General features: G+C 69.7%; 59 protein-coding genes (1 of these 59 only partly in view). 22 read left to right on the top strand and 37 right to left on the bottom strand.

Annotation, left to right across the window (positions count from 1 at the left end):
• Nucleotides 1–241 precede the first annotated feature (241 nt).
• The 4 genes from ABEA07_RS19730 to ABEA07_RS19745 are packed head-to-tail and all read right to left on the bottom strand — an operon-like array spanning nucleotide 242 to nucleotide 4,498.
• Entirely contained in the window at nucleotides 242–2,548 is a 2,307-nt protein-coding gene (locus ABEA07_RS19730) for a xanthine dehydrogenase family protein molybdopterin-binding subunit (protein ID WP_345539943.1), read from the bottom strand.
• Complete coding sequence (locus ABEA07_RS19735; RefSeq protein ID WP_345539944.1) at nucleotides 2,545–3,024, bottom strand: (2Fe-2S)-binding protein; 480 nt, start codon at nucleotides 3,022–3,024, stop codon at nucleotides 2,545–2,547. The genes ABEA07_RS19730 and ABEA07_RS19735 overlap by 4 nt, the downstream gene beginning before the upstream one ends.
• Nucleotides 3,021–3,890: an FAD binding domain-containing protein gene (locus tag ABEA07_RS19740; protein WP_345539945.1), complete on the bottom strand. Its 870-nt coding sequence runs from the start codon at nucleotides 3,888–3,890 to the stop codon at nucleotides 3,021–3,023. The genes ABEA07_RS19735 and ABEA07_RS19740 overlap by 4 nt, the downstream gene beginning before the upstream one ends.
• A complete protein-coding gene (locus tag ABEA07_RS19745) occupies nucleotides 3,887–4,498 on the bottom strand; it encodes a UbiX family flavin prenyltransferase (protein WP_345539946.1) in 612 nt (203 codons plus the stop codon). The genes ABEA07_RS19740 and ABEA07_RS19745 overlap by 4 nt, the downstream gene beginning before the upstream one ends.
• A gap of 47 nt (nucleotides 4,499–4,545) precedes the next feature.
• Here ABEA07_RS19745 and ABEA07_RS19750 point away from each other — a divergent pair, with 47 nt between their 5' ends.
• Together ABEA07_RS19750 and ABEA07_RS19755 are read left to right on the top strand one after the other, a co-directional pair.
• Nucleotides 4,546–4,917 carry a TIGR02444 family protein gene (locus ABEA07_RS19750; protein WP_345539948.1) on the top strand — a complete coding sequence of 124 codons (372 nt, stop codon included), beginning with the start codon at nucleotides 4,546–4,548 and terminating at the stop codon, nucleotides 4,915–4,917.
• Nucleotides 4,918–5,054: 137 nt separating this feature from the next.
• On the top strand, nucleotides 5,055–5,981 hold the full coding sequence (locus ABEA07_RS19755) for a LysR family transcriptional regulator (protein WP_345539949.1): 927 nt from the start codon (nucleotides 5,055–5,057) through the stop codon (nucleotides 5,979–5,981).
• 27 nt (nucleotides 5,982–6,008) lie between these two features.
• Here ABEA07_RS19755 and ABEA07_RS19760 read toward each other — a convergent pair whose 3' ends face one another.
• Together ABEA07_RS19760 and ABEA07_RS19765 are read right to left on the bottom strand one after the other, a co-directional pair.
• Nucleotides 6,009–7,100 (bottom strand): TRAP transporter substrate-binding protein, encoded by a 1,092-nt coding sequence (locus ABEA07_RS19760; protein ID WP_345539951.1) that lies wholly within the window; start codon nucleotides 7,098–7,100, stop codon nucleotides 6,009–6,011.
• A gap of 12 nt (nucleotides 7,101–7,112) precedes the next feature.
• Nucleotides 7,113–7,904 carry an aldolase gene (locus tag ABEA07_RS19765; protein WP_345539952.1) on the bottom strand — a complete coding sequence of 264 codons (792 nt, stop codon included), beginning with the start codon at nucleotides 7,902–7,904 and terminating at the stop codon, nucleotides 7,113–7,115.
• 94 nt (nucleotides 7,905–7,998) lie between these two features.
• Between ABEA07_RS19765 and ABEA07_RS19770 the strand changes: the two genes are divergently transcribed.
• A complete protein-coding gene (locus ABEA07_RS19770; protein ID WP_345539954.1) occupies nucleotides 7,999–8,652 on the top strand; it encodes a helix-turn-helix domain-containing protein in 654 nt (217 codons plus the stop codon).
• A 103-nt stretch (nucleotides 8,653–8,755) separates the two neighbouring features.
• Here ABEA07_RS19770 and ABEA07_RS19775 read toward each other — a convergent pair whose 3' ends face one another.
• Complete coding sequence (locus ABEA07_RS19775) at nucleotides 8,756–9,571, bottom strand: isocitrate lyase/PEP mutase family protein (protein WP_345539955.1); 816 nt, start codon at nucleotides 9,569–9,571, stop codon at nucleotides 8,756–8,758.
• A 97-nt stretch (nucleotides 9,572–9,668) separates the two neighbouring features.
• Here ABEA07_RS19775 and ABEA07_RS19780 point away from each other — a divergent pair, with 97 nt between their 5' ends.
• Entirely contained in the window at nucleotides 9,669–9,872 is a 204-nt protein-coding gene (locus ABEA07_RS19780; RefSeq protein WP_345539956.1) for a hypothetical protein, read from the top strand.
• A 31-nt stretch (nucleotides 9,873–9,903) separates the two neighbouring features.
• Here the strand turns inward: ABEA07_RS19780 and ABEA07_RS19785 are convergent, their stop codons facing one another.
• The gene (locus ABEA07_RS19785) at nucleotides 9,904–11,706 is read right to left on the bottom strand and encodes an ATP-binding response regulator (protein WP_345539958.1); all 1,803 of its coding nucleotides are present in this window, start codon (nucleotides 11,704–11,706) and stop codon (nucleotides 9,904–9,906) included.
• Nucleotides 11,706–12,317 (bottom strand): response regulator, encoded by a 612-nt coding sequence (locus ABEA07_RS19790; RefSeq protein WP_345539960.1) that lies wholly within the window; start codon nucleotides 12,315–12,317, stop codon nucleotides 11,706–11,708. The genes ABEA07_RS19785 and ABEA07_RS19790 overlap by 1 nt, the downstream gene beginning before the upstream one ends.
• Before the next feature lie 155 nt (nucleotides 12,318–12,472).
• Between ABEA07_RS19790 and ABEA07_RS19795 the strand changes: the two genes are divergently transcribed.
• Nucleotides 12,473–12,748: a hypothetical protein gene (locus ABEA07_RS19795; RefSeq protein ID WP_345539961.1), complete on the top strand. Its 276-nt coding sequence runs from the start codon at nucleotides 12,473–12,475 to the stop codon at nucleotides 12,746–12,748.
• A gap of 82 nt (nucleotides 12,749–12,830) precedes the next feature.
• Here the strand turns inward: ABEA07_RS19795 and phaP are convergent, their stop codons facing one another.
• The 3 genes from phaP to ABEA07_RS19810 form a co-directional block, all read right to left on the bottom strand.
• Nucleotides 12,831–13,277 carry a TIGR01841 family phasin gene (phaP, locus tag ABEA07_RS19800; RefSeq protein ID WP_345539962.1) on the bottom strand — a complete coding sequence of 149 codons (447 nt, stop codon included), beginning with the start codon at nucleotides 13,275–13,277 and terminating at the stop codon, nucleotides 12,831–12,833.
• Nucleotides 13,278–13,355: 78 nt separating this feature from the next.
• The gene (locus ABEA07_RS19805) at nucleotides 13,356–14,327 is read right to left on the bottom strand and encodes an AraC family transcriptional regulator (protein WP_345539963.1); all 972 of its coding nucleotides are present in this window, start codon (nucleotides 14,325–14,327) and stop codon (nucleotides 13,356–13,358) included.
• A gap of 2 nt (nucleotides 14,328–14,329) precedes the next feature.
• Nucleotides 14,330–14,857 (bottom strand): OsmC family protein, encoded by a 528-nt coding sequence (locus ABEA07_RS19810; RefSeq protein ID WP_345539964.1) that lies wholly within the window; start codon nucleotides 14,855–14,857, stop codon nucleotides 14,330–14,332.
• Between the two features lie 214 nt (nucleotides 14,858–15,071).
• Here ABEA07_RS19810 and ABEA07_RS19815 point away from each other — a divergent pair, with 214 nt between their 5' ends.
• From ABEA07_RS19815 to ABEA07_RS19860, 10 genes are all read left to right on the top strand, one after another.
• A complete protein-coding gene (locus ABEA07_RS19815; protein ID WP_345539965.1) occupies nucleotides 15,072–15,887 on the top strand; it encodes a class I SAM-dependent methyltransferase in 816 nt (271 codons plus the stop codon).
• A 10-nt stretch (nucleotides 15,888–15,897) separates the two neighbouring features.
• Nucleotides 15,898–16,725, top strand: a complete 828-nt coding sequence (locus ABEA07_RS19820; protein ID WP_345539966.1) for a class I SAM-dependent methyltransferase — start codon at nucleotides 15,898–15,900, stop codon at nucleotides 16,723–16,725.
• Between the two features lie 256 nt (nucleotides 16,726–16,981).
• Nucleotides 16,982–18,124 (top strand): zinc-binding dehydrogenase, encoded by a 1,143-nt coding sequence (locus tag ABEA07_RS19825; RefSeq protein WP_345539968.1) that lies wholly within the window; start codon nucleotides 16,982–16,984, stop codon nucleotides 18,122–18,124.
• 40 nt (nucleotides 18,125–18,164) lie between these two features.
• Entirely contained in the window at nucleotides 18,165–18,731 is a 567-nt protein-coding gene (locus tag ABEA07_RS19830) for a phosphatidylglycerophosphatase A family protein (RefSeq protein ID WP_345539970.1), read from the top strand.
• A 5-nt stretch (nucleotides 18,732–18,736) separates the two neighbouring features.
• A complete protein-coding gene (locus ABEA07_RS19835; RefSeq protein ID WP_345539971.1) occupies nucleotides 18,737–19,240 on the top strand; it encodes a CinA family protein in 504 nt (167 codons plus the stop codon).
• Between the two features lie 250 nt (nucleotides 19,241–19,490).
• A complete protein-coding gene (locus tag ABEA07_RS19840) occupies nucleotides 19,491–19,652 on the top strand; it encodes a hypothetical protein (protein WP_345539972.1) in 162 nt (53 codons plus the stop codon).
• Nucleotides 19,645–19,824 (top strand): hypothetical protein, encoded by a 180-nt coding sequence (locus ABEA07_RS19845; RefSeq protein ID WP_345539973.1) that lies wholly within the window; start codon nucleotides 19,645–19,647, stop codon nucleotides 19,822–19,824. Before ABEA07_RS19840 ends, ABEA07_RS19845 begins: the two co-directional genes overlap by 8 nt.
• Nucleotides 19,825–19,943: 119 nt before the next feature.
• Nucleotides 19,944–20,906: a type II toxin-antitoxin system HipA family toxin gene (locus tag ABEA07_RS19850; RefSeq protein WP_345539975.1), complete on the top strand. Its 963-nt coding sequence runs from the start codon at nucleotides 19,944–19,946 to the stop codon at nucleotides 20,904–20,906.
• A gap of 54 nt (nucleotides 20,907–20,960) precedes the next feature.
• Nucleotides 20,961–21,446 (top strand): nuclear transport factor 2 family protein, encoded by a 486-nt coding sequence (locus tag ABEA07_RS19855; protein ID WP_345539976.1) that lies wholly within the window; start codon nucleotides 20,961–20,963, stop codon nucleotides 21,444–21,446.
• Nucleotides 21,443–21,751, top strand: coding sequence for a GNAT family N-acetyltransferase (locus ABEA07_RS19860; RefSeq protein ID WP_345539977.1), 309 nt, complete (start codon nucleotides 21,443–21,445; stop codon nucleotides 21,749–21,751). The genes ABEA07_RS19855 and ABEA07_RS19860 overlap by 4 nt, the downstream gene beginning before the upstream one ends.
• A gap of 15 nt (nucleotides 21,752–21,766) precedes the next feature.
• Here ABEA07_RS19860 and ABEA07_RS19865 read toward each other — a convergent pair whose 3' ends face one another.
• Both ABEA07_RS19865 and ABEA07_RS19870 read right to left on the bottom strand, forming a co-directional pair.
• The gene (locus tag ABEA07_RS19865) at nucleotides 21,767–22,963 is read right to left on the bottom strand and encodes an MFS transporter (RefSeq protein ID WP_345540038.1); all 1,197 of its coding nucleotides are present in this window, start codon (nucleotides 22,961–22,963) and stop codon (nucleotides 21,767–21,769) included.
• Nucleotides 22,964–23,027: 64 nt separating this feature from the next.
• Nucleotides 23,028–23,804, bottom strand: coding sequence for a UPF0149 family protein (locus tag ABEA07_RS19870; protein WP_345539978.1), 777 nt, complete (start codon nucleotides 23,802–23,804; stop codon nucleotides 23,028–23,030).
• A 136-nt stretch (nucleotides 23,805–23,940) separates the two neighbouring features.
• Here ABEA07_RS19870 and ABEA07_RS19875 point away from each other — a divergent pair, with 136 nt between their 5' ends.
• Both ABEA07_RS19875 and ABEA07_RS19880 read left to right on the top strand, forming a co-directional pair.
• Complete coding sequence (locus tag ABEA07_RS19875) at nucleotides 23,941–25,611, top strand: FMN-binding glutamate synthase family protein (RefSeq protein WP_345539980.1); 1,671 nt, start codon at nucleotides 23,941–23,943, stop codon at nucleotides 25,609–25,611.
• Nucleotides 25,608–26,528 carry a BUD32 family EKC/KEOPS complex subunit gene (locus tag ABEA07_RS19880; RefSeq protein WP_345539982.1) on the top strand — a complete coding sequence of 307 codons (921 nt, stop codon included), beginning with the start codon at nucleotides 25,608–25,610 and terminating at the stop codon, nucleotides 26,526–26,528. Before ABEA07_RS19875 ends, ABEA07_RS19880 begins: the two co-directional genes overlap by 4 nt.
• Here ABEA07_RS19880 and ABEA07_RS19885 read toward each other — a convergent pair.
• From ABEA07_RS19885 to ABEA07_RS19905, 5 genes are all read right to left on the bottom strand, one after another.
• A complete protein-coding gene (locus ABEA07_RS19885) occupies nucleotides 26,525–26,980 on the bottom strand; it encodes a helix-turn-helix domain-containing protein (protein WP_345539983.1) in 456 nt (151 codons plus the stop codon). The genes ABEA07_RS19880 and ABEA07_RS19885 overlap by 4 nt on opposite strands.
• Nucleotides 26,981–26,987: 7 nt before the next feature.
• The gene (locus ABEA07_RS19890) at nucleotides 26,988–27,809 is read right to left on the bottom strand and encodes a M20/M25/M40 family metallo-hydrolase (protein ID WP_345539985.1); all 822 of its coding nucleotides are present in this window, start codon (nucleotides 27,807–27,809) and stop codon (nucleotides 26,988–26,990) included.
• Nucleotides 27,810–28,148: 339 nt separating this feature from the next.
• A complete protein-coding gene (locus ABEA07_RS19895) occupies nucleotides 28,149–28,565 on the bottom strand; it encodes a PIN domain-containing protein (RefSeq protein ID WP_345539987.1) in 417 nt (138 codons plus the stop codon).
• Between the two features lie 103 nt (nucleotides 28,566–28,668).
• Nucleotides 28,669–28,869 (bottom strand): hypothetical protein, encoded by a 201-nt coding sequence (locus ABEA07_RS19900; protein WP_345539988.1) that lies wholly within the window; start codon nucleotides 28,867–28,869, stop codon nucleotides 28,669–28,671.
• A 366-nt stretch (nucleotides 28,870–29,235) separates the two neighbouring features.
• Nucleotides 29,236–30,462, bottom strand: a complete 1,227-nt coding sequence (locus ABEA07_RS19905; protein WP_345539990.1) for a THUMP domain-containing class I SAM-dependent RNA methyltransferase — start codon at nucleotides 30,460–30,462, stop codon at nucleotides 29,236–29,238.
• 149 nt (nucleotides 30,463–30,611) lie between these two features.
• Between ABEA07_RS19905 and ABEA07_RS19910 the strand changes: the two genes are divergently transcribed.
• Genes ABEA07_RS19910 through ABEA07_RS19920 form a run of 3 tightly spaced genes read left to right on the top strand, consistent with a single transcriptional unit; the run spans nucleotide 30,612 to nucleotide 32,481 of the window.
• Entirely contained in the window at nucleotides 30,612–31,223 is a 612-nt protein-coding gene (locus ABEA07_RS19910; protein WP_345539991.1) for a cytochrome b, read from the top strand.
• Nucleotides 31,220–31,810: a YceI family protein gene (locus tag ABEA07_RS19915; RefSeq protein ID WP_345539992.1), complete on the top strand. Its 591-nt coding sequence runs from the start codon at nucleotides 31,220–31,222 to the stop codon at nucleotides 31,808–31,810. Before ABEA07_RS19910 ends, ABEA07_RS19915 begins: the two co-directional genes overlap by 4 nt.
• 44 nt (nucleotides 31,811–31,854) lie before the next feature.
• The gene (locus ABEA07_RS19920; RefSeq protein WP_345540039.1) at nucleotides 31,855–32,481 is read left to right on the top strand and encodes a YceI family protein; all 627 of its coding nucleotides are present in this window, start codon (nucleotides 31,855–31,857) and stop codon (nucleotides 32,479–32,481) included.
• Between the two features lie 54 nt (nucleotides 32,482–32,535).
• Here the strand turns inward: ABEA07_RS19920 and ABEA07_RS19925 are convergent, their stop codons facing one another.
• From ABEA07_RS19925 to argS, 7 genes are all read right to left on the bottom strand, one after another.
• A complete protein-coding gene (locus tag ABEA07_RS19925) occupies nucleotides 32,536–34,140 on the bottom strand; it encodes a phospholipase D family protein (protein WP_345539994.1) in 1,605 nt (534 codons plus the stop codon).
• A gap of 2 nt (nucleotides 34,141–34,142) precedes the next feature.
• Nucleotides 34,143–35,738 (bottom strand): RNA polymerase factor sigma-54, encoded by a 1,596-nt coding sequence (locus ABEA07_RS19930; protein WP_345539996.1) that lies wholly within the window; start codon nucleotides 35,736–35,738, stop codon nucleotides 34,143–34,145.
• An 11-nt stretch (nucleotides 35,739–35,749) separates the two neighbouring features.
• Entirely contained in the window at nucleotides 35,750–36,529 is a 780-nt protein-coding gene (lptB, locus tag ABEA07_RS19935) for an LPS export ABC transporter ATP-binding protein (protein ID WP_345539998.1), read from the bottom strand.
• A 14-nt stretch (nucleotides 36,530–36,543) separates the two neighbouring features.
• The gene (gene lptA / locus ABEA07_RS19940; RefSeq protein ID WP_345539999.1) at nucleotides 36,544–37,227 is read right to left on the bottom strand and encodes a lipopolysaccharide transport periplasmic protein LptA; all 684 of its coding nucleotides are present in this window, start codon (nucleotides 37,225–37,227) and stop codon (nucleotides 36,544–36,546) included.
• A gap of 116 nt (nucleotides 37,228–37,343) precedes the next feature.
• A complete protein-coding gene (locus ABEA07_RS19945; RefSeq protein ID WP_345540001.1) occupies nucleotides 37,344–37,988 on the bottom strand; it encodes a thiol:disulfide interchange protein DsbA/DsbL in 645 nt (214 codons plus the stop codon).
• Nucleotides 37,989–38,070: 82 nt separating this feature from the next.
• Nucleotides 38,071–38,787, bottom strand: a complete 717-nt coding sequence (locus tag ABEA07_RS19950) for an SPOR domain-containing protein (RefSeq protein WP_345540003.1) — start codon at nucleotides 38,785–38,787, stop codon at nucleotides 38,071–38,073.
• A gap of 14 nt (nucleotides 38,788–38,801) precedes the next feature.
• Nucleotides 38,802–40,475, bottom strand: coding sequence for an arginine--tRNA ligase (gene argS / locus ABEA07_RS19955; RefSeq protein ID WP_345540004.1), 1,674 nt, complete (start codon nucleotides 40,473–40,475; stop codon nucleotides 38,802–38,804).
• Between the two features lie 128 nt (nucleotides 40,476–40,603).
• Between argS and ABEA07_RS19960 the strand changes: the two genes are divergently transcribed.
• Nucleotides 40,604–40,900 carry a PsiF family protein gene (locus tag ABEA07_RS19960; RefSeq protein ID WP_345540005.1) on the top strand — a complete coding sequence of 99 codons (297 nt, stop codon included), beginning with the start codon at nucleotides 40,604–40,606 and terminating at the stop codon, nucleotides 40,898–40,900.
• A gap of 60 nt (nucleotides 40,901–40,960) precedes the next feature.
• On the opposite strand, the gene ABEA07_RS19965 is transcribed toward ABEA07_RS19960, so the two are convergent.
• From ABEA07_RS19965 to ABEA07_RS20015, 11 genes are all read right to left on the bottom strand, one after another.
• Nucleotides 40,961–43,015 carry a spermidine synthase gene (locus ABEA07_RS19965; RefSeq protein WP_345540006.1) on the bottom strand — a complete coding sequence of 685 codons (2,055 nt, stop codon included), beginning with the start codon at nucleotides 43,013–43,015 and terminating at the stop codon, nucleotides 40,961–40,963.
• 7 nt (nucleotides 43,016–43,022) lie between these two features.
• Nucleotides 43,023–43,481, bottom strand: a complete 459-nt coding sequence (locus ABEA07_RS19970; protein ID WP_345540007.1) for a DUF2214 family protein — start codon at nucleotides 43,479–43,481, stop codon at nucleotides 43,023–43,025.
• Entirely contained in the window at nucleotides 43,478–44,455 is a 978-nt protein-coding gene (locus tag ABEA07_RS19975; RefSeq protein ID WP_345540008.1) for a LysR family transcriptional regulator, read from the bottom strand. Before ABEA07_RS19975 ends, ABEA07_RS19970 begins: the two co-directional genes overlap by 4 nt.
• A 550-nt stretch (nucleotides 44,456–45,005) precedes the next feature.
• On the bottom strand, nucleotides 45,006–45,617 hold the full coding sequence (locus tag ABEA07_RS19980; protein ID WP_345540010.1) for a hypothetical protein: 612 nt from the start codon (nucleotides 45,615–45,617) through the stop codon (nucleotides 45,006–45,008).
• A 62-nt stretch (nucleotides 45,618–45,679) separates the two neighbouring features.
• The gene (locus ABEA07_RS19985) at nucleotides 45,680–46,981 is read right to left on the bottom strand and encodes a HAMP domain-containing sensor histidine kinase (RefSeq protein WP_345540011.1); all 1,302 of its coding nucleotides are present in this window, start codon (nucleotides 46,979–46,981) and stop codon (nucleotides 45,680–45,682) included.
• On the bottom strand, nucleotides 46,978–47,667 hold the full coding sequence (locus ABEA07_RS19990; protein WP_345540012.1) for a response regulator transcription factor: 690 nt from the start codon (nucleotides 47,665–47,667) through the stop codon (nucleotides 46,978–46,980). The genes ABEA07_RS19985 and ABEA07_RS19990 overlap by 4 nt, the downstream gene beginning before the upstream one ends.
• A gap of 159 nt (nucleotides 47,668–47,826) precedes the next feature.
• Nucleotides 47,827–48,291: a Spy/CpxP family protein refolding chaperone gene (locus ABEA07_RS19995; RefSeq protein ID WP_345540013.1), complete on the bottom strand. Its 465-nt coding sequence runs from the start codon at nucleotides 48,289–48,291 to the stop codon at nucleotides 47,827–47,829.
• Between the two features lie 100 nt (nucleotides 48,292–48,391).
• Nucleotides 48,392–50,200, bottom strand: coding sequence for a phosphoenolpyruvate--protein phosphotransferase (gene ptsP / locus ABEA07_RS20000; protein WP_345540014.1), 1,809 nt, complete (start codon nucleotides 50,198–50,200; stop codon nucleotides 48,392–48,394).
• Nucleotides 50,197–50,466, bottom strand: a complete 270-nt coding sequence (locus ABEA07_RS20005) for an HPr family phosphocarrier protein (RefSeq protein ID WP_345540016.1) — start codon at nucleotides 50,464–50,466, stop codon at nucleotides 50,197–50,199. The genes ptsP and ABEA07_RS20005 overlap by 4 nt, the downstream gene beginning before the upstream one ends.
• On the bottom strand, nucleotides 50,435–50,890 hold the full coding sequence (locus tag ABEA07_RS20010) for a PTS sugar transporter subunit IIA (protein WP_345540017.1): 456 nt from the start codon (nucleotides 50,888–50,890) through the stop codon (nucleotides 50,435–50,437). Before ABEA07_RS20010 ends, ABEA07_RS20005 begins: the two co-directional genes overlap by 32 nt.
• 95 nt (nucleotides 50,891–50,985) lie before the next feature.
• Nucleotides 50,986–51,528, bottom strand: a complete 543-nt coding sequence (locus ABEA07_RS20015; protein ID WP_345540018.1) for a hypothetical protein — start codon at nucleotides 51,526–51,528, stop codon at nucleotides 50,986–50,988.
• A gap of 107 nt (nucleotides 51,529–51,635) precedes the next feature.
• On the opposite strand from ABEA07_RS20015, the gene ABEA07_RS20020 reads away from it, so the two are divergent.
• Nucleotides 51,636–51,730: the beginning of a TlpA disulfide reductase family protein gene (locus tag ABEA07_RS20020; protein WP_345540020.1), read on the top strand. The gene runs 403 nt beyond the window's last position; 95 of the gene's 498 nt are visible here — the first part of the coding sequence; the start codon lies at nucleotides 51,636–51,638; its stop codon lies off the right edge, out of view.

The following is a 51,730-nucleotide window of genomic DNA, read 5'->3' on the forward strand; positions in this document are numbered from 1 at the left end:
GCGCACAGCGGGGTCGCCTTTCTTTGGTTACTTTCTTTGGCGAGACAAAGAAAGTGACTCGCCCGCCGGGGCGAATTCCCGGCTCCTGCGCCAAACAACAAGCAAGGCCAAAACAAAGGCCCAAGAGCCAAATTCAAGGCTCCTGCAGCACCCAACCAGCAAGGCCAAAACAAAGGCCCCAGTTGCAAATTCGCAGCCAGCACCTCCGACCAACCGCAACGACAAATCAAGCGCGCATGACTCATACCGCAACCCCCTCTTCAAGCTCGGCACGAACGGCCCGCATCTCGCGCAGGCCATGCAGCACCTGTTCCGGCTTGATCGGATAGTGGTGGAAGCGCACGCCGATGGCGTCGTACACCGCGTTCGCGATGGCCGGCCCGATGGCGACGATCGGGTCCTCCCCGACGCCCTTGGCGCCGAAGGGCCCGCCGGGGTCGGGCGCGGTCTCCAGGATGACCGTGCGAATGGGCGGCATGTCCATTGACAGCGGCATCTTGTAGTCGACGAAGTTCGCGTTCAGCGAACGCCCGGTCTCCATGTCGATCTGATAGTCCTCGTACAGCGTGTGGCCGATCCCTTGCTGAATGCCCCCCTCGATCTGGCCGGCGGCCGCGACCGGGTGGATCACCTTGCCGATCTCGTGCACTGGCACGACCTGCAGCACCGTGATCTGACCGGTCTCGACGTCCACGTTCACCTCGACGAAGTGGGCCGCGAAGGAATAGGACTTGGTCGGGTGGTAGGTCGCGCTGCCGACGAACTGCGCGGCAGGAATGCCTTTGCGCGGCGCCACCGCGTCGCGCACGCTGATGCTGCGATCGGTCCCGCGCACGCGGATCGTTCCGTCTTCGGACTCGAGCTCGGCCGGCGTCGCGTCGAGCAGCCCGGCCGCACGCTCGAAGAGCTGACGCTTGACCTCGATCGCCGCGAGCTGCGCCGCCTTGCCGCCCAGGTAGGTGGTGTGGCTGGCGAAGGCGCCGATGTCCCAGGGCACGACGTCGGTGTCGCCGTGCGTGACGGAGACCGACTCGAAGCGCACGCCCAGCTCCTGCGCCACGATCTGCGCCAGCGCGGTGTGCGCCCCGGTGCCCAGGCCCGCGGTGCCGGTCAGCAGCACGACGGTGCCGTCCTCGTTCATCTTGACGATGGCGTTGCCCTGCTCCTTGATGCCGGGGTAGGCGCTGCTGCCGTGCATCTCGCAGCCCATGCCCCACCCGCGGCGCTGCGGCCCGCGGGTCTCGCGCGCACGGCGGCGCAGCGCGGGCCAGTCCACCTCCTGCATGCCGCGGCGGATGCAATCCTCCAGCCCGTGCCCGATCAGCGGATGATTGGACGGCGCGATGTCACCCTCGCGCACCGCGTTCTTCAGCTTGAGCTCGGCCGGGTCCATGCCCAGCTTCTCGGCCGCCTCGTCCATCTGGATGTCGAGCGCGTAGTAGGTCTGCACCACGCCGTAGCCGCGGAAGGCGCCGGCGATCGGGCTGTTGGTGTAGAGGCAGCGGCCCTCGAGCTGGATGTTCTCGCAGCGGTAGAGCGAGGTCAGCGCGTTGGTGCCGACGATGGTCACACCGGGCCCGTGCGAGCCGTAGGCGCCGGAGTTGTAGACGATTCGGGCCTGCCGCGCGGTGAGCGTGCCGTCCTTCCGGAAGCCCTGCTTGAGCCAGATCTTGACCGGATGCCGGGTACGGCCGCCGAGGAAGGTTTCCTCGCGGGTGTACTCCATGCGCACCGGCCGGCGCGTCTGGCGTGCCAGGAGCGCGCAGAGGAACTCGCTCTGGAACAGGTCCTGCTTGGCGCCGAAGCCGCCGCCCATGTGGTCCACCAGCACGCGGACCTTGTGCAGCGGCAGGCCCAGCACCTCGGCCATGATGCCGCGCACCATGAAGGCGGTCTGGGTGGAGATCCACACGGTGAGGTTGCCGTTGCCGTCCCACTGGCACATGCAGGCGTTGGGCTCCATGTAGGCCGGCGTGGGGCGGCCGCCTTCGTACTCGCCCTCGATCACCAGGTCGGCCTCGGCGAAGCCGCGCTCGATGTCGCCGCGGCTCACCACGACCGGCGGCAGCACCAGGTTGCCGCCGGGCTCGCGGTCGTGAATGAGCGGGGCGCCGGGACGCGCGGCATCCTCGACGGTGAACACCGCGGGCAGCGGCTCGTACTCGACCTCGATCAGGTCCAGCGCGGCCTCGGCGATCTCCTCGCTGGTGGCGGCCACCACCGCGACGGTCTCGCCCCAGTAGCGCACCTTGTCGTCCAGGATGTACTGGTCGCAGGTCACCGAGGCCGAGCGCGGATGCGGGGAGCCCGCGTGCAGCACGCGCGGCACGTTCTCGTGCGTCAGCACCGCCTTCACGCCCGGCAGCGCCAGGGCGCGGCGCGTGTCGATGCGGCGGATGCGGGCGTGCGCGACCTCGCTTCGCTTGCTGCGGGCGTAGAGCAGGCCGGGCAGCGTCATGTCGGCCACGTACCTGGCGTCGCCGGTGACCTTGGCCAGCAGGTCGGAGCGCTTGACGCTGGTGCCGATGATGGTCTCGCCGGTTTTCATCGAGCCACCTCCCCGCGTGCCGCCATCGAGACGGCATCGATGATCTTGGTGTAGCCGGTGCAGCGGCAGATGTTGCCGGCGATGGCGAAGCGGATTTCGTCCACGGTGGGCGCCGGGTTCTCGTCCAGCAGCGCCTTGGCGGCGACCAGGATGCCCGGCGTGCAGAAGCCGCACTGCGCCGCGCCGCATTGCATGAAGCACTCCTGCAGCCGGTGGGGCGTGCCGTCGGGTGCCTGCAGGCCTTCGACGGTGGTGATCTCGCTGCCCTCGGCCTCCATCGCCAGCACCAGGCAGGCGTTGACGGGACGGCCGTCCATGATGATGGTGCAGGAGCCGCACTCGCCGACGTCGCAGCCCTTCTTGGTGCCGGTGAGGCCGGCCTCGGCACGCAGCGCGTCGAGCAGGCTGCGGTTGGGCGCCACCGCGATCTCGCGCGGCTCGCCGTTGACGGTGAAGGAAAGGATTCGCTGTGTCATGGCTCGATCTCCGCCAGGGCCTGTTCCAGCGCGCGCCGCGTGAGCACGCGCACCATCTCGCGCCGGTAGGCGGCGCTGCCACGCACGTCGCCGATGGGGCGCGCTTCCGCGCTCGCGGCCAGCGCGGCCTGCGTCAGGAGCTCGGCCGTGGGTCGCTTGCCGCGCAGCGCAGCCTCGGCCTTCACGGCGCGCAGCGGCGTGGGCGCGACCGCGGCCAGCACGATCGCCAGGTCGTCCACGCCGCCGTGGACATCGAGCGTGAGGCGCACCGCCACGCCCACGGTGGCCAGCTCCATCTGCGCGCGCCGCCCGTGCTTGATGTAGACCTTGCCGGTGCGCGGGGGCGGCGCCGGGATCTCGATGTGGGTGACGATCTCGTCCGCAGCCAGCACGGTGCGGCCCGGGCCGGTGCAGAAATGCTCGACCGCGCAGCGGCGCCGGCCCGAAGGGCCATGGATGCGCAGCACCGCGCCATCCGCGATCAGCGCCGGCAGCGTGTCGGCAGAGGGGGAGGCCCGGCACACGTTGCCGACCACCGTGGCGCGGTGGCGCACCTGGATGGAGGCGAAGTCGGTGGCCGCGCGCGCCAGGCTGGCGTAGTGGCGCAGGGTGACGGGCGAGGTCTCGACCTGCCGCGTGGTCACCAGCGCGCCCAGCAGCAGCCCATCGCGCGGGTCGTACGCGAAGTCGTCCATGCCGGGGATCTTCTTGATGTTGATCACGTGCGCCGGCTGACGCACGTGCTCCTTCATCTGCACCATCAGGTCGGTGCCGCCCGCGATCAGGCTGGCCGGCGCGGGCCCGGCGCGCAGCAGCGCGACGGCCTCGTCCAGCGAAGCCGGCTCGCTGTATTCGAAGTGCTTCATGTTTGCTCGTCCTTGGCTTCGTCGAATGAACGCCCCGAAGCGGGCCCCGTCCAGCGCCTGACTGCGCCGACGTCGATGTCGAACAGGTCCAGCACCCGGCCGAGGGTGTGGTCCACCATCTCGTCCAGGCTCGCCGGCCGTGCGTAGAAGGCCGGCACCGGCGGCGCGACGATCGCGCCCATTTCGGTGACGGCGGCCATGTTGCGGATGTGGGTGAGCGTCAGCGGCGTCTCGCGCGCCAGCAGCACCAGGCGGCGGCGCTCCTTGAGCATCACGTCGGCGGCGCGCGCCACCAGGGTGCCGCCGGTGCCGTGGGCGATCTCGGCCAGCGTCTTCATCGAGCAGGGCGCGATCACCATGCCCAGCGTGCGGCAGGAGCCGCTGGCCACGCAGGCGCCGATGTCCTCGTTCTTGTGCACGCGGGCGGCGAGCGCGGTGACGTCGGAGAGGTGCAGCTGCGTCTCGCAGGCCATGGTGATCTGCGCGGCGCGGCTGACGACCAGGTGGACTTCGATGCCGGTGGGCTTGAGCAGCTGCAGCAGCCGGTGCCCGTAGACGAAGCCGGAGGCGCCCGTGATGGCGACGATGAGCCGTGCGGGGGCATTCACAGTGCGGCCCTCCGCTGGCATAGTCCGTCCGGCACGAAAGCCCCGAGATGCCCCGCACCCTTCACCCAGACGCCGCCTGGGCCGCCATCGGCGCCCTCTATGCAGACCCCGCGCTGCAACGAACGCTGCTTCAGCGCCAGGACGACGAGGGGCTCGACGTGGTCCTGCACCTGTTCGCGCACTGGGCCACCACGCAGGGCCACCCGCTGGACGATGCGGCGCTCGCGGAAGCACGCACGCTCGTGGCCCCGTGGCGCAACGAGGTCATCGCACCGCTGCGCGCGCTGCGCCGGTCGATGAAGCCCATCGCAGCCGGTGCGGCGCGGATCGAAGCCGTGCGAGACCAGGTGAAGGCGGCCGAACTGGCTGCCGAGCGCGCGCAGGTGCACATGCTCTGCGACTGGCTGCAGGCGCGTTGAACGCAGCATCGTGGGCTCCTGAGAACGTTGAAGCCAACCCGGCGAAAAGACCGCTTCGCCACGGGCATGGCCTCATGCTGGCAGCTTTGTCCTATCTGAAAAACGGGCTACACGCGATATATTCATCGCGTTTCACGATGAATATCAGCCTGCGCCAATTGCGTGTGTTCGTCGCCGTCGCCGAAGTGCTCAGCTTCACGCGCGCGGGGGAGGCGCTCGGGCTGCCGCAGTCGAGCGTCAGCACGCAGTTGCGCGAGTTGGAAGAGGTGCTGGGCCTGCGCCTGTTCGACCGCCACACCCGCATGCTGCGCTTGACGGAGGCCGGCGCCGAGATCCTGCCGCTGGCGCGCAAGACCCTGGCCGACCTGGACGCGGTGGTCGGCAGCTCGGCGGAACTCAAGACGCTGGGGCGGGGGCGCGTGTCGATTGCCGCCTCGTCGGTCCAGGCCGCGCTGGTGCTGCCGCGCGTGATGCGCGACTTCGCGCAGCGCCACCCCGGCATCCGGGTCGAGCTGTTCGACGTCTCACAGGACGAGGTGCTGAGCATGGTGCACAGCGGCGCGGTGGACTTCGGCCTTGGCACCGCCTTCGGCAGCGGCCACCAGGAACTGGGCATGCGTCCGCTGTGGCACGAGAGCTTCTTCGCGGTCCTCCCGGAAGGTCACCCGTTGGGCGCCAGGCGCGACGTGACCTGGCGCGAGCTGCTGGGCGAACCGCTGATCGGCCCGCGACAGGGCAACCCGGTGCGCAACGTGCTGGACTTCGCGCTGGCTGCAGAGGGCCTGGTGCTGAACCTGCGGCACGAGGTCTCGCTGCCGCTCACCATCGCTGGCATGGTCGAGGGCGGGCTGGGCATCGGCATCCTGACCAGCTCGATGCGACAACTGGCCCACGCCTTCCAGCTCAAGCTGCTGCCGATTCACCGGCCGAGCATCCAGCGCGAAGTGGTGCTGGTGCTGCACACCGGCCGCTCGCTGTCGCCGGCGGCCAAGCAGTTCAGCGATGCACTGATCGCCTCGGCGCGCACCGAGGCGAAGGCGAACGGGCGGCCGGCAAGACGCTGATCGCCCCGCGGTCCCCGCCGATGCGCGTCAGCGCGCCACCGACGCGGAACGCCGCGTGCCCAGCATGAACTGCTCGGCCGCGCCATCGTTCACCGCGGCCCACACCAGCTGTTCATCGAGGAACTCGCGCCACTTGTCGTGCACCTTCGCGAACAGCGGGTTGGCAGCAGCCTCCTCCTTGAGCACCTCCTGCGTGGCCTTGTGCATCGCCTCCATGATGGGTTTGGACCAATAGCCCAGCCGCGCGCCGCTGCCCACCAGCCGCTTGAGCGCCGGCACGTTGCCCACGTCGTACTTGGCCAGCATCTCGGCGCCGGCCTGGGCGCAGGCCGCTTCCAGCGCGGCGCGGTAGCTGTCGGGCAGCTCGGCCCAGGCCTTCTTGTTGGCGATGAAGCACAGCGACGCACCCAGCTCCATCACGCCCGGGCCGTAGTAGTAGCGCGCCACCTTGGCCAGGCCCAGCTTCTCGTCGTCGTAGGGGCCGACGAACTCGACCGCATCGAGCGTGCCCTTCTCCAGCGCCGGGTAGACATCGGCAGCGGCCAGTTGCAGCGGAGTCGCGCCGAGCTTGGCGTACACGCGGCCGAGCAGGCCGGGCACGCGCATGCGCAGGCCCTGGAAGTCCTCGACGCGCTTGATCTCCTTGCGGAGCCAGCCGCCCATCTGGGCGCCGGTGTTGCCGCAGGGGATTTGCACGGCGTCGAAGCGGTCGTAGATCTCCCGCATCATCTGCAGGCCGCCGCCGTGGATCATCCAGGCCTGGTGCTGGCGCGGTGTCATGCCGAAGGGAATGCCGGTGTCGAAGGCCAGGGCCGGCTCCTTGCCCACGTAGTAGAAGCCGGCCGTGTGGCCGCATTCGACGCTGCGGTTCTGCACGCCGTCGAGCACCGCCAGCGGCGGCATCAGCTCGCCGGCGGCGAAGGGCGTGATGGTGAAGCGCCCGTCGGTCAGCTTGCGCACGATGTCGCCGATGGCGGTCGCGCCGCCGAAGACGGTGTCGAGCGACTTCGGGAAGCTCGAGGGCATGCGCCAGCGGATGGTGGGCTGGGCCTGCGCGAGGGCGGGGGCCGAGACGGTGGCGGCGAGGGCCGCGCCGGCGAGAAGGGATCGTCGTTGCATCGTCCGTACTCCTCAGGCAGCCAGGCAGGTTGGGTCGGCGCGCAGCACGCGCCGCGCGAAGTACTGGAACGTGAGGTCGGTGATCTGCGGCTTCAGCAGGAAGTCGCGCGATTCCCGCGCCAGGTGGCCGGGCACCGGCTGGATGGTGCCGGCGGCCGCGGCGCGCAGCTGCACGGCCGCGGCCTGCTCCATCCAGATCGCCAGCGTCGCGGCCTCGGCCACCGTTTCGCCGGCCGTCAGCAGGCCGTGATGCGCCAACAGCAGCGCCTTGCGTCCCGCCAGCGCCTCGGAGATGAGCCGGCCCTCCTCGTTGCCGATGGGCAGGCCGGGCCACTCGCGCAGGTGGCCGCAGTTCTCGTAAAAGGGCGTGGCGTCCATGCAGGCCACCTGCAGCGGCTGGTCGATCATGGACAGCGCCGATACCGCCGCCGGATGGGTATGAACGATGCACCGCACCGACGGGTTGGCACGGTAGACCCACAGGTGGAAGCGCGTCGCCGGGTTGGGTAGCGAGACGCCGTCGAGCGGCTGGAGGTCGTCGTCGGTGAGGATGAAGCTCTGCGGTACCGCCTCGTCGGCACCGATGCCGAACTTCAGCGTGTAGCAGGTGCCGGGACGCTCGCCACGCGCGGTGATCTGGCCGGCCAGGCCGTTGGCCCAGTGGCCTTCGGCCGCCAGCATGCGGCAGGCCAGCACGAGCTGTTCCACCGTGCTCCACGAGGAGAGCCGGGTCTTGTCCTGCAGGTCGCGGTAAACGGCGTCCTTGATGTCCTGGTCGGTCTGATCGGTCTGTGCGGCCTGCATCGGCGCCTTTCGGTTTGCGGGGTTACGGGTTCAGGAAGTCAACTTGTTGACCCATTTTGGTCAACGTGTTGACCTGTGTCAACATCGACAACCCATGGCCACCCGAAGCACCGCTCGCAGCCCGCGCCCGGCTGCCTCCGTTCCCGCAGTGAAGAAGACAGCGCGCGCCGCGGCGCCCGACGGCGACACGCCGGGGCCGGCCTTCCAGAGCGTGGGCCCGCGCATCAAGGCGCTGCGGCGGCTGCGGAACATGACGGTGGAAGAGCTGGCGGACGCGGTAGGCGTGCACAAGGCCCACGTGTCGCGCCTGGAGCGCAGCCTCAAGACGCCCTCCATCCACATCCTGGCCCGCCTGGCCAAGGCCCTGGGCACCAGCATGGGCAACCTGGTGGGCGAGACCTTGGACAAGGCCGACATCAAGGTCACGCGCGGCACCGAGCTGTCGCCGGGCTACGCGGTGGCGGAGCCGGAGCAGCATCGCATCGCGCCTCTGCTGCACGGCGCGTCGGTCGGCTCTTTCGAGGCCTTCATCGTCCACCCCGGCCAGAGTGGCGGCAACATCCAGGCGCAGCACGAGGGGCAGGAAATGCTCTACGTGCTGGCCGGCACCATCGACGTGATCTTCAACGAGCGCACCGAGCGCCTGCAGGCCGGCGACTGCATCCATTTCCCCGGCTACCTGAACCACCGCATCGCGCGCGTGGGGCGGGCGCAGGCGCGGGCGCTGCTGGTGCTTTCGACCGACTGATCCGGGTTGCACCGGTCTGCGTGCGAGTCCGGGCCTCGTCGCACCGGTATTCAGGGCCCTCCCGCGTCGATTCGCCGTAGCGGCCGGCCCGAAGCGAGGGCCATCAACGCATCAACCCATTCAACTCCACCCCCGAAGCCGCATCAGCGAACCCGTCGAATCGCCCTTCCTGCAGCGCCCGCGCCGCGCGCATGAAACCACCCCAGGCCGCACGCGCCAGCGCACCGCCCACGCTCACGCGCCGCACACCCATCGCGGCGATGTCCCGCAGCGTGAATTCACTGGTCGCACCGACCAGCAGGTTGACCGGCTTGGGCGCCACCGCGGCGACCACCGCCTCGATCTGCTCGCGCGTGCGGATGCCCGGCGCATAGAGGCAGTCGGCACCCGCCTCGGCATAGGCCTTGAGGCGGGCGATCGCATCGTCGAGATCGGCCCGGCCGACGAAGAAGTTCTCGGCCCGGCCGACCAGCAGCGTGTCGCCGCCCTCCTGGTCGATGGCCGCGCGCGCGGCACGCATGCGCGCCACCGCCACGTCGATGTCGAACAGCGGATGCGCCGGATCGCCGGTCGAGTCCTCGATCGACAGCCCGGCCACGCCGGCGTCGATGGCCATGCGCACGCTCTGTGCGACGCCTTGCGGATCGGCGGCGAAGCCGCTTTCGAAGTCCGCGTTCACCGGCAAGTCGGTGGCGGCGGCCAGCTCGCGCAGGTGGGCCAGCACCGCCTCGCGCGACAGCCCGCCGTCGGCACGGCCACGCGACCAGGCGAAGCCCGAGCTGGTGGTGGCCAGCGCCTGGAAGCCCAGGCTGTGCAGATAGCGCGCGCTGCCCACGTCCCAGGGGTTGGGCAGCAGGAAGCAGCCCTCGGCATGGAGCGCACGGAAAGCGGCGCGTTTCTCGGCGACGGAACGGGTCATGGGAGCCTCGCGGAAAGGAGCAGGTTGCGGAAAGGGTCCAGGGCCGCGTTATAGGGCAGCGGCGAAGCCGCCGGGCAGGGTGCTGCAGAATAGGCGCATGAAATGGCTTGCGTCCCTCCCCCTTGTCCTGGCCATCGCCGGCTGCGGCGTGCCACCCAACCAGGTGGTGCCGATGCGCGATGGCACGCTGCGCGCCACCACCTACGTCGAGGCCTCCGACCATTGCACGCAGAAGGGAGCGACCGCCCGCATGCTGGGCGGGGCGCCCGCCGAGAAGGGCGTGCTGTTCCGCTGCGAGTAGTAGAGCGCGGGGCCTTTGTCCAGGCCTGCGCTCAAGCCCGCCGCCTGTCGAGCGGCGCAAAGGATGAATCGAGCTCCCGGCCGCTCAGCACCGCCGTCATCGCGCGATGCAGCTGGCTGGGCAGCACCGGCTTGTGCAGGAGCGGCACGCCGGTCGCACGCGCTTCGCGCAGCCGCTGCGGCGCGGTGTCGCCGGTGATCAGCAAGGCCGGCAGGCCGGCGCCGAATTCCGCGCGCAACGCCGCGATGGCTTCGGCCCCGGTGCGCAGTTCGCGCAGCCGGTAGTCGCTGATCACCAGGTCCGGCGGCCGCGCGCGTGCCAGGGTTTGGGCCTCCTCGATCGCGTCGGCCGCATCGCAGGTGCAGCCCCAGGCCGACAGCAATTGCTGCATGCCGGTGCGCACCGATTCATCGTCGTCGATCACCAGCACGTGCAGGTCGAACCCGCGCGCCGCGCCGGGCGCCTTGCGCGCGCCCTCTTCTTCCGCCAGGCCGGCACGTTCCATGGGCAGGGTCAGGCGGAACACGCTGCCGCGGCCGGGGACCGAGGACAGCGACAGCGTCTGGCCCAGCGCCCTGGCCAGGCCCTGCGCGATGGCCAGGCCCAGGCCCAGGCCCTTGCGCCGGTCGCGCTCCGCGTTGCCGAGCTGGTGGAACTCGCGAAAGATCGCGTCGTGCTGGTCGGGCTCGATGCCGATACCGGTGTCCCACACCTCCAGCACCATCTTGTTTCCGCGCGTGCGGCACGCGACCAGCACGCCGCCCTCCTCGGTGTAGCGGATCGCGTTGGACACCAGGTTGCGCAGGATCAGCGCCACCAGCGCCGGATCGGAGCGCACCGCCGCGTGGGTCTCGCGCGATCGGTAGACGATGCCCTTGGCGTCGGCCTGCGGCGCCAGTTCGTTCTCGATCTTGTTGAGCAGGGGCTGCAGCGCGAACACCTGCATCTGCGGCTCGACCACGCCGGCCTCGATGCGCGAGAAGTCGAGCAGCGTGTCCAGCATCTCGGCCGAGGCCTGCCAGGTGGCGCGCGCATTGGCCAGCGCGTCGTATTGGTCGGCCGAGAGCTTGGTGCGCGCCAGCACCTCCAGGAACAGGCCTTGCGCATGGATGGGCTGGCGCAGGTCGTGGCTGGCGGCGGCGAGGAACTTGGACTTGGCCAGGTTGGCCTCTTCGGCGGCACGGTGCGCCGCCTGAGCGTGCTCGGTCTCGACCCGCAGGCGCTCGATCAGCTCCAGGTTCTCGAAGCGCAGGCCGATGGCACGCCGCGCCGCGCGCGACCCATTGCGCGCCTGGCCCAGGAGCGCGGCGGTGTAGAGCACCGCGGCCACCGCCAGGCCGTTGTAGGCGGGGTCGTCGAGGGTCCACAGCCTGGCGCCCAGCACGACCAGCTCGGCCGCGCCGAAGGCCACGAACACCGGAAAGATCGGCGCCAGCGAGGACATCGAGCTGCCCGCCACCCCGGCCAGCACCGCCACGACCAGAACGCTGCCGGCCACGGAGGTGCTGCCGAGCGCGGCCCAGGCCAGCGAGCCCCAGAGCGCGCCATCGATCACGTTGATGACCATCTTGCGCCGCAGCAGCCGGCGCGCGTGTTCGGGGCTGATCTCCGTGGCCAGCAGGCGCTGCGCGTCCCAGGCCAGGTACAGCTTCATGAGGATGGTGAGGCCGGCCCACGCGCGGATGGCGAGTGCGTTGTCTTCGTTGGACAGCACCCAGACCAGCAGCAGCGCCAGCAGGATGGTAGGGATGACCGAACTGCCGATGTTGCCCAGCTGCAGCCGCAGCTGCTCCACCAGCATGCGGTCTTCGGGCAGGCGGGGCCGGGAGACCATCAGGCCACGAGGCCGCGCTGCCGGGCCGCGAAGCCGGCCTCGGAACGGCTGGAGACCTGCAGGGCCGCGAGCACGGCCTGCACGTGGCCGCGCACGGTGTTCTCCGACAGGTTGAGCCGCCGGCCGATGAGCTTGTTCGACAGGCCCTGGCACATCAGGTCCAGCACCTCGCTCTGGCGCGGCGTCAGCAGCGCTGCGTCGGCGCCGCCGGCGAGGACATGGGCGACATCGGCCGTGACCGGCAGGCCCTGGCGAAGCTGGTCGATCACGCCGAGGATGCGGCCGGCCGGGTCGGCCTTGGACACGAAGGCCGCAGCGCCGCGCTCCAGCGCCATGCGCACCTTCTGCGGCGAGACGTCGGAAGACAGGATCACCACCACCGCCTCGGGCCACTTGCGCTTGACCAGCGCGATGCCCTCCAGGCCGTTGAGCCCGTGCAGCTGGATGTCGAGCAGCACCAGCGCCGGGTCCTGCAGGGGGGTGCGCATCGCCTCTTCCAGCGAGGCGGCTTCCGCCACCTCCAGGCCGGGAATGCCGGCATCGAGCACCATGCGCAGGCCGCAGCGGAACAGTGCGTGATCGTCGACGAGAAGGAGGCGGGGCGGCAACATGGCGGAACGGCAGGCGGAACGAAGCCCAGCGATTCTGCCGAACTCGCCCCCGCGCGCGGGCGGTCCAAATGGACTATTTACGCAGGAGGGCGCTGCGGCGACCATCGCTTCACCAACAATTTCACGCTCCCTGCCTTTCCCTTTTGATCGCCGACATGAAGCCCCTGGTCGAAATCCACCGCGTCGGAACGGACGCCTTCAGCTACCGCATCCGCGCCTTCGTCGCCGGTGCGGAAGAGGCGGGCGACAGCGGCATCTTCGACTCGCTCGCCCACTGCCTGTTCGATGCGGGCGCCTCCCTGGGCAGCTACTTCTCGAGCGTGGAACTCAACGTCGACGGACTGTTCGTCGGCGCCTACGCCGTCGACGCCCTGCGCCGCCATTCCAAGCGCATGGCCGAGCGCATCGAGCAGCACTACCAGCCGGCCTGACGGCGCGCTCGAGCAGTTCCGGATCGATTGCGAGGTTCGTTGCCCTTGTGTAGCGCCTTGCACCTTGCAGGCGCAGAGCGCCCTACTTCGGCTGCAGCAGCTTCTGCAGGTTCGCCATGTTCTCCTGCAGCCGGTCCTGCACCACCTTCCAGGCGTTGTTGCGCGTCTGCGCTTCCATCTCGGCCAGCTCGCGGAAGTCGGCCATGGCCTGCTCGATGCCGCGCCGGGCCGTCTCGGACTGCTGGGCCAGCGCGTCCGGGCTGGCCATGCTGCCGAGCGCCTGCTGCCATTGCGCCAGCGTGTCGCGCAGGATCTCGCTGCGTCGCTGCGCCAGCGCCTGCATGCCTTCGTAGGCCTGCCGGTTGGCCTCGGCCAGCGCCTCCATGTCCTTGCGCTGCCATTCCACCAGGGCGCCGACATCGACGCCTGGCAGCTTGTACTGCTCCATCAGCTTGGCGAGATCCGCCAGCGGCGGCATCTCCAGGGGGTTGAATGCGGCGGTGCCGGCTGCCTTCTTGTCGCTTGCCATGCGAGGTCTCCTGAAGTGACTGGAACCGCGATGGTAGACCCGGTGCCGCTTGGAGAGGTGTGATGAGCCGGCCGAACGCTAATGCACCACCGGCTGTGCGGTCCGGCTGCGCCGCCAGGCCGCGGGCGGACAGCCGAACTCGCGGCGGAAGGCGCGGCTGAAGGCCGTGTCGGTCTGGTAGCCCACGTCTTCCGCGATCCGCGCCAGCGGCGCATTGCTGCGCGACAGCAGGTTGGCCGCCAGCAGCATGCGCCATTGCGTCAGGTACTGCATGGGCGCGCTGCCCACCAGTTGCTGAAAGCGCTCGGCCAGCACCGAACGCGAGGTGCCGGCGGTGCGCGCCAGTTCCTCCAGGGTCCAGGCCTGGGCCGGGTTGCCGTGCAGCGCGGTGAGGGCGCTGCCGACGATGCGGTCGCCCATGCCGGCGAGCCAGCCGGTGCGGCCCTCGTCCTGCTCGTTCATGTACAGGCGCAGCACCTCGATGAACAGCAGCTCGGCCAGCTTGGCCAGCACGCCCGCGCCGCCGGGGCGCGGCGAGCGCGCCTCCGCCAGGGCATAGCGCACCGAGCTTTCCAGCCAGGTGCCGGCGTCCGAGCCGCGCACGTTCACGCGCACCAGCCGGGGCAGGCCGGTGAGCAGCATGCGCGCCAGACGGGCGTCGCAGGCCAGGTAGCCGCAGACCAGCCGCGTGGTCGCGCCGCCGCCGCCGTAGGCCAGCATGCGCGGGCGGCGCGACAGCACCTGGTCCAGCCGCGCCCCGGTGGCCGGCGGCAGCCCGGGGTCGGAGGTCATGCGGTGGGCGTCGCCATGCGGGAACACGATCGCGTCGCCGGCCACCAGCCGCACCGCGGGCTGGCCGGCCATCTCGACGAAGCATTCGCCATGGGTGATCAGGTGGAAGATGACCACGCGTTCGGCGCCCGGCTCCAGGAAGGGCGCCGCCACCTCGGCAGCCGGCGACTGATAGCACCAGGGCGCGCTGAAACGGCCGTGGATGAAGATCGCCCCCACCAGGTGCACCACGCGCAGGATCTCGGAGAGCGCGTCCATCCTCATGGGAATTCGATCTGCAGTGCGAGCGGCGTCGGATTCTGCACCGCGGCCGGAATGGGCGAGCGCGCCAGGGCGACCTCCACCAGTGCGCGCAGGCGCTCGTGCGCCACGCCCTCGGCAGCGATCCGCACCTGGAGCCGCATGTCGCGCGGCCCGGCATAGACGGCCCGCCCGTCCGCCTCCGCCACGCCGACGAGGCCGCGCGTGTCGGAGCGGCTGCCCACGGAGACTTCCAGAAGGTCCAGCGCGATCCCCTCGCCCGCCGCTCCCATGGCGATCGACGTGGTCGCGCAGGCCGCGATGCCGGCGCGGAACATCCACCCGGGCGTGACTTTGTCGCCGGAGCCGCCGAGCTCGCAGGGCATGTCGGTCAGCAGGCGGGTGCCGTTGGCATGGCTGGATTCGACGCGAACGCCGCCCTGCCAGCGGGCCGTCGCGGGCGCGTCGTCGTGCAGGCCCTGGTCGGGTCGGCGCTGCAGCACCGTCTCGACGCGCTGCAGGGCGGCAGCGAGGTCTTGCATGCTCATCGATGGCTTTCCGGGGATGGGACGCATTGTCGGAGCCTCGCCCCGCCGGGCCAACTAGGCCGAACAGCCGATGCCATCGCGCGGACGATCGGGCAAAGCGCGGCGACGCAGGGACAGGACGCGAAAGGGCCTCGCGTGGTCCCATCGGTCCCAGGCCTGGTGCCTTCGTGCCCGCCGGCCTTCCGAGCCCGACCATCCCCAGGAGCCCTGCACCATGAATGTCCCCACCACCGACCTGAACGCCCTCAAGACCCGCCAGCAGGCGGCCTGGTCCAGCGGCGACTACGCCGTCGTCGGCACCACCCTGCAGATCGTCGGCGAGCAGCTGGCCGAGGCCTGCGACCTGCTTTGCGACGAGGCGGTGCTCGACGTCGCCGCCGGCAACGGCAATGCCACGCTGGCCGCCGCGCGCCGCGGATGCAAGGTCACCTCCACCGACTACGTCGCCGCCCTGCTGGACCGCGGCGCCGAGCGTGCCAGGGCGGAGCGCCTGGACGTGAAGTTCCAGGTCGCCGACGTCGAGGCCCTGCCCTTCGGCGACGCCACTTTCGACGCGGTGCTTTCCACCTTCGGCGTGATGTTCGCGCCGGACCATGCGAAGTCGGCCTCCGAAATGCTGCGCGTCGTCCGCCCGGGCGGCCGCATCGGCATGGCGAACTGGACGCCCGAGGGCTTCATCGGCCAGCTCTTCAAGACGCTGGGCCGGCACGTGCCGCCGCCCGCGGGCGTGCAGCCGCCCTCGCTGTGGGGCAGCGAGGCGCACCTGCGCACGCTGTTCGGCGACGCGGCCGAGGTGCGTGCCACGCCGCGCCTCTTCAACTTCCGCTACCGCTCGGCCGCGCATTTCATCGAGGTCTTCCGCACCTGGTATGGACCGGTGCTCAAGGCCTTCGCCAGCCTGCCGCCGGAGAAGGCCTCGGAGCTGGAGCGGGACCTGGCCGAACTGATGAACAAGCTCAACCGCGCCGGCCCCCATTCGCTGGTCGTGCCCAGCGAATATCTCGAGATCGTCGTCACCCGCCGCCGCTGACCTTCCGGCGATGGAGCCGCGCCTGCAGCGCAGGATCCAGCGCTACGGCTGGGACCTGGCCGCCGCCGACTACGAGCCGCTGTGGCAGGCGCAATTGGCGCCCGCGCACGCGGCCGTGCTGGCCCGTGCGGCGCTGCGCGCGGGCGAACGGGTGCTCGACGTGGCCTGCGGCACCGGGCTGGTGTCGCTGGCGGCGGCCGAGGCGGTCGGCCCCGCGGGTCAGGTGCTGGGCACCGACTTGTCGCAGCGCATGGTCGAGGCGGCGCGCGTGCGCGCCGCGCAGCGGGGCCTTGCGCGACTGCGCTTCATGCGCATGGATGCCGAGCAGCTCGCCTTGCCCGACGCGGGCTTCGATGTCGCGCTGTGTGCGCTCGGCCTCATGTACGTGCCCGATCCCGACAGCGCCCTGCGCGAGCTGCGGCGCGTGCTGCGTCCCGGCGGCCGGGTGGCGCTGGCCGTGTGGGGCGAGCGCGCACGCTGCGGCTGGGCCGCGCTCTTCCCGATCGTCGACGACGAAGTGCGCAGCGAGGTCTGCCCGCTGTTCTTCCGCCTCGGGCAGGAGGACACGCTGGCACGGTGCTGCGCCGAGGCAGGCTTCTCGCAGGTGACCCAGGAGCGCATCGCGACCACGCTCTGCTATGCCGATGGTGATGCGGCCTGCGACGCCGCCTTCGTCGGCGGGCCGGTGGCGATGGCCTGGTCGCGCTTCGACGGCGTGATGCGGGCGCGGGTGCAGGCGCGCTACCTCGAGGCGATCTCGGCGTGGCGCGAGGGCCTTGGCTATCGCCTGCCGGGCGAGTTCGTGATTGTCTCCGCCGTCGTGCCACGCGAGTCTTGAAGGCGCCCTGGTTGGCGGGAGCTGTCGCTCAGGTAGGCGCCGAACTTCGTGGACGACGAGTTCTGAACCGCCACCATCCCCACCTTCTCGAAGCGCGCCTGCAGCGCCGGATCAGCCATGCTTTGGGCGGCTTCATCCTGCCCGCGTCGATGCAGGGCTTGAGCAGGGCGACGCTGTCGCTCATGCAATCCCTGGCTCGACGCCGACATCCTCGCCAGCCGATACTGCGCGCGCCCCCCTCAGACGGAGATGCCTTATGCCCATCGATTCCCCCCGCACTTCGCTCCAGATCCGATCCCTCGTCAAACGCAGCGGCGAGCTCGAGCTGTCCCTGGCCGAAGATGCGATTCCCGAACCCCAGGCCGATGAAGTCGTCGTGCGCGTCGAGGCCGCGCCCATGAATCCTTCGGACCTGGGCCTGCTGTTCGGCGCGGCCGACATGAAGACGGCCAAGGCCTCGGGCACGCCCGAGCGGCCCGTCGTCACCGCGCAGATCCCCGAAGCTGCCATGAAGGCCATGGCCGGCCGGCTCGACCAGTCGATGCCGGTGGGCAACGAAGGGGCCGGCGTGGTGGTGGCGGCCGGCAACTCCCCCGCGGCGCAGGCGCTGCTGGGCAAGACGGTCGCGGCGATCGGCGGTGCGATGTACACGCAGTACCGCTGCCTCCCGGCCAACCAGTGCATGGCTTTGCCCGAGGGCACGACGCCGGCCGAGGGCGCCTCGGCCTTCGTCAACCCGCTCACCGCACTCGGCATGGTCGCGACGATGAAACGCGAAGGCCACAAGGCGCTGGTGCACACGGCCGCTGCCTCCAACCTCGGCCAGATGCTCAACCGCATCTGCATGAAGGACGGCATCGCGCTGGTGAACATCGTGCGCCGGCCGGAGCAGGCGCAGATCCTGCGCGCGCTGGGCGCGAAGTACATCTGCGACCAGAGCGCGCCGACCTTCATGCAAGATCTGACCGACGCCCTGGCCGCGACCGGCGCCACGCTGGCCTTCGATGCCATCGGGGGCGGCAAGCTGGCCGGGCAGATTCTCAACGCCATGGAAGCGGCCGTGAACCGCAGCGCCACCGAATACAGCCGCTACGGCTCCGCCACGCACAAGCAGGTCTACATCTACGGCGGCCTGGACCGCGGCCCGACCGAGTTCACGCGCAGCTTCGGCATGGCCTGGGGCATGGGCGGCTGGCTGCTCTTTCCCTTCCTGGCGAAGATCGGTCCCGAGGAGGCCGCGAAGCTCAAGGCGCGCGTGGCGGCCGAGCTGAAGACCACCTTCGCCAGCCACTACACCAAGGAGGTGTCGCTGCGCGAGGCCCTGCGGCTGGAGGAGATCGCCGTCTACGCGAAGCAGGCGACCGGGGAGAAATACCTGCTGAACCCGAATCGCGGCTGAGCCACTGTCGCCGCGAGGATGGGCGACACTGGAGGGCGTGATGTCCCCTGCCACCCCTGCGCCCTCCGGCGCCCTGCTTGTCCCGCCGCTGCGGCGCCCCACGCTGCGCTTCCTGCTGTCCCATCCCGCCCATTTCATCGCGCTGGGGTGCGGCGCCGGCCTGGCGCCGCGCGCGCCGGGCACCGTCGGCACGCTGTGGGCGTGGGCCGCCTTCGTGCTCCTCCAAGGCTGGCTGCCGCCCGGCACCATCGGCTGGGTGATCCTGGCCTCGCTGCCGATCGGCTGGTGGGCCTGCACCGTGACGGCGCGCCACATGGGCATCGCCGACCCGGGCAGCATCGTCTGGGACGAGGTGGTCGCCTTCTGGCTGGTGCTGTGGCTGGTGATGCCGGCCGGCCTGTGGGCCCAGCTCGTGGCCTTCGTGCTGTTCCGCATCTTCGATGCGGCCAAGCCCGGGCCGGTGGCATGGGCCGACCAGCTCTTCAAGCAGCGCGGCGCGACGCCGTCCGGCTTTTCATGGGGGGCGGCCGGTTTCGGCATCCTGTTCGACGACCTGGTGGCGGCGTTCTGCACCTTGCTGGTGATCGCCCTGGTACGCGCTTGGTGACCGGCATGACCCCCATCGACACCCTCGACACGCCCGCGCTGGTGGAACAGCTCGCGCAGGTGCTGCAGGACAAGGGCTGGATGATGGCCACTGCCGAGAGCTGCACCGGCGGCCTGATCGCGGGGGCCTGCACCGATCTGTCGGGCTCCAGCCACTGGTTCGAGCGCGGCTTCGTGACCTATTCGAACGAAGCCAAGGCCGAGTTGCTGGGCGTCGACCCCGCACTGATCGCGGCCCATGGCGCCGTCAGCGAGCCGGTCGCACGCGCGATGGCCGAGGGCGCGGTGGCACGCTCGCGGGCCCAGGTGGCGGTGGCCGTGACGGGCGTCGCCGGCCCGACCGGCGGCAGCGCCGAGAAGCCGGTGGGCACGGTGTGGTTCGGCTGGTCGGTCGGCGGCCAGCCGCACACGGAACGCCAGCGCTTCGACGGCGGCCGAGCGGAGGTCCGGGCGGCGACCGTGCATCACGCACTGCGGACCTTGCTGCAGCTGTTGCGGCAGCTGCCGTAGACCTGGCGCCCGGCACACGGACCAGGCTGGCGGTCAGATTCAATTAAGGTTGAAAAAATGCAGGTTTTTGTTCAACAATAATTGAATGCCAGCCCGCTCAGATGCCTTGGAAAGTTTGCCGGCCGTCGCAGCCAGTGCGCTCCGGCGCCTCGGCGGAGACCTGGCCATCGCCCGAAAGCGACGAAAGCAGTCCCTTCGGGCGTGGGCGGCCCGCCTGAACGTATCCGTTCCCACCCTCATGAAGATGGAGATGGGCGACCCGGCCGTGTCCGTAGGCGTCTATGCCACCGCCATCTGGATGATCCAGCGCCAGGAAGCCCTGGCGACCTTGGCCGACCCCGCCCAGGACCTCGCCGCACTCGAAGCCGATGTGCAGGCCGCATCGCGGCGGGGAGGCAGGCGCCATGAATGATGCGAAGGTCTACGCACCGCAGGACCAGTTGACGCTCTGGATGCTGACGGACCCTGGCCGGCCGACACGGGTGGGAGAGCTTTCGCTCGCCAGCGGAGGCCAGGGCGTCGGCTTTCGCTACGGCGACGCCTGGCGCGCCGCAGGGTATGCGCTGAGCGAGGACCTCCGCTGACGGACGAGCTTTTCCTGCCGCCCGATCGAAAGGGTGCACCGGGCGCAGTCGAGGACGCGCGTCCCGATCGCTGGGGCGAGCGCGTCATCCGGCGCTTCGAGCGCAGTCCGCGGCTGTCGGTGCTGGAGCTGCTCCTGTTCGCAGGGGCGGACCGCTACGGCGCGCTGGGCGTCTCGCTGCGGGCGGATGCCTATGCGCCCTGGGGAAGCTCGCCGATGCCGCGCCTCGGTGAACTCGATCGGATGCAGGACGTGATCCGCAAGGTGATTGCCAACGAGCCCGTCGCGGAACTGGAGAAGCGCCTCTTGCGTCCAGGTGTGTCCCTCGGCGGAGCCCGCCCCAAGTCGCTGATCGAAATCGACGGGCAAGCCTGGCTGGTCAAGTTCGGCGAGGGGGAGGACGAGGACACGCCGCTCATCGAGCACGCGACCATGACGCTGGCCGCCAGGTGCGGCATCGATGTCGCGCAGACACGCGCCCTGCCGGTCCAAGGCCGGCACGCCGTGGCCGTGCGGCGCTTCGATCGCGAGGCCACGGCGCGCGTCCATGCAGTGTCTGCCCATGTCATCCTGCGCGCCCTCGGCGAGCCCTTCGGCTATCCGCAACTGGCGCAACAGCTGCGGCGGCTGTGCCGGGCGGACGATATCGAGCGCCAGCAGGAGCAGCTCTTCCGGCGGATGGTGTTCAACATCCTCATGGACAACACCGACGACCATGAAAAGAACCACGCGCTCCTGCGCCAGGCCGATGGCTCCTGGACGCTGTCGCCGGCCTATGACATGGTGCCGAGCCTGTCGCGGCTGGGCATGCAGGCCATGCTCGTCGGCAAGGATGGAGCCGACTCGACACTGCACAACGCAGTCTCGCACTGCAAGGCCTTCGGCATGACTCGCCGGCAGGCCACGGACGTGGTCGATGACATCTGCGAGGTGGCCGAGCAGTGGAAGGCTCACTTCCAGGGCAGCGGGGTCCGCGATGCCGATGTGGCCGTTCTCGCTCAGTACCTCGACAACGACCGGCTGGGCGGCCAGCGGCGCCAGGGCGCCGGGGCTTTGCGGTCCTCGGCGCGGCGGTCTCGCTAGCCAGGGGTGCGAAGTCACCTGGGCGACGGCCCGCCTCCGCTACCATCGCCGCCCATGCGCAACGAAGACACGATCCAGCGCCTCTACCAGGCCTTCTCCCGCCTCGATGCGGACACGATGGCGGCGTGCTACGCGCCGGATGCGCGCTTCGACGACGAGGCCTTCTCGCTGCGCGGCGCGCGCGAGGTGGGCGGCATGTGGAAGATGCTCTGCGAGGCCACGCGGGCCAAGGGCGCCGATGTCTGGCAACTCCGTTGGCGCGACGTGCAGGCCGACGGCAGCACCGGCCGCGCCCACTGGGACGCGCATTACCGCTTCAGCACCACCGGCCGCATCGTCGATAACGCGATCGACTCCGAGTTCCGCTTCACGCCCGAAGGCCTGATCGCGCAGCAGCGCGACCGCTTCGATTTCTGGGCCTGGTCGCGTCAGGCGCTCGGCGCGCCCGGCCTGCTGCTGGGCTGGACGCCGTTGCTGCACCACAAGGTACGTGCCAACGCAGCGAAGAACCTGGCCACTTATCTCTCGAACCATCCATGACGATCACCATCACCGACAACGCCGACAAGCACCGCTACGAAGCCCACCTGGACGGGCAGCTCGCCGGCTTCTGCGAATACAACCTGCTCAGCAATGCGGTGATGTTCACCCACACCGAGGTGCTGCCGGCCTTCGAAGGCAAGGGCGTGGGCTCCGCGCTCGCGCGCCACGTGCTGGAGGACGCGCGGGCCCAGGCGCTGCCGGTCATTCCAGCCTGCCAGTTCATCGCGGGCTACATCCGCAAGCACCGCGAGTACCTGGACGTGGTGCAGCCGGCCAGTCTGCGGGCCTTTCACATCAACTGAACCGGGCGCGGCGCTTCACTGGCCGCCGCGTGCGACCGCACCCGCGGGTGCCGGCAGCCAGGCGAAGGCCATGCAGGCGGCGACCAGCAGCAGCGCGATCGTGCCCTGCACGACGGCATAGGGCTCCATGCCCTGCGCCTGCGCGATCGAGGCCGCGACGCCGGTGAGCCATTGCATCAGCGCCACGCCGAGAAACATCGCCATGGTGAACACCGCCATCGCGCGGCCGGTGAGCTCGGGCGGGTAGGCATTGCGCACGTCGGCGTACTGCCAGACGATGAAGCCGGAAATCAGGCCGATCACGAGGGCGCAACCGACCTCCATCCAGGCGGAGTGGAAGAAGCCGATCGCGGCAAACAAGGCCGCGTAGATGCCGCAGCAGGCCAGGATGCGGCGGCGGCGCACCGGCCCGCCGCGGTCCAGCCGGCCGAAGAGCGGCGGGCCGAACAGCGAGATGACCGAGACGGCCAGCGCAACGTTGCCGCTCTGCACCAGCGAGTAGCCGTGCCGTTCCATGAGCAGCGGCCCCAGCCACAGGCCCCGCAGCGAGATGAAGGCGGCATAGGTCACCGCGCCCAGCACCATGATGCCCACCGTGTGCGGCATCGCGAACAGCGCGCCGAAGCGCCGCAGCGCAGCGATCGGAGACTCCTTCGCCACCGGTTCATCCGGGTCCGCCGGTTCGCGCACCATGACCAGGATGCTGAACCAGGCCAGCACCGAAGCCACTGCCAGGGCCCAGAAGCCCGATCGCCACGAATAGGAGTCCACCAGCCACGCCAGCGGCGTGCCGGTCACCAGCATGCCCACCCCGCCCAGGCCCAGAACCAGCCCCGACACCGAGGCGAAGCTGGTGGAGGGGAAATGCCGCGCGATGAAGACACTGCAGACCAGGAAGGCCGGCGCGCAGCCGATGCCGATCAGTACCTGCCCCGCGATCAGCCAGCCGAAGCCGGGCGACAGCGCGGAGATCACCGCGCCCACGATCGCCAGCGGGAAGGCCGTGAGCACCGTGCGACGCACGCCGTGCAGATCGATGCCCACGCCCATGAAGAGCTGCATGGCACCGAACGCGAAATGAAAGGCGCCGGAGAACAGGCCCAGCGCCTGCGCCGAGAGCCGGTAGTCCGCCTGCAGCGGCCCGGCCATGATGGCCCCGACCGTGCGGTAGGCCTGGCTCAGCGCGAAGGCGGTGCACAGCGCCAGCACCATGCTCCAAGCGCGACGTGAAGACAAACCCTGTGCCATGCCTACAACCGGCAGCCCTGGGGAGAACCTAGCCTCCGTGGCACTTCTTGTATTTCTTTCCGCTGCCGCAAGGGCAGGGATCGTTGCGGCCCGGCGTTGCCTCCTTGCGCACGGTCTCCACCCGCGGGCCCATGCTGCGCCACAGCCGCCGCAGGTCGTACACGCCCCAGACCGCTTCGCCGAAACGGTCCACCCGCTGCTGGCTCACGCTGGGCGGGCCGTCTTCGCTGTACATCGAGAGCGTGGGCTTGCCGCGGTCGTCCTCGGTGAGGGCGACGATCGCTTCCATCGCCTCGTCGAGGATGGCGGCAGCCTCCTTGTCGCGCGGCGCAAGCCACTCGTCGGGCCAGTTCTCCACCGCGTACATGAAGCCGAGCGCCCACACCTGGCCGAAGGACGGAATATCCTCGCCGGCCATCTCGGCGCGCTCCTCCTCGGGCAGGGCTGCGATGGCGCCGCGCGTGTCCAGCACCTCGGGCTGCCAGGCACGCGGGTCGTCGAGCGATTCCACGTCCGCGTCCAGGCCCTGTTCGGTCTCGCGCCAGCGCCGCTTCCAGCGCCAGACGAATTCCATGTGCTGGGCCGGCGCGAAGCTTTCGCCCAGCAGCACCGGCCAGTACTCGGCCGGCTCGATCGTCCTGCGGGTGCACACCAGCGCGGCCAGGAAGCCCTCGCAGAACTCCCATTGCGGGATCTCCTCGTCGTGCTCGCGCATGGCGTCGAGCGCCTGGTCGAGGGCGTCGAAATCGTCGGGGCCGAGCGGCTGGAGATGGGGGTCGGAGGGGGAGGAGGTGTCGTCGTTCATGGCGCCAAGCGGTCCATCCGGCGCGGCCGGGGGCCGGCCATTATGCCGAGGGCGGCGCGCCGGCCCTGTCGTCCTGCGGGCCGACGCGGCGCCTATGATGCGGGCTTGCACGGCCGCCGCCCGCGCCCCGCCGCCCATGAATTCCATTTTCCCGTCCCGCTACTACGCCTTCGCCCTCTGCATCCTGGGCCTGCTGGCCAGCGTGGCCGCCGCCGTGGCCGCCCCCTACCTCTGGACCCCCTGGGCCTGCGCGGCCGTGTTCGCCGCCCTCGGCCTCACCGGCGTCTACGACCTGCGGCAGCCGCGTCACGCCATCCTGCGCAACTACCCCGTCATCGGCCACCTGCGCTTTCTGCTGGAATACGTCCGGCCCGAAATCCGCCAGTACTTCATCGAGAGCGACCGCGAGGCCGCGCCCTTCTCCCGCGCCCAGCGCTCCCTGGTCTACCAGCGTGCCAAGGGCGAGCCTGACAACCGGCCCTTCGGCACGCAGCTCGACGTGGGCATCGCCGGCTACGAGTGGATCAACCACTCGATGCGCCCGACCCACCTGGACAACCACGACTTCCGCATCGTGATCGGCGGCACGCCCAACCCGGCCTCGCCGGCCGGCCAGGTCTGCACCCGGCCCTACGAGGCGAGCGTCTTCAACATCTCGGCGATGAGCTTCGGCGCGCTGTCGGCCAACGCCATCCTGGCCCTGAACCTGGGCGCGAAGCACGGCGGCTTCGCGCACGACACCGGCGAGGGCTCGATCTCGGCGCATCACCGGGCGCACGGCGGCGACCTGATCTGGGAGATCGGCAGCGGTTACTTCGGCTGCCGCAACGCGGACGGCAGCTTCAGCGAGGAGCGCTTCATCGCCAACGCGCGCGACCCGCAGGTGAAGATGATCGAGATCAAGCTCAGCCAGGGCGCCAAGCCGGGCCACGGCGGCGTGCTGCCGGCGGCCAAGGTCACGCCCGAAATCGCGGCGGCGCGCGGCGTGCCGGTGCGCGTGGACTGCATCTCGCCCTCCTCGCACAGCGCCTTCTCCACGCCGGTGGAGATGATGCATTTCATCGCCCGGCTGCGCGTGCTCTCCGGCGGCAAGCCGGTGGGCTTCAAGTTCTGCCTGGGCCATCCGTGGGAGTGGTTCGCCATGGTCAAGGCGATGCAGCTCACCGGCCTCACGCCCGACTTCATCGTGGTCGACGGCGCCGAGGGCGGCACCGGCGCGGCGCCGGTGGAGTTCATCGACCACGTGGGGGCGCCGCTGCAGGAAGGTCTGCTGCTGGTGCACAACACGCTGATCGGCGTGGGGCTGCGCGAGCGCATCAAGATCGGCTGCGCCGGCAAGGTGATCACCGCCTTCGACCTGGCACGGATGATGGCGCTGGGCGCCGACTGGTGCAACTCGGCGCGCGGCTTCATGATGGCGCTGGGCTGCATCCAGGCACAGGCCTGCCACACGGGCCACTGCCCCACCGGCGTGACCACGCAGGACCCGGTGCGCCAGCAGGCGCTGGTGGTGCCGACCAAGGCCGAGCGGGTGCGCAACTTCCACGACAGCACACTGCATGCGCTGAGGGAACTGGTGCAGGCCGCGGGCCTGGACCATCCGCAGCAGATCACCGCCCACCACATCGTGCGCCGCATCTCGGACACCGAGGTGCGCCTGCTCAGCAACCTGGTGCTGCAGGTGAAGCCCGGCGCGCTGCTGCATTCGCTGGAAGCGCAGCACAACGTGTTCCGCACCTACTGGCCGCTGGCGAGCGCGCACAGTTTCCAGCCCCTCATGGGCGCCGACACCGCCCTGGCCGCATGATCACGGCGAAACGCAACACGCGCATGCAGGCGCGCAAGGGTGTGGCGTCGGCGCCGGCGCCGCTGGGAGCGGAAGCGCCGCCCCTGGCGCCCGGCGACTACGCGGAGTTCCTGCGCACCATGCTGCCGCAACAGCAGAAGGCGGTGGCCAGCCACCGGCTCGGCCAGGAGCGGGTGTGGCTGAAGAAGGCCGGCTCGCCGCACGGCAAGCTGGGCTACCACCTGATGGCCGCCGTGGCCGGCCTGCTGCGCCTGGATGTGCTCACCCCCGTGCCCAACCCGGGCGGCGAAGCGGCCATCGCTACCGAGGCGCGCCGCCTGCGGGCCTTGGGCGCCACCGGCCTGCGCGTGCCGGCGGTGCTGGCCCAGCAGCCCGACGGCCTGCTGATCTCCGACCTGGGCGAGAGCGGCCGCCCGCCTGTGGTGCTGCAGGAGCGCCTGGACCAGGCCGCGGCCCAGGGCCCGAGCGCGCTCCTGGCCGTGTGGCGCGAGGGACTGGAGGCCATCGCCATCGTCCACGCGCACGGCGCCTATCTGAGCCAGGCCTTCGACCGCAACCTGGTGCAGTGCCCCGACGGCGTGATCGGCTACATCGACTTCGAGGACGACCCGGGCGAGACCCTGCCCCTGGCCGAATGCCAGGTGCGCGACTGGCTCAGCTACCTGCACTCGACCGCCATGCTGGTGCGCGCTGCCTCGGCGCAGGCGGCCGGCGCCCATTGGCACGCGGTGCTGGCCGATGCCGGCGACGAGGTGCGCGAGCGCCTGGCGCTGGCGGCCAAGCGCATGCGCTGGCTGCGGCACCTGCCCTCGGGGCGGCGCTGGGGGCGCGACACGCAGCGCTCGCGCGCGGTCGCGCGGCTGCTGTGGCGCTGGTACAGCGGCGGCGGCGCTCAAGCGAATCAGAAGCGGCCTTAGCCGCCCCGGCGGCGCCGCGCTCCCCCGTGTTGCCGGGCGCGCCATTCGGATGCCGTACACGCGAAGGAGCGCTGGAACCAGCGCGAGAAGGCGCTGAGGCTGTCGAAGCCTGCCGCATCGGCGACCTGCGACATCGAGCAATCGGACCCGTGCAGGGCCCGGCACGCGACATCGACGCGGACGCGCTGCAGGATGCTGGAATAGCTCTCGCCGTCGTGTTCCAGCCGGCGGTTGAGGGTCCTGCGGTCGACGCGGAAGTACTGCGCGACCGCCCTCGCTTCACAGTAGCCCTCGCCGATCATGCGCTGGATCACCCGGACCTTCATCGAGAAACTGCCGGGCGACCGGGGCAAGCTGGCCGCCAGTTGCTCGCGGGCCAGCTTGCGCAGGAACGGTGACGACGTGGCCAGCTGGCGCTCGAGCACACCGCGGTTCACAACCAGTCCCGACACGACCTGCTCAGGGTTCCGCCAGCAAAGAAAGCAGCGCGGCGCCTGTGCGGATGCCGTTCAGGAAGCAGTCGACGCGCAGGTTTTCGTTGGGTGCATGGTTGGACTGGTCCGCATTGGCGTAAGGAACGAGGAAGGCAGGCAAGCCCAGCGTTCCGGTGAACACGTAGTTGGGCAGGCTGCCGCCGATCACCGGGTACAGCATCGGGCGCTGCCCGTGCGCGCGTTCGACAGAGCTCATCACCTTGGTTGTGAAGGGCGAGGTGACCGGTGTCTTCCACGGCTCCATGCCGTTCAAGCGCGTGGCCTCGACCTCGGGCGCACGGCGGGCCACGTGCTGCACGATCCGATCGAAGACCTGGTCGGTGCTTTGCGACCCGATCAGCCGCATGTCGCATTTGACGGAGGCCTCGCAGGGGATGATGGTCTTCATGCCGGGACCGCCGTAGCCGCTGTGCAAGCCGTTGATCGTGAGCGTGGGGTGGAACATCAGCCGCTCGAAGTATCCGCGGCTCTCCGGACCGTCGAGACGGGGTATTCCCAATTGCTCGCGCACCCGCGGGACATCGATCGGCAGGGCCTGGGCGGCTTCGACCTCCTCGGGCGTGGGCGGCTCGACCGCGTCGTGCAGGCCATCGATGGTGATCTCGCCCGTGGGGCTCTTCATGGTCGCCAGCAGCTGCACGAGCGTCCACGCCGGATTGGGCACGTCCTGCCTGGCGCCGCGCGCATGGAGCTCGAAGTTGAGCAACCCTCGCACGCCCATCTGCACGACCGGCATTCCCGATGGATGCAGCGACCCGTCCGCGATCACCACCAGGTCCGCCTTCATGCGCGCGGCATCGGGACAACAAGGGACAGCACTACGCGCAGATCCCGAAGGCGTCGGCATGCCGGTCGATGTGGTCAAAGACGGCGTGAAGGGCGTCGCTGCCCTCGCGAACTGGTGGCGTGCCTGCACCGGCGGTGTCCATGTCGTGTCCTCTTCGTGGAAATCCCAAATGGGCTTCGAGACGAATGTAGGAAGGGATCGACCCCGACGCTTGACCGTTTGGGACAGGGCTGTGCCGCTTGGGACAACGCGGGACCCCAGGGCAGCCGCTGCGCTGGGGTCAGCCCCGCCGCGAGTTCCGTGCGGCGCTGCCGACCGGGTCTGCGTGCAAGGCCCGGCTCACCGCCCCGGCACGCCGACCTCGACGCCCAGCGCCGCCAGCCGCCGGCGTATCTCGAGCAGCGCCCGGTCCTTGCTGAACAGCCGCGCCCGGTGCGCGACCGCGAGGTCCACGAAGATCTGGTCATCCGGGTCGGCGCACAGGCAGGCAGCGCGGGGCGCATCCGCCACCAGCAGTACGCGCCGGTCGAAGGCGTCCAGCACCGCCGTGGCTTCCCGGCCATTGCGCGCCAGCCGTGCGGCCACCAGCGGATAGCCCAGCACGCGCGCGAACTCCTCGCGCATTGCGGCCATTGCGATCCATTGCAGCTCGCCGGCCTCGAGCGCCGCGACCAGCGCCGCGCAGCCCGGGTCGTCGAACACCAGAAGGTCCAGGGCAACGTTGGTGTCGATGACGATGAGCATGGGCAGGGGCATGGGCCGCGATGCTACCCACCCACAGAACCTCGCAGGTCATCCGCCGTCATCTCCACCATGGGGAGCTCCTTCGGCCGCGCGCGCGAAGAGGCCCCCTCGTCGCCTAGCCGGAGGAAGTTCCCTGCAATGCGGCGCGCTGCTGCTGCGAGAGCAGGAAAAGGCGGATGCGCCGGCAGGGCCACAGGCCCGACTGGTCCAGCGACTGGGCCTGGTCCAGCGCCTGTTGTTCGGTGTTTGCGGGCCGCGGCGCGTCGGCCCGATCTCGCGCGGGGGCAGGCGGATGAAGGGTCGTCCGTTGGAACATGGCAAGGCTCCTTGGCATTCAAGGCCCTCGCAGCGCGGGCAGGCTGCAACCGTACCGGTCGATGTGCGCAACGCCGCAGCGAGCGCGCATCGACCGGGCAAAGGTCAGCGACGGGAAGGGAATCGGAAGAGAGGGGGGCGCTTGCCGGGGGAAAAGACAAGCATCACGCTGCGGCTTCGGCACGCAGCGCGGGGAAGCTGCGCTACTGGAATGCCGGGTGAGCCGCACCTGCCGAGGCACGCATCACGTCACTGAATCGACTGGCACTGTCCACGCACGAGGCTCCGAAGTGAAGATGCGGGATTGTTGCAAGGCAACATGGGAGGGTCAATCGCACTAGCGCGTTGTCCCTGGCCGCTGTGTGCTTTATGCCACTGGGCGGTTGCGCGCCGAGCCGGCGACCATGTCGAAGCGGAACAGGCGGCATTCGATCGGACCGTTCCACATCGGGACGCGGCGCGACTCCTTCAGCCGCATGCGCTTGGGCAATTGCAGGTCGGGCGTGAGCACCCAGGCGGTCCAGCCGGCGAAGTTCTTCTTCCAGTGGGTGGCGAGTTGCTGGAAGAACTCGCCGCCGTCCTCGGTCTGCGCCTGCTCGCGGCGGCCGCGGGTCACGCCGCCGACTTCGATGCGCTCGCCATAGGGCGGGTTGAGCACGATCACGCCGGACTCGGCCGGCGGCATGCGCTGCAGCGCATCGCCGCCGCGGAACTGCACGGCGGCCGCGACGCCGGCACGCTCGGCATTGCGCTGGGCGAAGTCGACCATGCGGTGCGACACGTCAGAGCCGTAGATGGGCGCCGCCGTCGCAGCGCGCGCCGCGGCCTGCGCCTCGGCCTTGAGGGTGGACCACAGGTCCGGCTGAAAGGGCCGCAGTTTCTCGAAGCCGAAGCGGCGCGCGGCGCCCGGGGCGATGCCCAGGGCCAGTTGGGCCGCCTCGATGGCGATGGTGCCGCTGCCGCAGCAGGGGTCGTAGAGCGGCACGGCCGCGACCTCGCCCGTCTCGGGGTTCCACCAGCCGCTGGCGGCCAGCATGGCGGCGGCCAGGGTTTCCTTCAGCGGGGCATCGCCCTTGTCCTGGCGCCAGCCGCGCTTGAACAGCGGCTCGCCCGAGGTGTCGATGTAGAGGGTGCAGTGCGTGCTGTCCAGGTGCGCGAAGACGCGCGCATCCGGCCACCGGGTCTCGATGCTGGGCCGCACGCCGCCGGCGCGCTCGCGGAAGCGGTCGACGATGGCGTCCTTGATGCGCAGCGTCGCGAAGTTGAGGCTCTTGAGCGGGCTGTGCTGGGCCGTGGTCTCGATCTTGAAGGTGTTCTTCGGCGTGAACCAGAGCTCCCAGGCCACGCCGCCGGCGATGGCGTAGAGGTCGTGCTCGCCGCGGTAGGGCGCATGGGCCAGCTCGACCAGCACGCGCTGCGCAAGCCGGCTGTGCAGGTTGAGCCGCAGCGCCTCGCGCCAGTCGGCGCGCACGCGCACGCCGCCGCGCAGGCTGAGCAGGTCCTGGCCGGCACGGCCGGTCAGCGCATGCACCTCCTGGGCGAGTAAGTCTTCGACGCCGGCGGCGCAGGGAAGGAAAAGGGACAGCTCGTTCATGGGGATGGCCGGGCAGTATCCCATGCAGGTCCATGTCGGGTGGCGCAGCTTGCGGCACCGGGGAGTGGCGCCTTCGCGAACAAGCGAAGGCGGAACGTTCTGCGTCGCGCTTCTCTTCCAGATTGGCGGTGTGGCCTTATGCTCCGGCCATGTCCGCCGAGCTGCCGAAATCCGAGGCCGTTCCCGCCCCGCGGGTCGCGGCACGGCGCTATGGCGGGGTCGCGATGACGCTGCATTGGCTGCTGGCGCTGATGATCGTCAGCTCCTTCAGCCTCGGGCTCTACATGTCGGGCCTGCCCTTCTCGCCGATGCGCCTGAAGCTCTTCAACTGGCACAAGTGGGCAGGCATCACCATCCTGGGCCTGACCGCGCTGCGGCTGCTGTGGCGGCTGTCGCATCCGCCGCCGCCGCTGCCGGCCTGCATCGTGGAGGCCATGCCGGGCTGGCAGCTGGTGGCCCACCGCGGCACGCACCTGCTGCTGTACGTTCTGTTCTTCGCGGTGCCGCTGGCCGGCTGGGCCTACAGCTCGGCCCTGGGCTTTCCGATCGTCTGGCTGGGCCTGGTGCAACTGCCGGATTTCGTGCCGGTCGACAAGGAATTCGCCGAGGCGGTGCTCAAGCCGCTGCACCAAGGCAGCGCTTTCACACTGGCGGCCGTGGCCCTGCTGCATGCCGCCGCGGCGCTCAAGCATCACTTCGTGGACCACGACGGCCTGATGGACCGCATGTGGCCGCTCTCGCACCAGGGACATCGCCGATGAGCCTTCTCCGCACCGCATGGCGCGCGCTGTGTGTTGTCGCCCTTCTCGCCGCCGCAGGGGCCGCGAGCGCCGCCGGGCCCGAGCCGATGGCCAGGCTCGTGCCGGGCCAGGGGCAGATCGCCTTCGTGACCAAGCAGATGGGCGTGCCGGTGGAGGGCGAGTTCCGGAAGTTCGATGCCCAGATCGCCTTCGACCCGAAGAAGCCCGAAGGCGGCACGGTGGCGCTGCAGATCGACATGGCCAGCGCGACGCTGGGCGTGCCGCAGACCGATGCCGAGCTGCCCAAGGCGCCATGGTTCGACACGGCGCGCTTCCCGAAGGCGAGCTTTCAGTCCAGCGCGATCAGGAGCCTCGGCGGCGGGCGCTTCGAGGTCGCCGGCCGCCTGACCCTCAAGGGCCACGCCCAGGAACTCGTGGTGCCGGTGGCGATCACGCAATCGGCGGACCGCTCGACCGCCACCGGAAGCTTTACGATCCAGCGCCTGGCCTTCAAGGTCGGCGACGGCGAATGGACCGATACCTCGATGGTCGGCGACGAAGTGCAGGTGCGCTTCAAGCTGGTCATGACCGGGCTGCGGCCCCTTTGAATTTCGCCATGCACGCATCCACTGCCATGTCCAAGTCCGCCTCGATGATCAAGCTCGTTGCCGCCGCGGCGCTCGCGGCCGCCGCATCCCTGTCCCTCGCGCAGACCGCGCCCGAGATGGCTGCCGAGCCCGCGGGCGGGCCGGTCAAGGGCGCCAGCTACGTGGTCGACCCGACCCATACCTTCGTGATGTACGAGATGGGCCACTACGGCACCACCACCAACCGCGGCCGATTCAGCACCAAGGACGGCACCATCAAGATCGACGGCAGCGGCCAGGGCGGCAAGATCGACATCACGATGGACATCAGCTCCATCAACACCGGCGTGGACCTGCTCAACCGCCACGTGCTGAGCAAGGACTTCTTCAACGTCGCGGAGTTTCCGCTGGCGCGCTTCGTGGCCGACAAGATCGACTTCAGCGGCGACAAGGTCACCGAGGTCGAAGGCGCGCTCACGCTGATGGGCAAGACCAGGCCCATCAAACTCAAGGCCAACCGCTTCGGCTGCTACATGAGCCCGCTGATCAAGCGCCAGGTCTGCGGCGGCGACTTCGAGACGACGGTGGCGCGCAGCGACTGGGGCATCACCTGGGGCATTCCCTTCGGCTTCGAGGACCGGGTGCGCCTGCTGGTGCAGGTGGAGGCGGTGAACATCACGGGCGGGAGCTGAAGGGCCTGGGCCCGACTGCGCTGGGGCGGTCGCCGTCTGCGGTCACCTCCGCCTTCAGAGCAGGCTCTCCGGCGCGAGCGGCGCGATGAGCTCCAGCATCAGCCGGTCCCACAGTGTCGAATCCGGTTCGCTGGTCAGCACCTGCTCCTCGCCGCCCTCGTCGCTCACCCATTCGATGCGCTCGGTGCCCGGCGCGAAGCGCACCCGGTAGGCGCCCTGCTGCTTGAGGACGTCGATCAGCTTGAGCACCTGCTGCGCCATCTCGCGGCTGAAGATGATCAGGCCGATCTCGGTGTTGTGCACGTCCGAGCGCGGATCGAAGTTCATCGAGCCGACGAAGAGGACCCGGCCGTCGATCACGGCCGACTTGGCGTGCAGCCGCCCGACCTGGGTGCCGAACAGGCCCAGGCGCACGCTGCGGCGGGTGCGCTGCGAGCTCAGCTCGTGAATCTCGGCACCGAGCCGGAGCATGTCGGGCCGGTAGCGCCGGTAGCCGGTGTGGACCACCGGTTCGTCGGTGGCAGCCAGGGAGTTGGTGACCACGCTGATCTTCATGCCGCGCCCGCGCACCTCGCGCATGGCCTCCAGCCCGCCCTTGCCGGGGATCAGGTAGGGCGAGACGATGGTCACGTCGGAGCGGCCGCGGCGGATCTGCTCGATCACGTTGTAGCGGACGCTGTCGACGTCCAGCAGCGGGATGCCGCCGTAGTTCGCCTGCCTTCCGATCACGCGGTCCGGCGAGTCCGCGTAGGCCTCGGCGCGCGTCCAGATGAGGTCCAGCTTGCCGGCCTTGAGGTCCTCCACGATCGGGCTGTAGCCCAGCAGGTCGTTGGGCGCCAAAGGTCGCGGCGCGGGCGTGGTGGCGGGGCCCGTGAGCTCCTCGAAGCGGCGCTGCCGCTGCTCGCGCGGCACGGCGGTGGCGACCACCGTCTCGATGGGCCGCACGTGCTCGCTGTTCCAGTACTGGTCGAACAGGCTGGCCAGGCGCGGGATCAAAGCGCCGGCCACGAAGGTGTCGAGGTCGATGAAGTTGGCGCCGGCCGTCTGCCTGAAGTACTCGTTGCCTATGTTGCGCCCGCCGGCCACCGCCATCGCGCCGTCGGCGATGAAGAGCTTGTTGTGCATGCGCCGGTTGACGCGGGTGAAGTCGAACAGCGACGCGGAGAAGCGCCCGAGCATGCTGCCGCGGCCGGCCGGGAAGGGATTGAAGAGGCGCAGCTCCAGGTTGGGCGTGGCGGCCAGCGCGAGCAGGAGTTCGTCCTCGCCCGAGGTGTAGAGGTCGTCCATCAAGAGGCGCACGCGCACGCCTCGCAGGGCGGCATCGCGCAGGGTGCGCAGGAAGTAGCGGCCCGTCTCGTCGTTGTAGATCTGGTAGTACTGCACGTCCAGCGTGCGCTGCGCCCGGCGCGCCAGCTCCAGGCGCGTGTGGAGCGCGAAGTCGCCGCCGGGCATCAGGCGGAAGCCGCTGAGGTCGGGGTCGGGCTGCGAGGACTGCGCGATGCGGCCCAAGGGCGTGTCGGCGGACGCCGGCAAGGCCTTGGAAGGCGTGCGCTCGAACTCGGCGGGCAGCGTGGCGCAGCCGCCGGCGAAGAAGAGCACCGACATCAGGGCCAGGCCCAGACGCATCCACTGCAGCCACGGACCTGGACGGGCCCCCATCGCTACAGAGCCTTGCGCAGGTTGGCGGGCGCGATGCGCAGCGCCTCGCGGTACTTGGCCACGGTGCGGCGCGCGCACTCGATGCCCTGCTCCTTCAGCATCTCGGAGACCTGGCTGTCGGACAGCGGCTTCCTGGCATCCTCGGCACTGACGAACTGCTTGATCAGCGCCCGCACCGCGGTGCTGGAGGCATTGCCGCCGGTCTCGGTGCCCAGGGCCGAGCCGAAGAAGTACTTGAGCTCGACGGTGCCATAGGGCGTGGCCATGTACTTGGCGGTGGTCACGCGGCTGATGGTGGATTCGTGCAGGCCCAGCTCGTCGGCGATCTCGCGCAGCACCAGCGGCCGCATGGCCAGCTCGCCGTGGACGAAGTAGTTCTTCTGCCGCTCCACGATGGCGTTGGAGACGCGCAGGATGGTGTCGAAGCGTTGCTGGATGTTCTTGATGAACCAGCGCGCCTCCTGCAGCCGCTGCGACAGCGCCTGGCTGCCCTCGCCCTTGTGCGACTTCAGCGCGCCGGCGTAGATGTCGTGCACGCGCAGCCGCGGCATGACCTCCGGGTTGAGCGAGACACGGAACTTCACGTTGCTGCCCTGGCCCACGCGGGTGACGATCACATCCGGGACGATCACGTTGCGCTCCACATCGACGAAGCGGCGTCCGGGCTTGGGCTCGAGCCGGGCGATGAGCTGCAGGGCGGCGCGCACTTCTTCCTCGTTGCTGCGCGTGAGGGTGGCCAGGCGCTTGAAGTCACGCTTGGCGAGCAGTTCCATCGGCTGCTTGCAGATGGCCAGGGCGGTGCGGCGCACCTGAGCCTCTTCTTCGGTCTCGTCCTCGTCCTGCAGCGCGCGCAGCTGGATCGTGAGGCACTCCGCCAGGCTGCGCGCGCCGACGCCGGCCGGCTCCAGGCTCTGCAGCAGGCCCAGCGCAACCTGGAAGTGGTGCACCAGCTGGTCGAACTGGTCGTTGTCGTCGCCGGCCAGGCCCGAGGCCAGGGCCGGGAGGGAGTCTTCCAGGTAGCCGTCATCGTTGAGCGACTCGATCAGGAAGCGCAGCGCGGCGCGGTCGTTCTCTTCGAGGCGCAAGGCCAGCGCCTGGCGGTGCAGGAAGGACTGCAGCGACTCGTGGCTGCTGGCCAGCTCGGTGGCATCGGGGCGCTCGTCGTCACCCTGGCTGCCGCTGTTGCGCGCGGGGGCGTCGCCCCCCCACTCGCTGTCGTCCGGCGCAAAGTCGACGGTGCCGTCGCCGTCCCAGCCGGGTTCGCTGTCGGGTCCCTCGGCGGCAGGCGCGGGCTCGCCTTCGCCGGCCGCGGCGGCGCTTTCCGCCACCGAAGAAACCGCGCCGGGCGTGAACTCGGCCTCGGCCTCGGCCTCGAACTGGCGGTCGTCCTCGCGCACCGGGACGTCGGCAACCTCCAGGCCGAATTCTTCGCGCGGCGCCTCGTCGATGGTGCGTTCGAGGAAAGGGTTTTCGTCGAGCATCTGCTCGACTTCCTGGCTCAGTTCGAGCGTGGAGAGCTGCAGCAGCCGGATCGACTGCTGCAGCTGGGGCGTGAGCGCGAGGTGCTGCGAAACGCGCAGCGAGAGCCCTTGCTTCATGGCGGCGACCTCTACATCCGGAAATGCTCGCCCAGGTAGACGCGCCGTACCTCGGCGTTGTCGACGATCTCCGATGGCGTGCCTTGTGCCAGCACATGCCCGTCGCTGATGATGAAGGCGTGATCGCAGATGCCCAGCGTCTCGCGCACGTTGTGGTCGGTGATGAGCACGCCGATGCCGCGCTCCTTCAGGAAATTGATGATCCGCTGGATCTCGATCACGGCGATGGGGTCGATGCCGGCAAAGGGCTCGTCCAGCAGGATGAAGCGCGGCTGCGTGGCCAGCGCCCGCGCGATCTCGACGCGGCGGCGCTCGCCGCCCGACAGCGCCAGCGCCGGCGAGTCGCGCAGATGGTCCACGCGCAGGTCGTGCAGCAGCTCGCTCAGGCGCTCCTCGATGCGCGCCTTGGCCAGCGGGCGGGGCCGGCCGTCGCCGTTGGGCTCGCGCTGCAATTCGAGCACGGCGCGCACGTTCTCCTCGACCGTGAGCTTGCGGAAGATCGAGGCCTCCTGCGGGAGATAGCTCAGGCCCATGCGCGAGCGGCGGTGGATGGGCATGTGGGCGATAGGCTCGCCGTCGATGCTGATCTCGCCGGCGTCGGCGCGCACCAGCCCGACGATCATGTAGAAGGAGGTGGTCTTGCCGGCACCGTTGGGGCCCAGCAGGCCGACCACTTCGCCCTTGTCGACGGCCAGGGAGACGTCTTTGACCACCTTGCGGCTGCCGTAGCTCTTCTGCAGGCCGCGCGCCTCCAGGCGGCTGCCGGACGCGGCGGTGTCGCCCTTGACCATGGCCACGTCCTGCCTCACTGCCGCGCTTCCCCGCCGAGGGTGGTGCTCGAGCGCAGGCCCGGGCCGGAAGCCGGCGTCGACGGGCTTGCCGGCGTCGCGGGCGCCGCGGCAGGCGGGGCCGCCGATTTGGGCGTCAGGATCGCACGCACCCGCCCGCCCGCCGGCGCCGCCACGCCCGCATTGGGCGGCAGCGAGGAGCCGTTGACGCTGAAAGTGTCGTTGCTCTGGTCGTACACGATCAGCGAACCGCTGCTCTCGTCGTTGACGGTGGCGCCGTAGAGGCGGCGCATGACGGCGCGGCGGATGAACTTCACGTTGTCGGCGCGGCTGTCGTACTCGATGACTTCCGACTCGCCCTCGATCCACTCGTCGGTGCCGGCGTCGCGCTTCTGCTTGTAGTAGGCCAGCTTGCCGGGCGCGGCGGTGACCACGCCGTACTGGTAGCCCTCCGGATCCTGCCGCACATCGATGCGGGCACCGCGGATGATGATCGTGCCCTTGGTCACCACCACATTGCCCGTGAAGACGCTGGTCTGCTTGAGGTCGTCGTAGCGCATGGCGTCGGCCTCGATGTTCATCGGCTTGGTGCGGTCCGCCTTCTCGGCCTGGGCCAGGGGCGCCAGGGCGGCCAGCGCCAGAACCAATGCGAAGGCACGGGCCCGGCGCGGGGAAATCGTGATGAATGGTAACGAAGTCATAAAGGCACGAAACTTGCTCGCGGATTGTATGCGGGCTCATGGAGCCGGACTTCGGTGCCCGGACGAAAAAGCCCGCCGAGGCGGGCTTGGGGGGCATGGGCGAGGGAGGCGGTGCCTCAGGCGCTCTTGCGCGCTTCGCCGACCAGGTAGTCGGTGATCTGAAGTGCTCGCTCCATGCTGCGCGCCATCTCGCCGTCCACGTACCAGCGCCCGGCAATGCCCAGCGAGGGCACGCCGGCCACCTGGTAGGCATCCTGCAGTTGCTTGGCGCGCTGGATCTTGCTGGCGACGCTGAAGGACTTGTACTGCTCGGTGAACTTGTCCTTGTCCAGGCCGTTGGCCGCGGCCCAATCGATGATCTGCTGATCGCCCGAGAGGTTCTGGCGCTGCTGGTGGATGGCGTTGAACACGCGGCGCTGGTATTCGTCCACCTTGCCCATGGCTTCGAGCGCGTAGTACAGCTTCTGCTGCGGCTGGAAGCTGGCCTGGAAGGCGACCGGCACGCGCCGGAAGGCCACATGCGCCGGCAGCTTGCGGGCCCAGCCCTCGAGCGTGGGCTCGAAGGCATTGCAGTGCGGGCAGCTGTACCAGAAGAACTCGATCACCTCGACCTTGCCGGCCGGTGCGTCGACCGGCGCGCGCTTGTCGAGCACCGCGTAGTCGCTGCCGGCCTTGGGCGCCTGGCCCTGGGCCTGCGCCGGGGAGATGAGGGGAAGCAGGCCCAGCGAGGTGGCTGCCAGCGAAAAGTCACGACGTTTCATGCGAATGGTTCTCCTGTGCGGCTGACAGAGCCGGTGCGCGGGCCGGAGTTCCCGGCGGGCGCGTGGACAAAGAGGTGGAAACTCAGCGCTGCACCCGCACCAGGGCGGATTCGAGGCCGTTGCCGTCCAGCCGCTCCTTGAGGCGGTCGGCGTCTTCCTTCTTGTTGAACGGGCCTGAACGGACCCGGAACACGGTGCGGCCGGCCTGCTCGCGCTCGGTGATGCGCGCCTCGACGCCCATCAGGGAGAGCTTGGCACGTTGCGCCTCCGCGTCCTCGGGGCTGCGGAAGGCGCCGGCCTGCACGAAGTACATGAAGGGGTCGCTGCTGCTGGGCGCCGCGGCGGCGGTCTGGGTGCCGCTGCCGCCGGCACGGGCGCGGGCCAGATCGCCGATCGGGTCGCTGGACGGCGGAAGCGCATTGGCCTCGGCCGGCACCGGCGGGCGGGTGGCCCGCTGCTGCGCCTGCCCCGGCGGCGGTTGCACCACCACGGGCGCCGGCGCGGTCTGCGGCACGACCGGCGCCGCGGCCGAGGGCTGCGCCGGCGCGGCGGGCGCGGGTGGTGGCTCCGGCGGCCGCACGGGAGCGGCCTTGCCGGCCAGCGGCGCGTTGGGGTTCCAGTCGCGGTTCTTGCGCGCCTCGGCTTCGTCCTGTTCGGGCCCGCCGCGCTGCGTCTTGGTCATGAAGGGGATGGGCACCTTGGTCACGTAGACCGCGATGCCCAGCGCCACGCCCAGGCCCAGCACCAGCCCGATGATCAGGCCGATGACGATGTTGCCGCGTTGTCGTCTTGGAGTCATGGTGAGGGTAGCAATCACATCTTGCGCGGCGCACTCACGCCGAGAATCGCGAGGCCATTGTGCAGCACCTGGGCGGTGGCGGCGACCAGCGCGAGGCGGGCCTTCTTCACGGACTCGTCGTCCACCAAAATACGCTCCGCATCGTAGTAGCTGTGGTAGGCCGAAGCCAGCTCACGCAAGTAGAAGGTGACGTCGTGCGGCGCGAAGTCCTTGGCGGCGCCGGCCAGCATGTCGGGGTACCTCGCCAGCATCAAGAGCAGCGGCTGGGCCGCGGGGCTGGCGAGCGGCGACAGGTCCGCCTGCGTCAGCGAGGCCGCGTCCCCACCCCACGCTGCCAGCACGGAGCAGATGCGGGCGTGCGCGTACTGCACGTAGTAGACCGGGTTGTCGTTGTTCTGCGCCAGGGCCAGGTCGACGTCGAAGGTGTACTCGGTGTCGGGCTTGCGGCTGAGCAGGAAGAAGCGGACCGCGTCGGTGCTGGTCCACTCGATCAGGTCGCGCAAGGTGACGTAGCTGCCGGCGCGCTTGCTGATCTTGACCTCCTCGCCGCCGCGCATCACCCGCACCATGGTGTGGAGCACGTAGTCCGGATAGCCGGCGGGAATGCCCTCGCCGGCGGCCTGCAGGCCGGCGCGCACGCGGGCGATGGTGCCGTGGTGATCGGTGCCCTGGATGTTCACCACCTTGTGGAAGCCGCGCTCCCACTTGGCGATGTGATAGGCGACGTCGGGCACGAAGTAGGTGTAGCTGCCGTCGCTCTTGCGCATGACGCGGTCCTTGTCGTCGCCGTAGTCGGTCGACCTGAGCCACAAGGCGCCGTCCTGCTCGTAGGTCTTGCCGGCCGCGATCAGCTTGTTGACCGTGGCTTCGACCCGGCCGCTGGTGTAGAGGCTGGACTCCAGGTAGTAGTTGTCGAAGCGCACCTGGAAGGCCTTGAGATCCAGGTCCTGCTCGTGACGCAGGTACGCCACGGCGAACTGGCGGATCGAATCGAGGTCGTCCACGTCGCCGCTGGCGGTGTATTCGCGATCGTCCGAGCGCACGGTCTTCTTCGCCTTGAAGTCTTCGGCGATGTCGGCGATGTACTCGCCGTTGTAGGCCTGCTCGGGCCATTGCGGATCGCCGGGCTTGAAGCCCTTGGCGCGCAGCTGGGTGCTGGTGGCCAGGGTCTGGATCTGCACGCCGGCGTCGTTGTAGTAGAACTCGCGCCATACCTGCGCGCCCTGCGAGGCGAGCAGGTTGCAGATGGCATCGCCCAGCGCCGCCTGGCGGCCATGGCCCACGTGCAGCGGGCCGGTGGGGTTGGCCGAGACGAACTCGACCAGCACGCGCTCCCCGGTGCCGGCCTCGCGGCCGAATGCCTCGCCGGCGGCCAGCACCTCGCGCACCACCTGCTGCTTGGCAGCGTCCTTGAGGCGGATGTTGAGGAAGCCGGGGCCGGCGATCTCGACGGCGTCGACCCATTGCCGAAAGGCGGGTGTGGCACGCAGCGCGGCGCTGATGTCCTCGGCCAGCTCGCGCGGCTTGCGCGAGAGCGGCTTGGCGAGCTGCATGGCGGCCGTGCAGGCCAGGTCGCCATGGGCCGCGACCTTGGGCGATTCGAAGGCCGCCTTGGCACCAGCGCCGGGTGAAAGGGTGTCGAGCGTGCTCGCGAGCGCTGCGAGCAGCTCATGTTTGACCAATAGCATCGCGGGATTTTACCGGGGGCAAACCCTCCCTTCCTCCGGTCGCGGTCATCCACCGGTCAGTGGCCGCCGTTAGCATGGGCGGCCCCTGCAGGGGCTTCCGCCACAACCGACCTAGAGGAAACCACACCATGAAGAAGCTTCTCTCCCTGACTGCCATGGCTGCCTGTCTTTGCGTCGGCGCCGCGCATGCGCAGGACAAGGCCCCTACGGCCCAGCAAAGCAAGATGTCCATGTGCAACAAGGAGGCCGGCGACAAGAAGGGCGACGAGCGCAAGGCATTCATGAAATCCTGCCTCTCGGCCAAGCCGGTGACGCAGCAGGACAAGATGAAGACCTGCAACGCCGACCCCAAGGCCAAGACGCTGAAAGGCGACGAACGCAAGGCCTTCATGAAGGAATGCCTCAGCGCCAAGCCGGCGGCTTGAAGGCCCGAAGCTTTCCGATCAGCCCCGCAGGCGTCGTCCCGGCGGGGTTTTTTTGCGGCGCTACCTCAGCACGCTGAACAGATTGTTGAAGTCGTCGGTCCACGGGACGATGCCGTTGGCCGGCTCGTAGGGGGTGATCCCCTCGCGGATCGTCTCGCGCTGCAGGGCCTGCGGGTCGCGCGCCACCAGCATCCAGATGCTGCGCTCCACGTCGGTGGCTTCCGGGTTGTCTTCCATCAGCACGGCGTGCAGGCCGCGCGCCCGGGCGATGGCGCTCACGACCGTGTCCAGGTGGAGGTAGCGGTTGGAGACGTGGAAGGCGATCACGCCATCGGGCTTCAGGTGGCGCAGGTAGATGTCCAGGGCCTCCACGGTCAGCAGGTGCGCCGGCACCGAGTCGCCGGAGAAGGCATCCACCGCCAGGACGTCGAAGCGCTGGGGCGCTTCGCGCTCGAGCGCGAGGCGCGCATCGCCCAGCACGCGCTCGATGCGCGCGTCGCTGTCCCGCAGGTAACTGAACTCGCTGTCGGCCAGGTCGAAGACGCGCTGGTTGATCTCGTAGAAGCGGTACACGTCGCCAGGGCGCCCATAGGCCGCCAGCGTGCCGGCACCCAGGCCGATGACGCCGACGCGGCGCGGCTCGGCCGGCGCGGAGTCGATGGCGCGCCCGACGCCGGAGGTCTTGCTGTAGTACGAGCCGGGCCAGCGCCGGTTGGCTGCCGAGAGGTACTGCTCGCCGTGCAGGGTCATGCCGTGGTGAAGGCGGCGGACGCGGTCGTTCTCCTCGGTGCCGGCGTCGTGCACCATCATCGCGCCGTAGAAGTTGCGGTCCAGGCGCCGCGCGAGCGCATCGTCGCGCACCTGCTCGGACAAGTACCAGCCGCACCCGGCGGCCAGCGTCAGCCCCGCCAGCACGCCCAGGCGCCGATGCCGCCACACCACGATCGCCGCCAGCGCGCACAGCACCAGGCCGATGCCCAGTTCGTAAAAGGCCGGCAACACGTAGGGCGCCCCCAGCCCCACCAGGGCGCCGCCCAGCGCGCCGCCCAGAGAGAGCATGAGGTAGAAGCGCGTCAGGTAGGCCGGCCCGGGCCGAAGGCGCGCCGTTTCGCCGTGCAGGCACAGGCACAACAGGAACAGGCCGCCGACGAAGATCGGCAGGCCCGTGCGCCAGGCGCTGCCGATCTCGTCCTGCAGCGCGTAGGCGCCCAGCAGGAGCATGGCGGCGGCCAACGGCAGCACGAAGGGGCGCCGGTACCAGCGCTCGCCGTCGAAGCTGAGGATGAAGGACAGCAGGTACACCGACAGCGGCAGCACCCACAGGAAGGGCACGGGCGCCACGTTCTGCGTGACGTGGTTGGTGACGGCCAGCAGCAGCCAGGTGCCCAGCGCCGGCAGCAGAAGCCACAGGAACTGATCGATGCGGCGCGGCCTCGGAGTCGGGGCTGCGGCTGCGGCTGCGGCTGCGTCTGCGTCGGCCGCCGGCGCTGCCATCATGGGCACCACCATGCCGGGCCAGCACCGGGCCACATACACGGTGGTCGCGCCGCACAGCAGCACGAACAGGCCATAGGCCGTCGACCAGGCCCAGGCCTGCTGCGGCACGGTGCTGCGCGGCTCGATCAGCACCGGGTAGCACAGCAACGCCGCCAGCGAGGCGAGGTTGGACAGGGAGAAGTAGCGGTACACCTGCGCCCCCCAGGGCGTGCGCGTGACCCACGATTGCACCAGAGGCCCGGTGGTGGAGAGCAGAAAGTACGGCAGCCCGATGGTGGCCACCAGCAGGCCGAGGATGCGCAGCATGGGCTCGTCGGTGCCGGCCGGCTTCCACCACGGGTCCGCCAGCACCGGCAGGAAGGCCAGGCTCGCCAGCAGCAGCGCGCCATGCACCCAGGCCTGCGTGCGCGGCGCAAGCCGGCGGGCCAGCCAGTCGGCGTAGGCATAGCCGGCCAGCAGCGCGAACTGGAAGAACACCATGCAGACCGACCACACCGCCGCCGAGCCGCCGAACCAGGGCAGGATCTGCTTGGCGATCAGCGGCTGGACCAGGAACAGCAGGAAGGCGCTGGTGAAGATGGTGCCGGCGAACAGCGCTTTGACGGCCGCCGGCTGCATGGGCGCCTTAGCTCCTTGCGCCGAAGCCGCGCGCGAGGAACACGGCCACCAGGGGGATCAGCGCGATCAGGTGGGCCTGCACCATCACCAGCTTGCGCGTCTTGCGGATCTCCGCCTCCGCCGGCAGTGTGCCGGTGGAGCGCACCGCCTTGCGCCAGCGGAAGTAGGTCAGCGTCGGGAAGATCGAAAGCACGCCGACGATGATGAACAGCCCCAGCTTCACGTGCAGCAGCGGGTTGGTCCAGTACCAGGCGGTGCCCTTCATGCCCCACCAGGTGCGGGCGATACCCGTCGCGAGCACGGCGATGGCGGCGATGCCGTAGACCATGTCGACCCGCGCCAGGCGCTCGACCGCCGCGGCGTTGAGCCATTCGACCCGGCACAGCGCGGCCTCGCTGGAGATGAACACCACCATGGTGAGGATGGCCAGGATGTGCAGGTAGGCAAGGATCGCTTCGAGGGTCATCGTTCTTTTTCCGTGGATGTCGTGGAAGTCATGGACGTCGCAGGCGCAGCGATTGTGCCGCCCCAGAACTCCGGCCGTGCGTAATGGGCCTTCAGGAAGTCCAGCCACAGCCGCACCCGCAGCGGCAGGTGTTTGCGCTGGGGAAAGACCGCGTAGATGCCGTTGGGCGGCGCGGCGAAGTCGTCCAGGAGCGGCACCAGCAGGCCGGCGTCGATCTCGGCCTCCACCTCCCAGTTGCTGCGCCAGGCGATGCCGTGGCCGGCCAGGCACCAGTCGTGCAGCACCTGCCCGTCGGAGCAGTCCAGCGGCCCGTTCGGCTTGAGGTGGATGACCTCGTGCTCGCCGTCGACGCCAGGCACGCGGAAAGCCCAGCCGCGGGTCTGCGACGCGTCGCTGGACAGGCTGAGGCAGTCGAAGCGCGACAGCTCGCCCGGATGGCGCGGCGCGCCGTGCCGGCGGATGAACTCGGGCGTGGCCACGCAGCGGCGCCGGTTGTCGGCCAGGCGCACGCTGACCAGGGAGGAGTCGGGCAGGTCGCCCACGCGCACGGCGCAGTCGTAGTTCTCGCCGGCCACGTCGATCACGCGGTCGCTGAGGTTGAGGGAGATCGTGACTTCCGGATGGCGCTGATGGAAGCGCGGCACCAGTGGCGCCACGTGGCGGCGGCCGAAGCCCGCCGGCGCCGTCACCCGCAGATGCCCGCTGGCCTTGATGCCGCCGGCGCTGACACTGGCCTCGGCATTGGCCAGCTCGACCAGCAGGCGCTGGCAGTCTTCCAGGAAGGCGCTGCCCTCGTGGGTGAGGGTGATGCGACGCGTGGTGCGCAGCAACAGCTTGACACCGAGGCGCTCCTCCAGCGCATCGAGACGCCGGCCCATGATGGCCGGTGCCACGCCCTCGGCCTTGGCGGCGGCGGTGAGGCCGCCGCGGGTGGCGATCGCGACGAAGGATTCGAGTTGCTTGAGGCGGTCCATCGCCCGCAATTATCCAAATGCGGGTTCATGCTTCGCGCGCGCACTCGATCATCAGCGCGCGCAGCCATTCGTGGCGTGCCGGCGATGGTCGGTGCGTGGGTGCCACGACATGCGCACGTCGAACACGGGCAGTTGCAGCGGCAGGTCGAAGGGCGCCGGTCCGCATCCACCAAAACGCCAATGGCCTTGGTGAAAGAGTCGATCGCCGCAGGGTCCTTGAGCCGCGAAGGCGGCGCAACGATGCTGTCGGGATTCAGTACGAGGTCCTTGACGTGTTGCAGGCAAGCACAGACCGTTGACCATTGTTCGCCGCAGCTGTCCTTCTGCAGAGGACGCGGGGGCCGTCTCTTCATTGCCTGTTCTTATCGGCTGCTCCTGCGCACAGCAAGAGATGGCGTCGTCACATCCCTCGCCTCATTCTTCTCTTTCTTCTTCGGTCCCAGATCGTGGCTACGTGCGGTGCGGGCTAGTCCGACACGTCTCATGGCCGTTGTCCTTTGGATTGAACGGCAACACGGAGCGCGTGCCGCGAGAGTGATGGCTGCAGCGCTCAGCAGCGTAAGAATTCGCCTGACGTGACATCGACAAGTTCCGCGCCGGCCTGAGGCAGCATCAGTTCGGGCGGGTCGGAATGCAGGCGGGCCATCCACGAGTCTGCAGTGCGCCTGAAGGCATCCAGAGTGGGCCCCCATTCAGCCGGATCGCCAGGAATCCCAGGAACGAACATGGACAAGGTCATCAAGCCCGTCCTTCGATCAACGTCCACCGCCCACTGTGCGCCCTCGCCTGTCCAGCGCGCCATGACGTCCGCGACGTGGCGGGGCTCCTGCTCGTCGAAGTCGCAGTCCTCGTCGGCTTGCACGATGACCTGCAGGGTCTCGGCGCTCACGTAGCCAACGCCAGCGAACAGTTCGAGCCGGCCGTCCAGGAGCACGGTGGCGTAGGCCTGCAGGCTCTCTCCCGCCATGAACACCAACGCACCATCGTCATCGATGTGCGCCGGCGCCTGACCGGCCGAGGCGAGGTGCTGCCCAAGACTGTGACTGAGATCAACCATCATCACTGCGCCCTTCGGTTCGACAAGCTCCATCGTTACGTGGCGCTGGACTTCCTTCGGTTCCTGCATCAACAAGCCGGCCTGCTGGCATCGGGACATATGCACGCGTCGGCTTCGCGGACAGACGGCCCGGCCGATGGGGTCCAGATCCGAAAGCCGCAGCGAGCTCAGTCGCCCGGCAGCCGGGCGCTGACCGCCAGGCCAGGCTGCGCGTTGCGCACGGCCAGGGTGCCGCCATGCGCCTCGGCGACCAGCCGGCACAGGTACATGCCCAGGCCCACGCCGCCGGTGGCGCGCTGCCGCGCGCTGTCGGTGCGGTAGAAGGGCTCGGTCAGGTGCTCGAGCTGGGCGGCGTCCACACCGGGGCCGAAGTCGCGCACTTCCAGCTCGACACCGCCCTGCGCCGCCGTACGCAGCGCGATGCACGGCGGTCGAGCCGCATCGCCGCCATAGCGCAAGGCGTTCTCCAACAGGTTGCGCACCAGCAGGCGGATGCGCGGGCGGTCCAGGGCGAGGGGGGGCAAGCCTTCGGCCAGGTCGAGTACGACGCGGCTGCCTTCCGGATGCTCGGCGACCGCCTCGCGCACCAGGGCTGACAGGTCGACCGTCTCGCGGTGCAGGGCAGCGTGCGGGCTGGCCAGGCGCTCGCTCTCCAGGAGGTCGCTGATCAGGTCTCGCATTTCGGCCAGGTCGCGCAGGAGCGCGCTGCGCTCGGCCTCGCCCTCGGGCGTGGCGGGGAGCAACTCGGCATTGAGGCGCGCACGGGTGAGCGGCGAGCGCAGTTCGTGGCTCAGGGCCAGCAGCAACGCGCGCTTGGCATCGAGCATGCCCTGGATGTCGTGCGCCATGGTGTTGATGCGCTGCGCCAGATCGCCCAGTTCGTCGCGCCGCCGCAGCGGGATCGGCTGGTCGAAGGCGCCGCGGCCGAAGCGCTCGGCGCCGGCGCGAATGTCGTCGAGCGGACGCAGCAGGCGGCGCACGTAGACGTAGGCGGCCCCGATCAGGGCCAGCAGCAGCGCCAGCGTCAGGACGCCGATGCCGTGAGGCTGGCGCTGCCACGGCAAGGTGCCCAGTCCGAAGCTCACGCGATGGCCGTCGGCGGTGCTGCGCGTGAGCCAATCGCCGCGGCCCCTGCCGAAGCCCCGCCCTGGCCGCTGCGGATGCGAATCCCAGTTGACGATCGGGCCCTCGATGCGGATGGAGAGGGGCAGTCGCCTCACCAAGGCCTCGGCACGCGCGACGTCGGGCGGCGTGCCGAGCTCGGCCACGAGGCGGTCCATGTAGTCGCCGACGATCGGTTGCGCGGCCTCGCGCCAGCCGTTGGAAAAGGCGCGCTGCATGCCGCCCAGGAACACAGCCGCCATGGCCATGGCCAGCAGCACGAAGACGGTGATCAGCCGCAGGCGCAGGGAGTGGCGCCAGCGATGGCGCCAGCGGTGGCGCGGACGCGGACGCCGGGGCCGATTCACGTGCCGCCGCTCTTGCCCACCGCCAGCGTATAGCCCGCGTTGCGCAGCGTCTTGATGCAGTCCAGCGGCTCCAGCTTCTTGCGCAGCCGGCTCACGACGATGTCGACCGCCCGCGTGTAGAGCTCGGCTTCGTGGCCGCGCAGTCGGTTCAGGATGTCGTCGCGGCTCCAGACCTTGCCGGGCGGATCGGCCAGCAGCGCCAGCAGTTCGAACTCCGTGCCGGTGAGTTCCACCCGCTCGCCCTGGCGCAGCACCTCGCGCCGGTCGAGGTCGATCACCAGGCCCTCGAATTCGCGGCGCTGGGCCGCCGCCGCTGCGGGCACGGCGCGCTGGCGGCGCAGGATGGTCTGCACCCGCGCCACCAGTTCGCGCGGCTCGAAGGGCTTGGGCAGGTAGTCGTCGGCGCCCAGCTCCAGGCCGACCACGCGATCCATCACGTCGCCGCGCGCGGTGAGCATCACGATCGGGATGTCGCTCTCCTTGCGGATCTCGCGGCACAGGGCGAAGCCGTCCATCTCGGGCAGCATCACGTCCAGAATGGCGGCGTCGTAGGGCCCGGCGCGCAATTTGGCCAGGCCCTCGCTGGGCCGCGACGCGCTGTCCAGTGCACAGTCGAAGCGCGCGAAGTAGCTCGCCAGCGGCGCGGCCAGGTGCTCGTCGTCGTCGATCAGCAGGATGCGGGGCATGCCGGGATTGTGCATACGGGCGCCGAAAACGAAGCTCGCGATCAGGCCGGATGACATCGAAGGCCCGGGTTGCCGCCGCTCACCACGGATCGGCGCGGCCGAGGCGGCCGAGGTGGGTGGCGTCGAAGCCACTGCCGTATTCGAGGCGACTCCGGGAGGTCATCCTCTCCCCCGACGGCGGCGGCGCTCCATGAAGTCGCGGACCTTCTGCTGCTGGGCCGGATTCAGGTTGTCGAAGAAGTCGGCTGCGGCTGCGATGACTTCAGGGCTCCCGGCCTGCACGGCCGCGGTCTTGTCGGCAACCAGCTTCTTCGCGCGCTCCTGGTCGAGCTTGGCGCCCGCGAAGAGCGCCCGGAACTCGGCCCGCGGGTCACCATCGCCGCGCAGTGCCGCACGCTGGGCCTGGATCTTCCGCGCCAGCACGTCGAGCTTCTGCTTCTGCGTGGCATCGAGCTCCAGCTTGCTGCTGACGCGCTCGACCATGCGGGCGCGGAACTCGGCGCGGTCTTGCTCGGTGTAGCCGCCGCCCCAGCCGTGGCGATGGCCGGAGCAGCCGGCCAGGCTGCCCGCCAGCAGCGCGGCACCGGCAAAGCCGAAGAGGGATCGTTTGAACCAGGGTTTCATGAGGGTCATCCTTGAGAGCGATCGAAAGCGATCAAAGAGACCCGATGGTGCGATCCATCGGCCGCGGCGTCCTTTCGCAGCGGTTTCGGCGTGTTTCGTTTTATTGCGGCGCGGGCGCCGGCAGCAGCAGGCTGGCCGGATCGTCCGATTCCAGCACCTGCTCCACCCAGCGCGTGAGCTTGCTGGTGTCGGCGCGCAGCACCTCCTGCTTGACCGCCAGGATCTGCGAAGGGTGCATGGAGAAGCTGCGCAGGCCCATGCCCAGCAGCAGGCGCGTGAAAGCGATGTCGCCGGCCATCTCGCCGCACACGCTCACGCCCTTGCCCTGGCGCCGGCACTCGGCGATGGTCTCGGCCACGAGGCGCAGCACGGCCGGATGGGCCGGGTCGTAGAGGTGGGCGACCGATTCGTCCGCGCGGTCGATGGCCAGCGTGTACTGAATGAGGTCGTTGGTGCCGATCGAGAGGAAGTCGAAGTGCTTGAGGAAGATGCGCAGCGTGAGCGCGGCGGCCGGGACCTCGATCATGGCTCCCAGCTTGACGTGGCCATGCACCATGCCGCGGTTGTCGAGCTCGGCGCGCGCGAAGTCGATCAGCGCCAGGGTCTGCCGGATCTCCGAGGCATGGGCGAGCATGGGAATCAGCAGGTGGATCTCGCCATGCGCCGCGGCGCGCAGGATGGCGCGGACCTGGGTGAGGAACATGGCCGGATCGGCCAGGCTCCAGCGGATCGCGCGCAGGCCCAGCGCCGGATTGAGGTGGGCGTCGTCGCGCACGGATTTGCCGTCCAGCGGCTTGTCAGCGCCCACGTCGATGGTGCGGATGGTGACCGGCATGCCCTGCATGCCCTCGACCGCGCGCTTGTAGGCCTGGTACTGCTCCTCCTCGTCGGGCAGTCGCGTGAGGCTCTGGGCCTCGCGGCCCATGAACAGGAACTCGCTGCGGAACAGGCCCACGCCGACGGCGCCGGCCTTGACGGCGCCCAGCGTATCCTCCGGCAGCTCGATGTTGGCCAGCAGGTCCACCCGCTGGCCATCGAGGGTGACGGCGGGCTTGTGGCGCAGGCGCGCCAGGCGGCCGCGTTCGAGGTCGCCCTGGCGCTGCTTGAAGCCGTACTCGGCCAGGATGATGGGGGAAGGGTCGACGATCACCACGCCGGCATCGCCATCGATGATGACCCAGTCGTCCTGCCGCACCAGCTGGCTGGCGGTGCGCGCGCCGACCACGGCGGGAATATCCATGCTGCGCGCCACGATGGCAGTGTGCGAGGTGCGCCCGCCCACGTCGGTGACGAAGCCGGCGAACACGCTCTTCTTGAACTGCAGCATGTCGGCCGGGGAGAGGTCGTGCGCGATCAGCACCAGCGGGGCGTCGATGGCGTCACCGGCTGTGGGGTCGCTGTCCTCGTCCTCGGCGCTGCGCTTGCGCCGCGGCGGCGTGGGCGCCAGCACCGCGGCAGTGCCCTTCATGCGGTGCAGCAGGCGCTCGACCACCTGCTCCAGGTCGGCCTTGCGCTCGCGCAGGTACTCGTCTTCCATCTCGTCGAACTGGCGGGCCACCACCTCGAGCTGCGTGGTCAGTGCCCATTCGGCGTTGTAGAGCCGCTCGACGATCCAGTGCTTGACGCCGGAGGTGAGCACCTCGTCCTGCAGCAGCATCAGGTGTACTTCGAGCAGTGCGCTCAGCTCGTGGGGCGCCTCGTTCGGCCCCATCAAGGCCACGCTGGCCTGCAGCTTCTGCAGCTCTTCGGACACCGCGTTGCGGGCGACGCGAAGTCGATCGATTTCGGCTTCGACTTCTTCGGGCTTGATGAAGTAGTGGGCAACGTCCAGGCGGCTGGACACCACGAGCACGGCGCGTCCGATCGCGATGCCACGGGCGACGGGGAGCCCATGGACGGCAAAGGTCATTCGCCCTCTCCGAACTTGTCGTTCATGAGCGCGACGATGGCATCCATCGCTTCCTGCTCGCGCTCGCCGTTCGTCTCGACTTCGACCGTCACGCCGATCCCCGCAGCCAGCATCATCACGCCCATGATGCTCTTGGCATTGACGCGCCGGTCGCCGCGCGACAGCCAGACCTCGCAAGGGTAGCTGCCTGCGAGCTTGGTGAGCTTGGCCGAAGCCCGCGCATGCAGGCCCAGCTTATTGCTGATGGTCACGGATGTCTTGATCACTGTGCTTTCTTCTTGCCTGGTTCTGGGGTGCCGCCACCGCCACCTGCATCACGCCCGCGGTGCCACCGGAGAGCGCGCGCTGGACCAGCGTCTCGAGCGGCTCGTTGCGGTAGCTTACGGCACGCAGCAGCATCGGCAGGTTGACCCCGGCCACCAGCCGGGAACGCACGCCGTCCACCAGCTTCTGCGCGACGTTGCAGGGGGTGGCACCGAAGACGTCGGCCAGCACCAGCACCTGCGAGCGCGGCGTGCGCTGCAGCTGGGCCAGGGTGATGCGCGCCGCCGCCAGGGTTTCGTCGGGCGACACGTTGGGCAGCACGTCCAGCGCCGCGATCGAGTTCTCGCTGTCCGGAAACACGTGCAGCGCACACTGCCGCAGCGCCTGGGCGAGCGGAGAATGGGCGACGATGAAGATGCTGTTCATGCGGGGTCGAAGCGGGTCTGCCGATTATGCGGGGGCACCCGGAGGAAGTAGAAATAGGTTGTACGCCGACAACGCCCGGCCGGCCAGCAGGCCGCTCAGGGCAGGCGCAAGCCCTCGAAGAAGGTGGTGAGCGCTTCGGCCGACTCCGGTCGCCCGAGCACGGTTGCCTGGTAGAGCGCCATCTTTCCTGCCCCCTCCTGGGCGAACCAGAGCATGTGGGCTTGCGCCGGGCGACCTTCCGCCGCCTGGACATCCAGCCGCAGCGGCGCCGGCGAGGCCGCGGCCCGGGGCACTGTCGCCGGCACCTCGGCGATCGGCCTGTCGGCCAGCTGGCTCCGGGTGGCGGCGCGCCAGGCACGCATCCAGCGCTCGGCCTCTTCGCCATTGTGGGCGCTGACATGGGCCACGGCGAAGGTGGCGCCGCCGGCATCGCAGCCCGTCATGTCGACGGCGATGGTGGCGCCCGCGCCCAGTGGCAGGCTGCGGGTGGCACGGTCGGGTTTGCAGGGCAGCAGCGCCACCAGGCCGTCGTCTGCAATCGGAACCTCCCGCCAGTTGAAGACCGGACTGCAGGCGGCAAGCAGACAGGCCACGAGCACGGCGGGCGCAAAGGGTCGGCAGGGGTGGGGCAGGCACATGGGAGGCCGATTATGGAACCTGCCCTCCGCGACACAGGCTTGCGCCGGGACCAGGCGGGATGGGGCGGGCGGGACTAAAATCTCGCGGCCCCCTCCATCGTGCTCCCATGAAAAAACTGATTGCCGCCGCTGCCGTCGTGATCGCCCTGGCCGCTGGCGTGGGCATCTACCTGAATACGGGTGTGTCGGCCGCGCCGGCCTC

This window comes from Variovorax defluvii (genome assembly GCF_039541515.1).
Classification (GTDB): Bacteria; Pseudomonadota; Gammaproteobacteria; order Burkholderiales; family Burkholderiaceae_C; genus Variovorax; species Variovorax defluvii.

Excerpts from the sequence above, each read along its gene's own strand:
- ABEA07_RS19950 (WP_345540003.1), bottom strand. The coding sequence starts at position 38,787 with ATGACTCCAAGACGACAACGCGGCAACATCGTCATCGGCCTGATCATC.
- ABEA07_RS19845 (WP_345539973.1), top strand. The coding sequence starts at position 19,645 with ATGAATGATGCGAAGGTCTACGCACCGCAGGACCAGTTGACGCTCTGG.
- ABEA07_RS19965 (WP_345540006.1), bottom strand. The coding sequence starts at position 43,015 with ATGCAGCCGGCGGCCGTCAAAGCGCTGTTCGCCGGCACCATCTTCACC.
- ABEA07_RS19960 (WP_345540005.1), top strand. The coding sequence starts at position 40,604 with ATGAAGAAGCTTCTCTCCCTGACTGCCATGGCTGCCTGTCTTTGCGTC.
- ABEA07_RS19780 (WP_345539956.1), top strand. The coding sequence starts at position 9,669 with ATGAAATGGCTTGCGTCCCTCCCCCTTGTCCTGGCCATCGCCGGCTGC.
- ABEA07_RS20015 (WP_345540018.1), bottom strand. The coding sequence starts at position 51,528 with ATGTGCCTGCCCCACCCCTGCCGACCCTTTGCGCCCGCCGTGCTCGTG.
- ABEA07_RS19990 (WP_345540012.1), bottom strand. The coding sequence starts at position 47,667 with ATGCCCCGCATCCTGCTGATCGACGACGACGAGCACCTGGCCGCGCCG.
- phaP (WP_345539962.1), bottom strand. The coding sequence starts at position 13,277 with ATGGCAAGCGACAAGAAGGCAGCCGGCACCGCCGCATTCAACCCCCTG.
- ABEA07_RS19870 (WP_345539978.1), bottom strand. The coding sequence starts at position 23,804 with ATGAACGACGACACCTCCTCCCCCTCCGACCCCCATCTCCAGCCGCTC.
- ABEA07_RS19925 (WP_345539994.1), bottom strand. The coding sequence starts at position 34,140 with ATGGGGGCCCGTCCAGGTCCGTGGCTGCAGTGGATGCGTCTGGGCCTG.
- ABEA07_RS19815 (WP_345539965.1), top strand. The coding sequence starts at position 15,072 with ATGAATGTCCCCACCACCGACCTGAACGCCCTCAAGACCCGCCAGCAG.
- ABEA07_RS19785 (WP_345539958.1), bottom strand. The coding sequence starts at position 11,706 with ATGGTCTCCCGGCCCCGCCTGCCCGAAGACCGCATGCTGGTGGAGCAG.
- ABEA07_RS19825 (WP_345539968.1), top strand. The coding sequence starts at position 16,982 with ATGCCCATCGATTCCCCCCGCACTTCGCTCCAGATCCGATCCCTCGTC.
- ABEA07_RS19905 (WP_345539990.1), bottom strand. The coding sequence starts at position 30,462 with ATGAACGAGCTGTCCCTTTTCCTTCCCTGCGCCGCCGGCGTCGAAGAC.
- ABEA07_RS19775 (WP_345539955.1), bottom strand. The coding sequence starts at position 9,571 with ATGACCCGTTCCGTCGCCGAGAAACGCGCCGCTTTCCGTGCGCTCCAT.
- ABEA07_RS19995 (WP_345540013.1), bottom strand. The coding sequence starts at position 48,291 with ATGAAACCCTGGTTCAAACGATCCCTCTTCGGCTTTGCCGGTGCCGCG.
- ABEA07_RS19750 (WP_345539948.1), top strand. The coding sequence starts at position 4,546 with ATGCCCCGCACCCTTCACCCAGACGCCGCCTGGGCCGCCATCGGCGCC.
- ABEA07_RS19820 (WP_345539966.1), top strand. The coding sequence starts at position 15,898 with ATGGAGCCGCGCCTGCAGCGCAGGATCCAGCGCTACGGCTGGGACCTG.
- ABEA07_RS19855 (WP_345539976.1), top strand. The coding sequence starts at position 20,961 with ATGCGCAACGAAGACACGATCCAGCGCCTCTACCAGGCCTTCTCCCGC.
- ABEA07_RS19900 (WP_345539988.1), bottom strand. The coding sequence starts at position 28,869 with ATGTTCCAACGGACGACCCTTCATCCGCCTGCCCCCGCGCGAGATCGG.
- ABEA07_RS19875 (WP_345539980.1), top strand. The coding sequence starts at position 23,941 with ATGAATTCCATTTTCCCGTCCCGCTACTACGCCTTCGCCCTCTGCATC.
- ABEA07_RS19910 (WP_345539991.1), top strand. The coding sequence starts at position 30,612 with ATGTCCGCCGAGCTGCCGAAATCCGAGGCCGTTCCCGCCCCGCGGGTC.
- ABEA07_RS19945 (WP_345540001.1), bottom strand. The coding sequence starts at position 37,988 with ATGAAACGTCGTGACTTTTCGCTGGCAGCCACCTCGCTGGGCCTGCTT.
- ABEA07_RS19840 (WP_345539972.1), top strand. The coding sequence starts at position 19,491 with ATGGGCGACCCGGCCGTGTCCGTAGGCGTCTATGCCACCGCCATCTGG.
- ABEA07_RS19795 (WP_345539961.1), top strand. The coding sequence starts at position 12,473 with ATGAAGCCCCTGGTCGAAATCCACCGCGTCGGAACGGACGCCTTCAGC.
- ABEA07_RS19755 (WP_345539949.1), top strand. The coding sequence starts at position 5,055 with ATGAATATCAGCCTGCGCCAATTGCGTGTGTTCGTCGCCGTCGCCGAA.
- ABEA07_RS19890 (WP_345539985.1), bottom strand. The coding sequence starts at position 27,809 with ATGAAGGCGGACCTGGTGGTGATCGCGGACGGGTCGCTGCATCCATCG.
- ptsP (WP_345540014.1), bottom strand. The coding sequence starts at position 50,200 with ATGACCTTTGCCGTCCATGGGCTCCCCGTCGCCCGTGGCATCGCGATC.
- lptB (WP_345539998.1), bottom strand. The coding sequence starts at position 36,529 with ATGGTCAAGGGCGACACCGCCGCGTCCGGCAGCCGCCTGGAGGCGCGC.
- ABEA07_RS19880 (WP_345539982.1), top strand. The coding sequence starts at position 25,608 with ATGATCACGGCGAAACGCAACACGCGCATGCAGGCGCGCAAGGGTGTG.
- ABEA07_RS19730 (WP_345539943.1), bottom strand. The coding sequence starts at position 2,548 with ATGAAAACCGGCGAGACCATCATCGGCACCAGCGTCAAGCGCTCCGAC.
- ABEA07_RS19770 (WP_345539954.1), top strand. The coding sequence starts at position 7,999 with ATGGCCACCCGAAGCACCGCTCGCAGCCCGCGCCCGGCTGCCTCCGTT.
- ABEA07_RS19835 (WP_345539971.1), top strand. The coding sequence starts at position 18,737 with ATGACCCCCATCGACACCCTCGACACGCCCGCGCTGGTGGAACAGCTC.
- ABEA07_RS19790 (WP_345539960.1), bottom strand. The coding sequence starts at position 12,317 with ATGTTGCCGCCCCGCCTCCTTCTCGTCGACGATCACGCACTGTTCCGC.
- ABEA07_RS19865 (WP_345540038.1), bottom strand. The coding sequence starts at position 22,963 with ATGGTGCTGGCGCTGTGCACCGCCTTCGCGCTGAGCCAGGCCTACCGC.
- ABEA07_RS19805 (WP_345539963.1), bottom strand. The coding sequence starts at position 14,327 with ATGGACGCGCTCTCCGAGATCCTGCGCGTGGTGCACCTGGTGGGGGCG.
- ABEA07_RS19895 (WP_345539987.1), bottom strand. The coding sequence starts at position 28,565 with ATGCCCCTGCCCATGCTCATCGTCATCGACACCAACGTTGCCCTGGAC.
- ABEA07_RS19735 (WP_345539944.1), bottom strand. The coding sequence starts at position 3,024 with ATGACACAGCGAATCCTTTCCTTCACCGTCAACGGCGAGCCGCGCGAG.
- ABEA07_RS19760 (WP_345539951.1), bottom strand. The coding sequence starts at position 7,100 with ATGCAACGACGATCCCTTCTCGCCGGCGCGGCCCTCGCCGCCACCGTC.
- ABEA07_RS19740 (WP_345539945.1), bottom strand. The coding sequence starts at position 3,890 with ATGAAGCACTTCGAATACAGCGAGCCGGCTTCGCTGGACGAGGCCGTC.
- ABEA07_RS19830 (WP_345539970.1), top strand. The coding sequence starts at position 18,165 with ATGTCCCCTGCCACCCCTGCGCCCTCCGGCGCCCTGCTTGTCCCGCCG.
- ABEA07_RS19930 (WP_345539996.1), bottom strand. The coding sequence starts at position 35,738 with ATGAAGCAAGGGCTCTCGCTGCGCGTTTCGCAGCACCTCGCGCTCACG.
- ABEA07_RS19915 (WP_345539992.1), top strand. The coding sequence starts at position 31,220 with ATGAGCCTTCTCCGCACCGCATGGCGCGCGCTGTGTGTTGTCGCCCTT.
- ABEA07_RS19920 (WP_345540039.1), top strand. The coding sequence starts at position 31,855 with ATGATCAAGCTCGTTGCCGCCGCGGCGCTCGCGGCCGCCGCATCCCTG.
- ABEA07_RS19970 (WP_345540007.1), bottom strand. The coding sequence starts at position 43,481 with ATGACCCTCGAAGCGATCCTTGCCTACCTGCACATCCTGGCCATCCTC.
- ABEA07_RS19810 (WP_345539964.1), bottom strand. The coding sequence starts at position 14,857 with ATGAGCATGCAAGACCTCGCTGCCGCCCTGCAGCGCGTCGAGACGGTG.
- ABEA07_RS19975 (WP_345540008.1), bottom strand. The coding sequence starts at position 44,455 with ATGGACCGCCTCAAGCAACTCGAATCCTTCGTCGCGATCGCCACCCGC.
- ABEA07_RS19765 (WP_345539952.1), bottom strand. The coding sequence starts at position 7,904 with ATGCAGGCCGCACAGACCGATCAGACCGACCAGGACATCAAGGACGCC.
- lptA (WP_345539999.1), bottom strand. The coding sequence starts at position 37,227 with ATGACTTCGTTACCATTCATCACGATTTCCCCGCGCCGGGCCCGTGCC.
- argS (WP_345540004.1), bottom strand. The coding sequence starts at position 40,475 with ATGCTATTGGTCAAACATGAGCTGCTCGCAGCGCTCGCGAGCACGCTC.
- ABEA07_RS20010 (WP_345540017.1), bottom strand. The coding sequence starts at position 50,890 with ATGAACAGCATCTTCATCGTCGCCCATTCTCCGCTCGCCCAGGCGCTG.
- ABEA07_RS19860 (WP_345539977.1), top strand. The coding sequence starts at position 21,443 with ATGACGATCACCATCACCGACAACGCCGACAAGCACCGCTACGAAGCC.